At 70.2% G+C, this 44484-nt stretch carries 45 protein-coding genes; 26 read left to right on the top strand and 19 right to left on the bottom strand.

All coding sequences use genetic code 11. From position 1 onward, the window contains the following. Nucleotides 1-11: 11 nt before the first annotated feature. The 4 genes from Q2100_RS08935 (at nucleotide 12) to rraA (ending at nucleotide 2866) form a co-directional block, all read left to right on the top strand. Complete coding sequence (locus Q2100_RS08935; protein ID WP_328518117.1) at nucleotides 12-938, top strand: CopD family protein; 927 nt, start codon at nucleotides 12-14, stop codon at nucleotides 936-938. 93 nt (nucleotides 939-1031) lie between these two features. Then, the gene (locus Q2100_RS08930) at nucleotides 1032-1553 is read left to right on the top strand and encodes a hypothetical protein (RefSeq protein ID WP_302913733.1); all 522 of its coding nucleotides are present in this window, start codon (nucleotides 1032-1034) and stop codon (nucleotides 1551-1553) included. Between the two features lie 48 nt (nucleotides 1554-1601). Further along, nucleotides 1602-2366: a MerR family transcriptional regulator gene (locus tag Q2100_RS08925; protein ID WP_302913732.1), complete on the top strand. Its 765-nt coding sequence runs from the start codon at nucleotides 1602-1604 to the stop codon at nucleotides 2364-2366. Between the two features lie 20 nt (nucleotides 2367-2386). Next, a complete protein-coding gene (gene rraA, locus Q2100_RS08920) occupies nucleotides 2387-2866 on the top strand; it encodes a ribonuclease E activity regulator RraA (protein WP_302913731.1) in 480 nt (159 codons plus the stop codon). Between the two features lie 50 nt (nucleotides 2867-2916). On the opposite strand, the gene Q2100_RS08915 is transcribed toward rraA, so the two are convergent. Next, complete coding sequence (locus tag Q2100_RS08915; protein ID WP_302913730.1) at nucleotides 2917-4386, bottom strand: flavin-containing monooxygenase; 1470 nt, start codon at nucleotides 4384-4386, stop codon at nucleotides 2917-2919. 71 nt (nucleotides 4387-4457) lie between these two features. Here Q2100_RS08915 and Q2100_RS08910 point away from each other — a divergent pair, with 71 nt between their 5' ends. From Q2100_RS08910 to Q2100_RS08900, 3 genes are read left to right on the top strand one after another with little or no spacing between them, the layout of a single operon-like run. Further along, a complete protein-coding gene (locus Q2100_RS08910; protein WP_264014316.1) occupies nucleotides 4458-5096 on the top strand; it encodes a TetR/AcrR family transcriptional regulator in 639 nt (212 codons plus the stop codon). A 24-nt stretch (nucleotides 5097-5120) separates the two neighbouring features. After that, nucleotides 5121-6341: a DNA polymerase IV gene (gene dinB / locus Q2100_RS08905; RefSeq protein WP_302913729.1), complete on the top strand. Its 1221-nt coding sequence runs from the start codon at nucleotides 5121-5123 to the stop codon at nucleotides 6339-6341. 48 nt (nucleotides 6342-6389) lie between these two features. After that, nucleotides 6390-7238 (top strand): TIGR03620 family F420-dependent LLM class oxidoreductase, encoded by an 849-nt coding sequence (locus tag Q2100_RS08900; protein ID WP_302913728.1) that lies wholly within the window; start codon nucleotides 6390-6392, stop codon nucleotides 7236-7238. Here the strand turns inward: Q2100_RS08900 and Q2100_RS08895 are convergent. Continuing rightward, entirely contained in the window at nucleotides 7192-8196 is a 1005-nt protein-coding gene (locus Q2100_RS08895; protein ID WP_302913727.1) for a PHP domain-containing protein, read from the bottom strand. The genes Q2100_RS08900 and Q2100_RS08895 overlap by 47 nt on opposite strands. Before the next feature lie 93 nt (nucleotides 8197-8289). On the opposite strand from Q2100_RS08895, the gene Q2100_RS08890 reads away from it, so the two are divergent. Beyond that, nucleotides 8290-8643, top strand: coding sequence for a hypothetical protein (locus Q2100_RS08890; protein WP_302913726.1), 354 nt, complete (start codon nucleotides 8290-8292; stop codon nucleotides 8641-8643). A 38-nt stretch (nucleotides 8644-8681) separates the two neighbouring features. Then, entirely contained in the window at nucleotides 8682-9533 is an 852-nt protein-coding gene (locus Q2100_RS08885; protein ID WP_264014320.1) for an LLM class F420-dependent oxidoreductase, read from the top strand. Nucleotides 9534-10000: 467 nt separating this feature from the next. Here Q2100_RS08885 and Q2100_RS08880 read toward each other — a convergent pair whose 3' ends face one another. Next, complete coding sequence (locus Q2100_RS08880; RefSeq protein ID WP_302913725.1) at nucleotides 10001-11467, bottom strand: glutamate synthase subunit beta; 1467 nt, start codon at nucleotides 11465-11467, stop codon at nucleotides 10001-10003. Continuing rightward, the gene (gene gltB / locus Q2100_RS08875; RefSeq protein ID WP_302913724.1) at nucleotides 11460-16043 is read right to left on the bottom strand and encodes a glutamate synthase large subunit; all 4584 of its coding nucleotides are present in this window, start codon (nucleotides 16041-16043) and stop codon (nucleotides 11460-11462) included. Before gltB ends, Q2100_RS08880 begins: the two co-directional genes overlap by 8 nt. A 467-nt stretch (nucleotides 16044-16510) precedes the next feature. Between gltB and Q2100_RS08870 the strand changes: the two genes are divergently transcribed. The 3 genes from Q2100_RS08870 to aqpZ all read left to right on the top strand — a co-directional run bounded on the left by Q2100_RS08870 (nucleotide 16511) and on the right by aqpZ (nucleotide 19673). Then, nucleotides 16511-17305, top strand: coding sequence for a PaaI family thioesterase (locus tag Q2100_RS08870; RefSeq protein ID WP_302913723.1), 795 nt, complete (start codon nucleotides 16511-16513; stop codon nucleotides 17303-17305). Between the two features lie 28 nt (nucleotides 17306-17333). After that, complete coding sequence (locus Q2100_RS08865; protein WP_302913722.1) at nucleotides 17334-18752, top strand: chloride channel protein; 1419 nt, start codon at nucleotides 17334-17336, stop codon at nucleotides 18750-18752. A 96-nt stretch (nucleotides 18753-18848) separates the two neighbouring features. Next, nucleotides 18849-19673 (top strand): aquaporin Z, encoded by an 825-nt coding sequence (gene aqpZ, locus Q2100_RS08860; RefSeq protein ID WP_302913721.1) that lies wholly within the window; start codon nucleotides 18849-18851, stop codon nucleotides 19671-19673. 13 nt (nucleotides 19674-19686) lie between these two features. On the opposite strand, the gene Q2100_RS08855 is transcribed toward aqpZ, so the two are convergent. Together Q2100_RS08855 and Q2100_RS08850 are read right to left on the bottom strand one after the other, a co-directional pair. Then, nucleotides 19687-20241, bottom strand: coding sequence for a Dps family protein (locus Q2100_RS08855; RefSeq protein WP_264014326.1), 555 nt, complete (start codon nucleotides 20239-20241; stop codon nucleotides 19687-19689). An 82-nt stretch (nucleotides 20242-20323) separates the two neighbouring features. Further along, nucleotides 20324-21247, bottom strand: a complete 924-nt coding sequence (locus tag Q2100_RS08850) for a DNA-3-methyladenine glycosylase family protein (RefSeq protein ID WP_302913720.1) — start codon at nucleotides 21245-21247, stop codon at nucleotides 20324-20326. Nucleotides 21248-21391: 144 nt separating this feature from the next. Between Q2100_RS08850 and Q2100_RS08845 the strand changes: the two genes are divergently transcribed. Genes Q2100_RS08845 through Q2100_RS08810 form a run of 8 tightly spaced genes read left to right on the top strand, consistent with a single transcriptional unit; the run spans nucleotide 21392 to nucleotide 28997 of the window. Next, nucleotides 21392-22528: a polyprenyl synthetase family protein gene (locus Q2100_RS08845; protein ID WP_407667599.1), complete on the top strand. Its 1137-nt coding sequence runs from the start codon at nucleotides 21392-21394 to the stop codon at nucleotides 22526-22528. A 25-nt stretch (nucleotides 22529-22553) separates the two neighbouring features. Beyond that, entirely contained in the window at nucleotides 22554-24068 is a 1515-nt protein-coding gene (gene crtI, locus Q2100_RS08840; protein ID WP_269895913.1) for a phytoene desaturase family protein, read from the top strand. After that, nucleotides 24065-25048 carry a phytoene/squalene synthase family protein gene (locus Q2100_RS08835; protein WP_302913719.1) on the top strand — a complete coding sequence of 328 codons (984 nt, stop codon included), beginning with the start codon at nucleotides 24065-24067 and terminating at the stop codon, nucleotides 25046-25048. The genes crtI and Q2100_RS08835 overlap by 4 nt, the downstream gene beginning before the upstream one ends. A gap of 2 nt (nucleotides 25049-25050) precedes the next feature. Continuing rightward, a complete protein-coding gene (locus tag Q2100_RS08830; protein WP_264014330.1) occupies nucleotides 25051-25392 on the top strand; it encodes a lycopene cyclase domain-containing protein in 342 nt (113 codons plus the stop codon). Continuing rightward, complete coding sequence (locus Q2100_RS08825; RefSeq protein ID WP_302913718.1) at nucleotides 25389-25724, top strand: lycopene cyclase domain-containing protein; 336 nt, start codon at nucleotides 25389-25391, stop codon at nucleotides 25722-25724. Before Q2100_RS08830 ends, Q2100_RS08825 begins: the two co-directional genes overlap by 4 nt. Then, a complete protein-coding gene (locus tag Q2100_RS08820) occupies nucleotides 25721-26431 on the top strand; it encodes a class I SAM-dependent methyltransferase (RefSeq protein WP_302913717.1) in 711 nt (236 codons plus the stop codon). The genes Q2100_RS08825 and Q2100_RS08820 overlap by 4 nt, the downstream gene beginning before the upstream one ends. Beyond that, a complete protein-coding gene (locus Q2100_RS08815) occupies nucleotides 26428-27993 on the top strand; it encodes an FAD-dependent oxidoreductase (protein ID WP_302913716.1) in 1566 nt (521 codons plus the stop codon). Before Q2100_RS08820 ends, Q2100_RS08815 begins: the two co-directional genes overlap by 4 nt. After that, nucleotides 27990-28997 carry a Rieske (2Fe-2S) protein gene (locus Q2100_RS08810; RefSeq protein ID WP_302913715.1) on the top strand — a complete coding sequence of 336 codons (1008 nt, stop codon included), beginning with the start codon at nucleotides 27990-27992 and terminating at the stop codon, nucleotides 28995-28997. The genes Q2100_RS08815 and Q2100_RS08810 overlap by 4 nt, the downstream gene beginning before the upstream one ends. Here the strand turns inward: Q2100_RS08810 and Q2100_RS08805 are convergent. After that, complete coding sequence (locus Q2100_RS08805; protein ID WP_302913714.1) at nucleotides 28994-29365, bottom strand: DUF427 domain-containing protein; 372 nt, start codon at nucleotides 29363-29365, stop codon at nucleotides 28994-28996. The two genes, Q2100_RS08810 and Q2100_RS08805, sit on opposite strands and share 4 nt — an antisense overlap. A gap of 110 nt (nucleotides 29366-29475) precedes the next feature. Between Q2100_RS08805 and Q2100_RS08800 the strand changes: the two genes are divergently transcribed. Next, nucleotides 29476-29952, top strand: coding sequence for an SRPBCC family protein (locus tag Q2100_RS08800; protein ID WP_302913713.1), 477 nt, complete (start codon nucleotides 29476-29478; stop codon nucleotides 29950-29952). 19 nt (nucleotides 29953-29971) lie between these two features. Here Q2100_RS08800 and Q2100_RS08795 read toward each other — a convergent pair whose 3' ends face one another. The 3 genes from Q2100_RS08795 to Q2100_RS08785 all read right to left on the bottom strand — a co-directional run bounded on the left by Q2100_RS08795 (nucleotide 29972) and on the right by Q2100_RS08785 (nucleotide 33465). Further along, nucleotides 29972-31336, bottom strand: coding sequence for an HNH endonuclease signature motif containing protein (locus Q2100_RS08795; protein WP_302913712.1), 1365 nt, complete (start codon nucleotides 31334-31336; stop codon nucleotides 29972-29974). A gap of 212 nt (nucleotides 31337-31548) precedes the next feature. After that, nucleotides 31549-31851 (bottom strand): hypothetical protein, encoded by a 303-nt coding sequence (locus Q2100_RS08790; protein WP_302913711.1) that lies wholly within the window; start codon nucleotides 31849-31851, stop codon nucleotides 31549-31551. Between the two features lie 225 nt (nucleotides 31852-32076). Beyond that, nucleotides 32077-33465 carry an NAD(P)/FAD-dependent oxidoreductase gene (locus Q2100_RS08785; protein ID WP_302913710.1) on the bottom strand — a complete coding sequence of 463 codons (1389 nt, stop codon included), beginning with the start codon at nucleotides 33463-33465 and terminating at the stop codon, nucleotides 32077-32079. Nucleotides 33466-33531: 66 nt separating this feature from the next. On the opposite strand from Q2100_RS08785, the gene Q2100_RS08780 reads away from it, so the two are divergent. Further along, nucleotides 33532-33999 carry a DUF4262 domain-containing protein gene (locus Q2100_RS08780; RefSeq protein ID WP_302913709.1) on the top strand — a complete coding sequence of 156 codons (468 nt, stop codon included), beginning with the start codon at nucleotides 33532-33534 and terminating at the stop codon, nucleotides 33997-33999. Here Q2100_RS08780 and Q2100_RS08775 read toward each other — a convergent pair. The 3 genes from Q2100_RS08775 to Q2100_RS08765 form a co-directional block, all read right to left on the bottom strand. Further along, nucleotides 33987-34805, bottom strand: coding sequence for a class I SAM-dependent methyltransferase (locus Q2100_RS08775; RefSeq protein ID WP_302913708.1), 819 nt, complete (start codon nucleotides 34803-34805; stop codon nucleotides 33987-33989). The two genes, Q2100_RS08780 and Q2100_RS08775, sit on opposite strands and share 13 nt — an antisense overlap. A gap of 64 nt (nucleotides 34806-34869) precedes the next feature. Continuing rightward, nucleotides 34870-35901, bottom strand: coding sequence for an NAD-dependent epimerase/dehydratase family protein (locus tag Q2100_RS08770; protein WP_302913734.1), 1032 nt, complete (start codon nucleotides 35899-35901; stop codon nucleotides 34870-34872). After that, the gene (locus Q2100_RS08765; protein WP_302913707.1) at nucleotides 35898-36404 is read right to left on the bottom strand and encodes a nuclear transport factor 2 family protein; all 507 of its coding nucleotides are present in this window, start codon (nucleotides 36402-36404) and stop codon (nucleotides 35898-35900) included. The genes Q2100_RS08770 and Q2100_RS08765 overlap by 4 nt, the downstream gene beginning before the upstream one ends. 121 nt (nucleotides 36405-36525) lie before the next feature. Here Q2100_RS08765 and msrB point away from each other — a divergent pair, with 121 nt between their 5' ends. Continuing rightward, nucleotides 36526-36987, top strand: coding sequence for a peptide-methionine (R)-S-oxide reductase MsrB (msrB, locus tag Q2100_RS08760; RefSeq protein WP_302913706.1), 462 nt, complete (start codon nucleotides 36526-36528; stop codon nucleotides 36985-36987). Continuing rightward, nucleotides 36984-37499 carry a peptide-methionine (S)-S-oxide reductase MsrA gene (gene msrA, locus Q2100_RS08755; protein WP_302913705.1) on the top strand — a complete coding sequence of 172 codons (516 nt, stop codon included), beginning with the start codon at nucleotides 36984-36986 and terminating at the stop codon, nucleotides 37497-37499. The genes msrB and msrA overlap by 4 nt, the downstream gene beginning before the upstream one ends. Here the strand turns inward: msrA and Q2100_RS08750 are convergent, their stop codons facing one another. After that, entirely contained in the window at nucleotides 37500-38852 is a 1353-nt protein-coding gene (locus Q2100_RS08750; RefSeq protein ID WP_302913704.1) for a cytochrome P450, read from the bottom strand. A gap of 97 nt (nucleotides 38853-38949) precedes the next feature. On the opposite strand from Q2100_RS08750, the gene Q2100_RS08745 reads away from it, so the two are divergent. Then, on the top strand, nucleotides 38950-39561 hold the full coding sequence (locus tag Q2100_RS08745) for a TetR/AcrR family transcriptional regulator (RefSeq protein ID WP_302913703.1): 612 nt from the start codon (nucleotides 38950-38952) through the stop codon (nucleotides 39559-39561). Here Q2100_RS08745 and Q2100_RS08740 read toward each other — a convergent pair. After that, nucleotides 39558-40127 carry a TetR/AcrR family transcriptional regulator gene (locus Q2100_RS08740; RefSeq protein ID WP_264014346.1) on the bottom strand — a complete coding sequence of 190 codons (570 nt, stop codon included), beginning with the start codon at nucleotides 40125-40127 and terminating at the stop codon, nucleotides 39558-39560. The two genes, Q2100_RS08745 and Q2100_RS08740, sit on opposite strands and share 4 nt — an antisense overlap. A gap of 94 nt (nucleotides 40128-40221) precedes the next feature. On the opposite strand from Q2100_RS08740, the gene Q2100_RS08735 reads away from it, so the two are divergent. Next, complete coding sequence (locus Q2100_RS08735; RefSeq protein WP_302913702.1) at nucleotides 40222-40902, top strand: class I SAM-dependent methyltransferase; 681 nt, start codon at nucleotides 40222-40224, stop codon at nucleotides 40900-40902. Between the two features lie 12 nt (nucleotides 40903-40914). On the opposite strand, the gene Q2100_RS08730 is transcribed toward Q2100_RS08735, so the two are convergent. The 4 genes from Q2100_RS08730 to Q2100_RS08715 form a co-directional block, all read right to left on the bottom strand. Further along, nucleotides 40915-41985 (bottom strand): MMP endo-(1,4)-3-O-methyl-alpha-D-mannosidase, encoded by a 1071-nt coding sequence (locus Q2100_RS08730; RefSeq protein WP_302913701.1) that lies wholly within the window; start codon nucleotides 41983-41985, stop codon nucleotides 40915-40917. Next, nucleotides 41972-42757 carry a class I SAM-dependent methyltransferase gene (locus Q2100_RS08725; protein WP_302913700.1) on the bottom strand — a complete coding sequence of 262 codons (786 nt, stop codon included), beginning with the start codon at nucleotides 42755-42757 and terminating at the stop codon, nucleotides 41972-41974. The genes Q2100_RS08730 and Q2100_RS08725 overlap by 14 nt, the downstream gene beginning before the upstream one ends. Next, nucleotides 42751-43971: an MMP alpha-(1->4)-mannosyltransferase gene (locus tag Q2100_RS08720; protein ID WP_302913699.1), complete on the bottom strand. Its 1221-nt coding sequence runs from the start codon at nucleotides 43969-43971 to the stop codon at nucleotides 42751-42753. The genes Q2100_RS08725 and Q2100_RS08720 overlap by 7 nt, the downstream gene beginning before the upstream one ends. A gap of 180 nt (nucleotides 43972-44151) precedes the next feature. Continuing rightward, nucleotides 44152-44484 (bottom strand): response regulator transcription factor (locus Q2100_RS08715; RefSeq protein ID WP_302913698.1); only part of this gene is annotated, 333 nt, incomplete at its 5' end.

The raw sequence follows: 44484 nt of genomic DNA, 5'->3' as shown, positions 1-44484 counted from the left end.
TGACCGCTCCCGTGATCGCCGGCGGTCGCGCGGCGCTCACCGGCGCGCTCGTCGTGGTGGCGGCCTCGACGCTGGGCTGGGCGCTGGCCGAGCCGATGAACTCGCTGGCCGGGTCGGCGGTGCGTGCGCTGGCCGACTCCGCGGCGGTGGTCACTCTCGGGCTGACGGTGGTGCCGATGCTCGACGTCGGCAGGCACCGCGCCGAACTCGTCCGCTCGTCGGCCACCGCGCTCGGAGTGGCCGCAGCCGTCTGGCTGCTGGCCGAGGTGGTGCGCCTGGTCGTCGTGACCGCGCAGGCCGCCGCCCTGCCGCTGAGCAGGGTGGGGGCGCGTGACGTCCTGCAGTTCTCGCTTCAGACGACCGTCGGGCGTGCGGGCCTGTTCAGCATCGCGGCGGCACTGGCCGTCGGACTGATCGCGTTGGCCGCACCGCGGACGGCGGTGGCGGCCGTTGCGGCGGGCGGGTTGGCGGCGGCGGGGCTGGCCGCCAGGACGCTCGCGGGTCACCTCGCGGAAAGCCCCTGGGGCGGAGTGGCGGTGGCGGTCCACGCGCTGGCCGCCGCGGTGTGGTGCGGTGCCCTGGCGGCGATGGTGCTGACAGTGGGGCATCGCGGACGATGGGCCCGGGTGCTGCCGAGGTTCTCCCAGCTGTCGCTCCTCTGTGTGGGGGTGCTGCTGGCCGCCGGGGTCGCCGGTGCGGTCGCGGCGGTCGACTCGTGGGACGCGTTGTTCTCGACCGGGTACGGCCGCGTGCTGTCGGCGAAGATCTTGGTCACGGCGGTGTTGATGGTGCTGGCGTGGCGGAATCGGGCCGGGTGGCTTCCGGCGGCGCAGGCGCACCGTGCGACGGCCGGATTGTCACGCACCCGCTCGCTGATCGAGTTGGCGATCATGGCCGTCGCGCTGGCGCTGGCCGCCGCACTGGCAGTGACGGGTTGACCGGTGACCCCGCCTGGCATGATGGGCACCACTGCCGGCTTCGACACTCACGCGATCGCGCACGAGCCAGAGACACCGCAAAGGAGCAGCCGAATGGCAGACCAGCAGGGTCGCCCCGACCAGACCCCGGACGCCGCCGCACCGGCCGCTCCCCCGCCGTCGTCGGGCGCTGCCGATCCCGCACCGCCACCGGCGCAGCCCGCCAAGAAGGCGCCTGCGAAGAAGGCACCTGCCAAGAAGGCCGCGGTCAAGAAGGCACCCGCCAAGAAGACGCCCGCGAAGGCCGCGAAGAAGGCGCCTGCGAAGAAGGCGCCCGCCAAGAAGATTCCGCCCGCGACGGCTGCCGCTCCCGAGTCCCCGGCCGCCCCGATCCCGGCGCAACCGGAGCCCTCCCTTCCCACGCCGTCCGCCTCCGACATCACCGCCGCCGCCAAAGAGGCTGCTGCTCAGGCGAAGTCGACGGTAGCCACGGCTGCGAACCCCGTCGCGGGTGCGGTGCCGATGCCGCTGAGGTCAGCGGAGCAGTCCCGGGTGCCGGTCGCGGCGGCCGTCGCCGCGGGCGTCCTGGCGATCCTGCTCGTGCTCATCGCACGCCGGTACGCCGACGACGACTGACCTCCGGCACTTGACCCTGACGCGACGTCAGGGCCGATAGTCATTCCCATGGACGACACGGCAGCCAGGACGGTCGGCGCGGTCGCCGATCTGACCGGCGTCTCGGTGCGCACCCTGCACCATTACGACCACATCGGTCTGGTGGTGCCGGGCGTACGTACCTCGGCGGGCTACCGCGGCTACACCGACGCCGACATCGAACGTCTGCACGTCGTGCTGGTGTACCGGTCGGTCGGACTGCCGCTGGAGGAGATCCGGACCCTGCTCGACGAGTCCGGCTCCGACGTCCTTGCGCATCTCGAGCGCCAGCACAAGCTGCTGCTCGAGCGCGCCGATCATCTGCAGCACACGATCAGGGCAGTGGAGGAACTGATGGACGCACACCGCGAAGGAATGCAACTGACCGCCGAGGAACAGGTGGAGGTGTTCGGCTCCACGGTGTTCGGCGGCGAGTACGCCGACGAGGCACGGGAGCGCTGGGGCGGCACCGAGGTGTGGCGGCAGTCCCAGCAGCGGTCCGCGCAGCTCTCCAAACAGGACTGGATCGCCGTGAAGAACGAGGGCGACGCCCTGCTCGAAGCGCTGGCACAGGCCAAGCGCGGCGGCGTGGCGCCCGGGTCGCCGGCGGCGAACGAGTTGGCCGACCGGCACCGCGCCTCGATCGAGCGGTTCTACGACTGCAGTGCCGACATGCACGTCTGCCTCGCCGAGATGTACCTCGCCGACGACCGGTTCACCCGCTACTACGACGACGCCGAGCCGGGGCTGGCGCAGTTCGTGCACGACGTCATCGTGGCGCGGGCGCAGACATGACGGGCTGAGATAATCGTCGGGTGACCATCGCACCCCGCGCCACCGCCGACCTCGTCGACGACATCGGCCCCGACGTCCGCAGCTGCGACCTGCAGTTGCGGCAGTTCGGCGGCCGGTCCGAATTCGCAGGCCCGATCACCACGGTGCGTTGTTTCCAGGACAACGCGCTACTCAAGTCGGTGCTGTCCGAGCCGGGCGACGGCGGAGTCCTGGTGATCGACGGCGACGGCTCGGTGCACACCGCGCTGGTCGGTGACGTCATCGCCGCGCTGGGCCGCGACAACGGCTGGGCCGGGCTGGTCATCAACGGCGCGGTGCGCGACGCGGCGGTGCTGCGCACCCTCGACATCGGCATCAAGGCGCTGGGCACCAACCCGCGCAAGAGCTCGAAAACCGGTGCGGGAGAACGCGATGTGGCCGTGGAGTTCGGCGGCGTGAGGTTCGCGCCCGGCGACATCGCCTACAGCGACGACGACGGCATCGTGGTGGTCAGCCCGTAGCGCGAAAATGCCCCCGACCCGTGTCGGGGGCATTTCCGTGTCCGGGGACCTCAGGCCGAGACGGACGCCCGCAGCTTGCTGAAGTCCAGCGTGCCGTCGTCGATCTTTCCGTTGCGGATGACCCGCAGGTCGACCAGGTAGTTCTGCTTGAGCCGCCACGGCGCCTCGGAGCCCGACTTCGGCAGCGTGTCCAGGGCCCGCTTGATGTAACCCGAGCTCAGGTCGACGAACGGCAGCCGCTCGATATCGCTGCCGGGATCGCGCGGTTCGACGGTGACGTAGTCCTTCTCGCCCATGAAGCTGAGCAGGCGGCTGACGTACTCCGACGTCAGGTCGGCCTTGAGCGTCCACGAGGCGTTGGTGTAGCCGAAGGTGAACGCCATGTTCGGCACACCGGAGAGCATCATGCCCTTGTAGGCCACGGTGTCCGCGAGGTCCAGCGGTGCGCCGTTGCGCGACACCTTCGCCCCTCCGAAGAACTGAACGTTCAATCCGGTTGCGGTGACGATGATGTCGGCCTCGATGCGCTCGCCCGACTTCAGCAGGATGCCGTCTTCGGTGAACGTCTCGATGGCATCGGTGACGACGTCGGCCTTGCCCTTACGGATGGCCTTGAAGATGTCGCCGTTGGGGGCCAGGCACACGCGCTGGTCCCACGGCTTGTAGTCCGGGCTGAAGTGCCGGTCGTAGTCGTAGCCCTCCGGCAGACGCCGTTCGGCCATGGTGCGCAACAACTTCCGGAAGACGTTCGGCAGCGCACGGGCAAGCTGGTACTGCGCCGTGGCCTGCAGGATCGCCTTCCAGCGCACCGCCGTGTAGGCCGGCTTCTCCGGCAGCAGCCGGTATGCCCGCTTGGCGAACGGGTCCTTGTCGGGCAGCGATCCGATGTAGGTGGGTGTGCGCTGCAGCATCGTGACGTGACCGGCGCCGTTGTCGATGAGCGCGGGGATCAGGGTGATGGCGGTGGCGCCGCTGCCGATCACGACGACCTTCTTGCCCTGGTAGTCCAGGTCCTCCGGCCAGTGCTGGGGGTGCACGATCGTGCCGCCGAAGTCGTCGGCGCCGGGGAACTCCGGGGAGAAGCCCTTGTCGTAGTTGTAGTAGCCGCTGCAGGCCCACAGGAAGCCGGCGTGGAGTTCGATCTGCTCGCCGCCGCGCTCGATGGTGAGCTCCCACCGGCTGTCCTCGTCCGACCAGTTGGCGGCGAGCACCTTGTGGCTGTACCGGATGTGTGTGTCGATGCCGTTCTCGGTGGCGGCCTCGTTCAGGTAGTTCCAGATCGAGGGGCCGTCGGCGATCATCTGGTCGGTGGCCCATGGCTTGAAGTGGAATCCGAGGGTGTACATGTCGGAGTCCGAACGGATGCCCGGGTACTTGAACAGATCCCAGGTGCCGCCGAGTTTCTCCCGGCGCTCGAGGATCGCGTAGCTCTTACCGGGGTTCTGGTTCTGCAGGTGCCAGGCCGCGCTGATGCCGGAGATGCCGGCTCCCACGATGACAACGTCGACAAATTCGGTCATGGTGTCAAGGTATCAACACAGTGTTGAGTTGGTCAACAGTGTGTTGAGAATTGTCGACACCGTGTAAAGTCGTGGCCGTGACCACCGCCAGCCAGGCCCGCGCGCCCCGCGGCCGCCGCTCCGCCCGCCCGTCGGGCGACGACCGCGAGCAGGCGATCCTGGCGACCGCCGAACGGCTGCTCGACCAGCGCGGGTTCGCCGAGATCTCGGTCGACGACCTCGCCAGGGGCGCAGGCATCTCCCGTCCGACGTTCTACTTCTACTTCCCCTCGAAAGAAGCGGTGCTGCTCACGCTCTGGGAGCGGGTGATCCGGGAAGCCGACACCGCGCTCGAGGCGTCCGCGGCCCAGACACCCGACGGCCGCGACGTCTGGCGACCCGGCATCAAGGTCTTCTTCGACACCTTCGGCGCGCACCGCGGCGTGACCGTCGCGGCGTCCGGCTCCGACAACGCCGAGATCCGCGGGGTCTTCTCGACGTTCATGCAGAAGTGGATCGACTTCACCGCGGCGACCATCGAGGCCGAGCGCAACCGAGGCGCCGCACCGAGCACCATCCCGGCACGCGACATCGCCACCGCACTGAACCTGATGAACGAACGCACGCTGCTGGCGGCGTTCGCCCACGAGACGCCGGCCATCCCGACCGACCGGGTGCTCGACTCGCTGGTGCACGTGTGGACCTGCGCGGTCTACGGAGAATGCGGCTGACGCGTCGGACCCTCATGCGAACATGTGTTCGTGTCCGGCCGGGAGCGTAGCAACGCGGCGACCATCCTGCACGCCGATCTCGACTCGTTCTACGCATCGGTCGAGCAGCGTGACGATCCTGCGCTGCGCGGCCGGCCGGTGCTCGTCGGCGGCGGGGTCGTGCTCGCGGCGAGCTACGAGGCCAAGGCCTACGGGGTGCGCACCGCGATGGGCGGCCACCAGGCGCGCCGGCTGTGCCCCCACGCGGTGGTGGTGCCGCCCCGGATGTCGGCGTACTCCCAGGCCAGCGACGCCGTGTTCGAGGTGTTCAGGGACACCACCCCGCTGGTCGAGCCGCTCTCGGTGGACGAGGCGTTCCTCGACGTGGGCGGGCTGGGCCGGGTGTCGGGCACGCCGGTGCAGATCGGCGCGCGGCTGCGGGAGCGGGTGCGCGACGAGGTCGGCCTGCCGATCACCGTCGGCATCGCGCGCACCAAGTTCCTCGCCAAGGTGGCCAGCCAGGAGGGCAAGCCGGACGGCCTGCTGCTCGTGCCGCCCGACCGGGAGCTGGCGTTCCTGCATCCGCTGCCGGTGCGCCGGCTGTGGGGAGTCGGCGCGAAGACCGCCGAGAAGCTGCACGCGCACGGCATCGAGACGGTGGCCGACGTCGCCGAGCTGAGCGAGGCCACCCTCGGCTCGATGGTCGGCGGGGCGATGGGCCGCCAGCTCTACGCGCTGTCGCGCAACATCGACCGGCGCCGCGTGGTGACCGGCGTGCGGCGCCGGTCCGTGGGTGCGCAGCGGGCGCTGGGCCGGGCCGGCAACTCCATGTCGGCCGCCGAGGTCGACGCCGTCGTGGTCAATCTCGTCGACCGCATCACCCGGCGGATGCGCAGGGCCGGCCGCACCGGCCGCACGGTGGTGCTGCGGCTGCGTTTCGACGACTTCGGCCGCGCGACCCGTTCGCTGACGATGCCGCAGGCGACCGCGTCGACCGAGGCCGTCCTCGCGGCGGCGCGCGAGCTCGTCGCCGCCGCGGCGCCGCTCACCGCCGAACGGGGACTGACGCTGGTGGGCTTCGCGGTGACGAACATCGATTCCGCCGGTGCGCAACAGCTGGAGCTGCCGTTCGGTGCGGCCCCCGATGCGGTCGCCCTGGACAGCGCGATGGATCGGGTCCGCAGCCGGTACGGCAACACCGCGCTCACCAGGGGCGTGCTGATCGGGCGCGACCCCGGACTGGAGGTGCCGCACCTGCCGGACTGAGTTCACGATCTTGACCTCAAGGGTCGTTGAGGTCCTACCGTCGGCGACATGGATGCACTGGGACCGTACGGCTTCTCCGTCGACGTCGGCGCCGCGGGCGCGCCCGCCGAGATCGAACGGTCGGGATACCGGACGCTCTGGGTCAACGGCGGTCGACTCGACCGGCTCGACCGCCTCCTCGACGTCATCGAGTCGACCGAACATGCGGTCGTGGCGCCGGCGATCATCCCGCCGGACGTCTACGACCCCGCTGCCGTGACCGATCTGTTCCGCCGCGCGGAACTCGCCGCGCCGGGACGGCTGCTCGTCGGACTCGGCTCACCGCAGCGCCCCCGGCCACTGGCGGCGGTCCGTGGGTACGTCGACGAACTGGACGCCGCCACCGCCCCGATCCCGCAGCGCCGACGCCTGCTCGCCGCGTTCGGCCCGAAGGCTCTCGACCTCGCGCGGGACCGCTTCGCCGGCGCGATCGGCGGCCTGTTCACTCCGGCCTACACCGCCGCGGCGCGGCAACGACTCGGCGCAGACCGGACGCTGGTGGTGGGGCTCTACGTCGTGCTGGACGACGACCCTGCTGCGGCGCGGGCGGCCGCCCGGGAACCGCTGAGCTTCCTCGCCACGCTGCCGCCCTACATCAATTCGTTTCGGCGCCAAGGCTTCACCGACGAGGACGTCGCCACGCTGAGCGACGCGCTGATCGACGAGCTCGTCGCGTGGGGTGAACCCGACCGCGTCGCCGCCCACGCCCGCGAGCTGCGGGCCGCCGGTGCCGACCACGTCCAGCTGACGGTGCTCGGTGGACCGGGCCGGCCAAGCGGCCCCGAAGCGGCCCGACTCCTCGCGACCGCGCTCAGCTCGCCGTCCACGCCAGCAGCGCCTCGGCCGACCACGAGTTGACGATCCGTTCCACCGGCACCCCCGCGTCGAGTGCCCGCTGCGCGCCGTAGCCGAGGAAGTCGAGCTGGCCGGGGGCGTGCGAGTCGGTGTCGATCGAGAACAGGCAACCGATCTCGAGGGCGAGCTCCAGCAGCCGGGTGGGCGGGTCACGGCGCTCGGGGCGGGAATTGATCTCGACGGCGGTGCCGCTCTCCAGGCAGGCGGTGAAGACCTTCTCGGCGTCGAACTTCGACTCGGGACGCATCCCGCGACCACCGGTGACCAGCCTGCCGGTGCAGTGCCCGAGGACGTCGGCGTGCGGGTTGGACACCGCCTTGATCATCCGGCGCGTCATCGACGGCGCATCCATCGCGAGCTTCGAGTGCACGCTGGCGACCACCACGTCGAGGCGCTCCAGCAGCTCCGGCTCCTGGTCGAGCGAGCCGTCCTCGAGGATGTCGACCTCGATACCGGTGAGGATCCGCAGCGGCGCAACACGTTCGCGGAGTTCGTCGATGACGTCGAGCTGCTTGCGCAGCCGTTCCGGCGACAGCCCGTTGGCGATGGTCAGCCTCGGCGAGTGATCGGTGAGCGCGCAGTACTCGTGGCCGAGGTCGCGGGCGGCCAGCATCATCTCCTCGATCGGGGCCGACCCGTCCGACCAGTTCGAGTGCACGTGCAGGTCACCCCGCAGCGCCGCCCTGATCTCGCCGCCACCGAGATCGGCTGCGTTGTCCCGCAATTCGACCAGGGCGTCGGGTTCGCGGCCCGCCCACGCCTGGGCGATGACCTTGGCGGTCTTGGGACCGATGCCGGGCAGCGACTGCCAGCTGTTGGCGGCGCCGTGCCGCTCGCGCTCCGCGTCGGTCAGCCGCTCGACGGTGTCGGCGGCGTTCCGGTAGGCCATCACCCGCCGGGAGTCCTCCCGGGCCCGGTCTTTGTAGTACGCAATCTGGCGCAGGGCGGTCACCGGATCCATGCGTCCAGTGTGCCCGCCACGCCCGGCGCACGAAACTGCCGCTGAGCCGGCAGCCTGGGCTGCCATACGCTCGATCGGGAACGAGGGGGTGATGTGGAGGAGACCGACGGTCGGCCGCTGCTGTTCACGGCGAGCAATCCGTTGGACAGCGTCTCCGCCACCGTCACCTTCGGCGGCCACCTCCTCGGCGTCGCACTGGCGCCGCGGGTCGCCGAGATGACCGAGGCCGAACTGGCCGAGGAGATCCTGGTGATCGCGGCGCTGGCCCGCCGGCAGTCGATGGCCGCGCAGCACGTGGTGGTCGCGGGCTACATGGCCGAGCTGGGACACGACTGCGTCGCCGTCCGGAGTCTCCTCGAAGACCAGGTCGGGCTGCCGAGCCCCGCATCGGTGCTGACCGCCAGGGCCGCGCTGTTCGCCGAACGCTACGCCGAGGAAGCCGACTGAACGGCGGTTCACAGCCGACGCGACTACGCTCGGAACACGTGCGATTCGCCTTCAAGACCTCACCGCAGAACACCACCTGGGCCGAGATGCTGCCGATCTGGCAGGCCGCCGACGAGATCGACGTCTACGAGTCCGGCTGGACGTTCGACCACTTCTATCCGATCTTCTCCGACTCCACCGGGCCGTGCCTCGAGGGCTGGGTCACGCTGACCGCGCTCGCGCAGGCCACCAAGCGGCTGCGGGTCGGCGTGCTGGTCACCGGCATCCACTACCGGCACCCCGCCGTGCTGGCCAACATGGCCGCGGCCCTCGACATCATCTCGGGCGGCCGGCTCGAACTGGGCATCGGCGCCGGCTGGAACGAGGAGGAGTCCGGAGCCTACGGCATCGAACTGGGCAGCCTCAAGGAGCGGTTCGACCGCTTCGAGGAGGCCTGTGAGGTGTTGACCAGCCTGCTGTCCAACGAGACGACGACGTTCGACGGCAAGTACTACCAGCTCAAGGACGCCCGAAACGAGCCGAAGGGCCCTCAGCAGCCGCATCCGCCGATCTGCATCGGTGGCAGCGGCGAGAAGCGCACGCTTCCGATCACCGCGAAGTACGCCGACCACTGGAATTTCGTCGGCGGTACGCCGGCGGAGTTCGCCCAGAAGCGCGACGTGCTGGCCGCCCGCTGCAAGGACATCGGCCGCGACCCCAAGGAGATCACCCTGTCGGCACACGTCCGGCTCGGCGAGGACCGGAACTACCGCGCGGTGATCGAGGACTGCATCGCGCTCGGCGCGGAGGGTCTCGATCTCGCCATCATCTACCTGCCGCCGCCGTACGACACCGCGGTGCTGGAGCCGCTGGCCGAGGCGATCCGGGATTCCGGACTGCTCACCGGCTGACGCGCTCGATCGGCTCAGCTATACCGATGGATTGGCTTCACCGCCGGTTTCTCCGGCCTGAGCAATGACGATCACGAAGCGATAACGATCAGGCAAAACCTGCGTTCACCGCGCAGGAGGCGAGCCGCGAGCCCGTAGTTGCGGGTCAGACGCCGAAGCGAAGTAGCTCGTCGGGAGTGATCAGTCGCTCCTGTTTCTCCGGGAACTCACGGCTCTTGACCGGATGACGGAGCAGTGACCAGGCGATTCGGCTCACCCGGGATCGCGAAATCGGGTTGATGTGCACGGTGATCACTCCTGCGATGTCGTGATTGCTGACCCGTGGTCGTACTTTACCTCATTACCCACAGACTTTTATTAGAAACACTTCGCCGGCAAATGGTGGGAGGCGCGCCGACTAATCATCTGCTGTTTCTGGTGGGGCTGGCGTGACGGCTGTGACCATTCACAGCCGCCGCGCTCATCCCCTACCGCTGAGGGGCGGCCGTCGGCTCGATCGGGACAGGCAGCGCCGTCTGGCCCATCAGGTAGCGGTCCACGCCCGCGGCGGCGGCGCGGCCTTCGGCGATCGCCCACACGATCAGCGATTGCCCGCGGCCCATGTCACCGGCGACGAACACGCCCGGCACCGACGTCGCGAAGTCCTTGTCGCGCGCGACGTTGCCCCGGTCGGTGAGCTCCACCTTCAGTTCGGTGAGCAGGCCGTCCTTCTCCGGGCCGACGAAGCCCATCGCCAGCAGCACCAGGTCGGCCTCCAGCTCGAAGTCGGATCCCTCGACCCGCTCGAACTTGCCGGCCTTCATCTCGACCTCGTGCACCTTCAGCGACTTCACCTTGCCGTCCTCACCGCAGAACTCCTCGGTGTTGACGGAGAACACCCGTTCGCCGCCCTCCTCGTGCGCGGACGACACCCGGTACATCAGCGGGTACGTCGGCCACGGGGTGGTGTCGGCCCGGGTCTCCGGCGGCCGGGGCATGATCTCGAACTGGTACACCGTCTCCGCGCCCTGCCGGTGCGACGTGCCGAGGCAGTCGGCACCGGTGTCGCCGCCGCCGATGATGACCACCTTCTTGCCCTTGGCGGTGATCGGCGGTTCGCCGTCGTCGCCGACCACCGGATCACCCAGTTGCACCCGGTTGGCCCAGGGCAGGAACTCCATGGCCTGGTAGATGCCCTCGAGGTCGCGACCGGGGATCGGCAGATCGCGCCACGCCGTCGCGCCGCCGGCGAGCACCACCGCGTCGAAGTCCGCGCGAAGCTGCTCGACGGTGATGTCGACGCCGACGTTGACCCCGGTGCGGAACTGCGTCCCCTCGGCCCGCATCTGCTCCAGCCGGCGGTCGATGTGGCGCTTCTCCATCTTGAATTCGGGGATGCCGTAACGCAGCAGGCCGCCGATCCGGTCGGCGCGCTCCAACACCGTCACCTCGTGTCCGGCGCGGGTCAGCTGCTGGGCCGCGGCCAGGCCGGCGGGCCCCGATCCGACGACGGCCACCTTCTTGCCGGTCAGCCGGTCGGGCGGCAGCGGCACCACCCAGCCGTTCTCGAAGGCGTTGTCGATGATCTCGACCTCGACCTGCTTGATGGTCACCGGATCCTGGTTGATGCCTAGCACGCACGACGCCTCGCACGGCGCCGGGCACAGCCGCCCGGTGAACTCCGGGAAGTTGTTGGTGGCGTGCAGCCGCTCGATGGATTCCCGCCAGCGGTCGCGGAACACCAGGTCGTTCCACTCGGGGATCAGGTTCCCCAGCGGACAGCCGTTGTGGCAGAACGGGATACCGCAGTCCATACAGCGCGCGGCCTGCGATTGCAGCGTCTCGTGGGAGAAGTCCTCGTAGACCTCTTTCCAGTCGCGCAGTCGCAAGTCGACGGGTCGACGCTGCGGGGTCTCGCGGTGGGTGTACTTGAGAAAGCCCTTCGGGTCAGCCACTTGCCGCCGCCATGATCGCCTCGTCCACGTCGACACCGTTGCGCTCGGCCTCGGCGATCGCCTCCAGAACCCGCTTGTAGTCCTTGGGCATCACCTTGACGAACTTCTCCAATTCCGTGTTCCAATCCGCCAGGACCCGTTGTCCGACCGCCGAATCGGTGGCGTCGACATGGGCCTGGACCGCAGCGTGCAGCCATTCGCGGTCCTCGTCGTCGAGGCCGTCCAGCTCCACCATCTCGGCATTGAGGTGCTCAGGCAGCCTGCCGTGCGGGTCGTGCACGTAGGCGATGCCGCCGGACATGCCGGCCGCGAAGTTGCGCCCGGTCGGGCCGAGGATCACCACCTTGCCGCCCGTCATGTACTCGCAGCCGTGGTCGCCGACTCCCTCGACCACGGCCTCCGCGCCGGAGTTGCGCACCGCGAACCGCTCCCCCACCTGACCGCGGAGGAACATCTTGCCGCTGGTCGCACCGAACAGGATCACGTTGCCCGCGATGATGTTGTCCTCGGCGACATAGTCGGCAGGCGCGTCGTCGGGCGGGCGCACCACGACCTGCCCACCGGACAGTCCCTTGCCGACGTAGTCGTTGGCATCGCCGTAGACCCGAAGCGTGATGCCGCGCGGGACGAACGCCCCGAAGCTGTTGCCCGCCGAGCCGTCGAAGGTGATGTCGATCGTGCCGTCGGGAAGACCCTGCCCGCCATAAGCTTTGGTCAGCTCATGGCCGAGCATCGTGCCCACCGTGCGATTCACGTTGGCGATGGTGGTGTTGAACCGCACCGGCTTCCCGGAATCGAGCGCCTCCCGGCTCATCACGATCAGCTGCTGGTCGAGCGCCTTGTCCAGCCCGTGGTCCTGACGTGAGCTGCAGTACAGGTCCTGGTTCATGAACGCCGACTCCGGCTCGTGCAGCACCGGCGACAGGTCGAGCTTGTAGGCCTTCCAGTGCTCGGCGGCCTGCGTGGTGTCCAGCGCGCCGACCTGCCCGACCATCTCGTTGACGGTCCGGAAGCCCAGCTCCGCCATCAGCTCGCGGACCTCTTCGGCGATGAACATGAAGAAGTTCTCCACGAACTCCGGCTTGGCGTTGAACCGCTTGCGCAGCAACGGGTTCTGAGTGGCCACGCCGACCGGGCAGGTGTCGAGGTGACACACGCGCATCATGATGCAGCCGGCCACCACCAGGGGTGCGGTCGCGAAGCCGAACTCCTCGGCGCCCAGCAGTGCGGCGACGACGACGTCGCGGCCGGTCTTGAGCTGACCGTCGACCTGCACGACGATACGGTCGCGAAGTCCGTTGAGCAGCAACGTCTGCTGGGTCTCGGCCAGGCCGAGCTCCCACGGGGCGCCCGCGTGCTTCTGCGACGTCAGCGGGGTCGCCCCGGTGCCGCCGTCGTGACCCGAGATCAGCACCACGTCGGCGTGCGCCTTCGACACACCCGCGGCGACGGTGCCGACACCGTTCTCCGACACCAGCTTCACGTGCACGCGGGCCTGCGGGTTGGCGTTCTTCAGGTCGTGGATCAGCTGCGCCAGATCCTCGATCGAGTAGATGTCGTGGTGCGGCGGCGGCGAGATCAGCCCGACGCCCGGCGTCGAATGCCGCACCTCGGCCACCCACGGGTACACCTTGTGACCCGGAAGCTGCCCGCCCTCACCGGGTTTCGCGCCTTGGGCCATCTTGATCTGGATGTCGGTGCAGTTGGACAGGTAGTGGCTGGTGACGCCGAACCGGCCCGAGGCCACCTGCTTGATGGCGCTGCGACGCCAGTCGCCGTTCGGGTCGCGGTCGAAGCGACTGACGGCCTCGCCGCCCTCGCCCGAGTTCGACCGCCCGCCGAGCCGGTTCATCGCGATCGCCAGGGTCTCGTGCGCCTCGGCCGAGATCGAGCCGTAGCTCATCGCGCCGGTGGAGAACCGCTTGACGATCTCCGTCGCCGGCTCCACCTCGTCGATCGGCACCGGCGGCCGCAGCCCGCTGCGGAACTTCAGCAGGCCCCGCAGCGACGCCATCCGCTTGCTCTGATCGTCGATCAGCCCGGTGTACTCCTTGAAGATGGAGAACTGGCCGGTGCGGGTGGAGTGCTGCAGCTTGAACACCGTGTCCGGGTTGAACAGGTGGTATTCGCCCTCTCGGCGCCACTGGTACTCGCCGCCCACCTCGAGTTCGCGGTGCGCGCGCTCGTCGGGCCGGTCCAGGTAGGCCAGCGCATGCCGGCTGGCGACGTCGGTGGCGATGTCCTCGAGGTCGATGCCGCCGGTCGGGCAGCTCAGCCCGGTGAAGTACTCGTCGAGCACCTGCTGGGAGATGCCGATGGCCTGGAAGAGCTGCGCGCCGGTGTAGGAGGCCAGCGTGGAGATGCCCATCTTGGACATCACCTTCAGCACACCCTTGCCCGCGGCCTTGACGTAGTTGGCCTTGGCCTGGTCGCTGCTGATGCCGGTGATCACACCGCGGTCGACCATGTCCTCGATCGACTCGAACGCCATGTACGGGTTGATGGCCGCGGCGCCGAAACCGCACAGGGCGGCCATGTGGTGCACCTCGCGGGCGTCACCCGCCTCGACGACCAGCCCGACCTTGGTGCGGGTGCGGTCGCGCACCAGGTGGTGGTGCACCGCCGACACGCTCAGCAGCGACGGGATGGGCGCCAGCTGTTCGTCGGACTCGCGGTCGGACAGCACGATGATGCGGGCGCCGTCGCGGATCGCCGCCGACACCTTGGCCCGCACGTTGTCCAGGGCCTCCTTGAGCCCCTGGCCGCCGCGGTTCACCGGGTACAGGCAGCGGATCACCGCGGCGCGCATCCCGTGCTTGTTGCCGCGGATCTCGTGGTCGGGGTCGACGCACATCAGCTTCGACAGCTCGGCGTTGCGCAGGATCGGCTGGGGCAGCACGATCTGCCTGCACGACTCGCTGTCCGGGTTGAGCAGGTCGCCCTCGGGGCCGACGGTGCCCTGCAGGCTGGTCACCACCTCTTCGCGGATGGCGTCCAGCGGCGGGTTCGTCACCTGGGCGAACAGCTGCTGGAAGTAGTCGTAGAGCATCCGCGACCGCTGGGAGAGCACCGCGATCGGGGTGTCGGTGCCCATCGAGCCGAGCGCCTCGGCGCCGTTGCGCGCCATCGGCGCCACGAGCAGGTTGAGCTCCTCATAGGTGAAGCCGAAGACCTGCTGCCGCAGCACCACCCGGTGGTGGGGCATCCGGACGTAGTCGCCGGGCGGCAGTTCCTCGAGCCGGAACAGGCCGTTGTCCAGCCACTCCTGATAGGGATGCTCGGCGGCCAGCTCGGCCTTGATCTCCTCGTCGTCGACGATGCGGCCCTGGGCGGTGTCCACCAGGAACATCCGGCCGGGCTGCAGGCGCATCTTCTTGACCACGGTGGACGGGTCGAGGTTGAGCACACCCGCCTCGGACGCCATCACCACCAGGCCGTCCTCGGTGACCCAGATGCGCGACGGGCGCAGGCCGTTGCGGTCGAGCACGGCGCCGATCACGGTGCCGTCGGTGAAGCACACCGACGCCGGGCCGTCCCACGGCTCCATCAGCGACGAGTGGTACTCGTAGAACGCCCGCTGAGCGGGGTCCATCGACTCGTGGCGTTCCCACGCCTCGGGGATCATCATCAGCACGGCGTGCGGCAGGCTGCGGCCGCCGAGGTGCAGCAGTTCGAGCACCTCGTCGAAGCGCGCGGTGTCCGAGGCGCCGGGCGTGCAGACCGGGGTGATCTTGTCCAGGTCCTGCTCGGATCCGAAGACGTCGGTCTTGATCAGCGCCTCGCGCGCCCGCATCCAGTTCTCGTTGCCGGTGACGGTGTTGATCTCGCCGTTGTGGGCGACCCGGCGGAACGGGTGCGCCAGCGGCCACGACGGGAACGTGTTGGTGGAGAACCGCGAGTGCACGATGCCCAGCGCGCTGGTCAGCCGGTCGTCCTGCAGATCGAGGTAGAACGCCTTGAGCTGCGGGGTGGTCAGCATGCCCTTGTAGACGAAGGTCTGCCCGGAAAGGCTTGGGAAGTAGACCGTTTCGCGGCCGGGGCCGTCCTGGCCCGGGCCCTTGGTGCCGAGTTCGTGCTCGGCGCGCTTGCGCACCACGTAGGCGCGGCGCTCGAGGTCCATGCCGTCGGCGCCGGCGATGAACACCTGCCGGAAGGTCGGCATCGCGTCACGGGCCAGCGCGCCGAGCGAGGAGTCGTCGGTCGGCACGTCGCGCCAACCGATCACGTGCAGGCCCTCGGCCTCGGCGATCTTCTCCACCGCCTCGCACGCCACGGCGGCGTCCTTGGACGACTGCGGCAGGAAGGCGATACCCGTCGCGTAGCTGCCCGCAGGCGGCAGGTCGAATTCCACCACCGCGCGCAGGAAGTCGTCGGGCACCTGGAGCAGGATGCCCGCGCCGTCACCGGTGTTCGGTTCGGCGCCCTGGGCACCGCGGTGCTCCAGGTTCAACAGTGCCGTGATGGCGTTGTCGACGATGTCGCGGCTGCGACGGCCGTGGATGTCGGCGACCATCGCCACGCCGCACGAATCGTGCTCGAACGCGGGGTTGTACAGCCCTTGCTTCCTGGGCGCCATTCCCACCTGACCCTTACTCTCACGCCTTACACGAAGTGCACCGTTGACGGCCGTCTGCGACGGCCTGGCCGGTTGGCGGAGGAGGTCGTCCGTGCAGCACTGAACAGCGGCCTTTTTCCCCATCGCCTCAATGGGAGAAAACGATAGGACAAACACCGCCTGACATGCCAACTTAGTCTGACCTAACTATACTCGCCGGCCGCGTTGCCGGCCCGCGTCACCCGTGGCAGTCGCGACCGCGAATACCGTTGCGACATCGATCCTTTGAGGACAGCCCCCGGCGCCACCCCGCCGGGCGGTCAGGGCCATCCCGGTTGCTGCTCCGCCATATAAGTTTGCTGCAATAAGTGATGATGGCCGCTTTGCTGCACCTTCGGTGGTTCGATGATTTGCGCGAAAGCCTAGTCAGATTCTTAGACTCGACTCCGTCACGCGGGCCAGGAGGTGACCCGGCACACTTGGCTGCGATGTCGCATCCGCTCAACACCCCCATCGGCCGGTTCGGTATCGAGACGCACGAGGGCACCGGCACCCGCGTCGTCGCCACGATCCCGGTCGCGGGCCTGGTCAATCCCCTCACCGGCGCGCCCACCGTGGCTCCGCTGGCGATGCTGCTCGACCACGTCGGCGGGCTGGCCAACCACATCCGCAAGGGCGACGACGAGTGGACCCTGACCACCGAACTGTCGCTGGAACTCGTCCCCGAGGCGGTCGACCTCATCGCCGGCCACGGCGATCCGGTGGTGGCCCACGCCCGCCCGTTCGCCCACAAGACCCGCACGGCGCTGGCCCTGGCCGAGTTCACCCACCGCGGCACCGTCATCGGCACCGGCACGGTGCGGTCGTTCTACATCGTCGCGGCCGAATTCACCGACTTCCCGTCCGACCCCGCCCACCACGAACGCAAGACCGGGCTGGCCGACATGATGGCGGTCCGTCCCGGACCCGGCCCGGCCGAACTGCGCCAGGCCGCCGACCCGGTGCTCAACAACAGCCTCGGCGTCGTGCACGGCGGTGTCGCCGCGACCGGGCTGGAACTGGTGGCCGACGCCGCGGTCAACGCCGCGGGCGCGGCGGGCGACCCGCCGCTGCGCACCGGATCACTGCGGGTGAACTATCTGCGACGGCTGCTCGCCGGTGACCAATCCCGGTACGAGGCAACGGCCTTGCGGGTCGGCCGGAGCACCGGCACCGCCTCGGCGCAGGCCGTCGGAGCGGACGGCCGCCAGGCGCTGACCGCCCACTACACCGCCTATCGCTGACGGTGCGGCTGGGCTAGCATCGGCCACCATGTCCGACGCCCGCGGCACCACAGGCGGGCTCGGCGGTCTCGGCAGGTTCATCCGCGACTCGGGGTACCTGCGCAAGTGGCTGATCCTCGGGCTGTCCATCGGCGTCATCGCCGGCCTCGGCGCCGTCGTGTTCTACCTCGCCCTGGACTACGCCGGCCGGTTCCTGCTCGGTGAACTCGGCGGCTACGACATCCCGAGACCCGACGGCGAGGACGGCGGGAGCCCGGGATCGCCGGGATTCGAGCGGCCCTGGGCGATTCCGCTGATCGCCTGCGGCGGCGCCCTGGTGTCGGCATGGCTCGTCGCGAAGTTCGCCCCGGAGGCCGAGGGCCACGGCACCGACAGCGCGATCGAGGCGGTGCACTCCGACCCGCGCAGCATCCGCACCCGCGCCATCGTGGTGAAGACCATCACCAGCGCGCTGACCATCGGCTCCGGCGGATCCGGCGGGCGTGAGGGCCCGGCCGCTCAGATCTCGGCGGGCTTCGGATCCATCCTGGCCCGCAGGCTCGACCTGTCCGACGACGACGGCCGCATCGCGGTGTCGCTGGGCATCGGCGCGGGTATCGGCGCCATCTTCGGTGCGCCACTGGGCGGGGCGGTGCTGGCCGCGTCGATCGTCTATCGCGAGGACTTCGACTACAAGGCGCTGGTGCCCGGCTTCATCACCTCGGCCACCGCGTACGCGGTACTGGGGTCGATCCTCGGCTTCGAACCGCTGTTCGGTTCTCTGGCAGCCGATTTCCGGTTCGACCAGCCGCTGACACTGGCGTGGTTCGTGCTGCTGGGCCTGGCCGCCGCGGCGGTGGGCCTGCTGTACGCCCGGACCTTCTACGGCACCGTGGCGCTGACGGCGAGACTTCCCGGCGGCAAGGTGATCAAGCCGGCCCTCGGCGGACTCGCGGTCGGCCTGCTGGCACTGCTCCTGCCGCAGGTACTGGCCAGCGGCTACGGCTGGGCGCAGAAGGCCGCGGCCACCGACACGCTGATGGCGATCCCGCTGTGGGTGGTGCTGGTGTTGCCGTTCGCCAAGATCGTGGCCACCTCGCTGTCCATCGGAACGGGCGGCTCGGGCGGCATCTTCGGGCCGGGCATCGTGATCGGCGCGTTCGTCGGAGCGGCGATCTGGCGGCTCGGGGAGCTCGCAGGCGCACCGGGGCTGCCCGACAGCCCCGCGGTGTTCGTGGTGGTGGGCATGATGGCGTGCTTCGGCAGCGTGGCCCACGCGCCGCTGGCGGTGATGATCATGGTGGCCGAGATGACCGATTCGTTCTCGGTGATCCCCTGCGCCATGGTCGCCGTCGGCATCGCCTACCTCGTCGTCACCCGCACGAATGTGTCCATCTACCAGGCCCAGCGGCTGAACCGGGAGACCGCGGAGGCGCAGCGGGCCGCGTCGTCGCCACCGCCGGACTGACGTCTCTATCCGGACACGATCCGGGTACGACGGTGCCGCCGCGCCGGCACCGCATGCCACGCTGTGACGGGGGTCACTCCGACGAGGGGGCAGGTCATGCGCGAGCCGACGATGTCGCACCGACTGGCGGCTGAGTTCATCGGGACGTTCTGGCTGGTGCTCGGCGGCTGCGGCAGCGCCGTGTTCGCCGCCAAGTTCACCGCCGCCGACGGCTACTCGCTGGGCATTGGATTCTCCGGCGTCGCACTGGCTTTCGGCCTCACGGTGCTCACCGGCGTCTACGCGTTCGGCACCATCTCCGGTGGCCACTTCAATCCCGCGGTGACCCTCGGCGCCGCACTCGCGCGGCGCGTGGAATGGCGTGTGCTGCCCGCCTACTGGATCACCCAGGTGATCGGCGGCCTGATGGCCGGCCTGGTGATCTACGTCGTGGCGCAGGGTCGCGCGGACTGGACCGCGACGGGGAACATGGCGGCCAACGGATTCGGCGACCACTCACCCGGCGGCTACTCGCTGTGGGCGGTGCTCGTGGCCGAGGTGGTGCTGACCGGCATCTTCCTGCTGGTGATCCTCGGCTCGACCGACGACCGGGCCCCGCACGGCTTCGCCGGATTGTCGATCGGGCTCACCCTGACCCTGATCCACCTGATCTCGATCCCGATCTCGAACACCTCGGTGAACCCCGCGCGCAGCACCGGGGTCGCGTTCTTCAACGGCGACGGGGCGCCTGCGCAGCTGTGGGCGTTCTGGCTGGCGCCGCTGGTCGGCGCGGCGATCGCCGGCCTGGCGTATCCGTATCTGTTCGGCCGCAACGAAGAACTGGCCGATCGCCCGGTCCGCGACGACGCGCTGGACGCGGAGACGGATCTCGCCGACCTGCGGGCAGACGAATCAGGCCCGCACCCCTCGGGGCGGGCCTGAGTCGTCGGAGCCGCTACTTGGTGCCGTTGGAGCGGGCGCTGTCCGCGGCGCCCTTCTCGGTCGACTTGCCCTCGTGGGTCAGCTTGCCGCCGGCGCTCTCCAGGTGCGCCCGGACGAACCACTGGAACTTCTCCAGCTCGGCCGAGTGGCCGATGAGCATGTCGTTGGTGATGGGATCGGGCTCCTCGGTCTCCTCGATGTTCTTACGGGTGTCGGCGATGACGCCGTCGTAGACCAGGTCCAGCGCGGCGAGGTGGGCGGCGACGGTGTCCCGCTCGAGTGAGTAGTCGTCCCACGACCGGTCGCTGATGATGGCGCCGGGGGTGCCTTTCGGCGAGGCGCCCAGCGTTGCGATGCGCTCGGCCACCTCGTCGGCGTAGCCGCGCACCAGCTCCACCTGCGGGTCGATCATCTCGTGCACGCCGATGAAATTCGGCCCCACCACGTTCCAGTGGACGTGCTTGAGCGTCAGGTGCAGATCGTTGTAGCGGCTGAGCTGCTTCTGCAGGATCTCGGCGACCTTGGCGCCCTCTTTGTCGGTCATGCCGGGAACGGTGAACTGAGTCATCGATAGCTCCTTTTGCGCGTGATCAAGTCGTCGCGAGCCGCATACCCGCGGGTCGCGGTGCGTAATCAGTGCCGTGCCGACGTCACATTTCGGCCAGATTCGGCACCGCCATCCGCGCACCGAACCGCGGGTTGCGGGCGAGTCCGCTGACCTCGAGCAGCCGGACGGCGCGGTGGCGGTGTGGGCGCAGCGGCTCGAGCAGGGCGACCATCTCGGGATCGTCGATCGGGTGCCCGAGCAGGCTCCAGCCGACCATCTTCGCGACGTGGTAGTCGCCCACCGACAGGGCGTCGGCGTCGCCGAAGGCCCGCTGGGCGGTCTCGGCGGCAGTCCACTCACCGACGCCCGGCAGCGACATCATCGCGGCCCGGGCCTGCTCGGCGGGCCGGGCCACCAGCCGCTCGAGCGCATCGGCGCGCTGCGCGCACAGCACCACGGTGCGGGCGCGGCGTGGATCGACATTGGCCCGGTGGAACACCCAGGACGGGATCAGCCGCCACACCTCGGCCGGCGGCGGCACCCGCATCCGCTCGGGCGCAGGCCCCGGCGCGGGCGAACCGTACCGGGTGACCAGTTGCCGCCAGGCCCGGAACGCGTCGATCCCCTGCACCCGCTGCTCGAGCACCGCGGGGACGAGCGCCTCGAGCACCCGGCCGGTGCGGGCCAGCCGCAGGTGGGGCACCCGCCGGTGCGCCGCGGCGATGGTGGGTTCCTCGGGAGCGAAGCCTGCGGTGTCGTCCTCGGCGCCCAGCAGGGCGGGCAGTGCCTCGATGAACTCCGCGGCGCCTGCGCCCCACGCCTCGCAGTCGACGGTGTCGGGTGCCGCGCGGGTGATGCGCGCCGTGACGGGCCCGGACGCCATCAGGCTGGTGCGCCAGATCGCGCCGTCGGCAGCCGTCATGAAACACGGGTCGTACCGGCCGCGGCGCAGCGGCGTCAACGTCAGCGCCGGGCTGGCGGGACCGCCGAAGGACACGCTGCGGCGGACCGCCCGGTGTGTGTCCACGTGGCGACTCCGTCCCGTTCCCGAAGGGGTTCTGCGTGTGACGTGTTGATGACATCCAGCCCGGATTGGGCCGCTGGGCTGGGGGGTATGCCGACTCCACCCTAGTTTGAAGTGGGTATCGGTTCGCGCGTCGAAAGGGTCGGGGTGAGTGGTGTCGGCGATCGCACGTTGGCGTCCACCTTGCAGACCATTGCGGTAGCGCCACCCAACGGGAATTCCGGCGCGTCGTTCGAGGTCTGGCGCAGCGACGTGCGCGCGGCGGTACTCGACGCGGTCACCGGGTTCGTCACCGAACGGTGCACCGCCGACCTGCGGGCCACCGGCGTGGACATCGCCCCCGCCGTGCTCGCCGACTTCGTCAGCGACGGCAAGTGCCTGCGCTCCACCTTCATGTACCTGGGCTGGCTGAGCGGCGCCGCACCCGACGACGCCGCGCTGCGCGCCGCCGCCAGCTTCGAGCTGCTGCACACCTTCGCCCTGCTGCAGGACGATGTGATGGACGATTCGCCGTTGCGCCGCGGGCTGCCGTCGGCACACGTGCGGTTCGCCGACTGGCACCGCGAGCGGGGCCTGGCCGGCTCGGCCGAGCGGTTCGGGGCGTCCGCGGCGGTGCTGCTCGGCGATCTGTGCCTGGTGTGGGCGGCGCAGATGCTGCGCGAGAGCGGGCTGAGCGCGACGGCCCTTGCCCGGGCATGGCCGCGGTACGACGCGATGCGCACCGAACTCGCCGTCGGACAGTTTGCGGATCTGGTCAACGACGCAGGCGGACGGCCGACACTGGAGGCCGTGTTGGACGTCGCGCGGCGCAAGTCCGGTAATTACACGGTGCGCCGCCCGCTCGAGATCGGGGGCGCCCTCGCCGGCTGCCCGGAGGACACGGTGACGCTGCTCGGCCGCTACGGCGCGGCCGTCGGCGAGGCATTCCAGCTGCGCGACGACCTGCTCGGCATCTTCGGCTCACCCTCGGTGACCGGCAAACCGGCGGGCGGCGACCTGTCCGAGCACAAGGCCACCAGCGTGGTGATGGCCGCGCACCACCTGGCCGACGCGGGCGCGCGGCGCCAGCTCGACGAGCTGATGGCCCAGCGCGAGCTCAGCGACGCCGACATCATGCGGTGGCGGGCGCTCATCGCCGCCACCGGCGCCGTGCAGTGGATCGAGCAGCTGATCGACCGCAAGCTCGGCCACGCGCTGGAGCGCGTACACACCAGCCGGCTCGACGCCACCGTGCGCGCCGCGCTGGTGGAGATGGCTGCGGTCTGCACGCGGCGGGCGGCATGACGGACTTTCAGGCAGGAGCTGGTTGATGCGCACACTCGAGGGCAAGACCGACCGCGTGGTCGTGGTCGGCGCCGGCCTGTCGGGGCTGTCGGCCGCCCTGCAGCTCGCCGGCCGGGGCCGCACGGTCACCGTCGTGGAACGCGAGACCTTCCCCGGCGGCCGGATGGGCCGCCTGGACATCGACGGGTACCGCATCGACACCGGCCCGACGGTGTTGACGATGCCCGACATCCTCGACGAGGCCTTCGCCGCGGTGGGTGACTCGATGGCCGACCGCGTCGAGTTGCTGCCGGTGGACCCGGCCTACCACGCCTCGTTCGCCGACGGCAGCGGGCTGGACGTGCACACCGATCCGGCGGCGATGACCGCCGAGATCGAACGGTTCGCCGGCGGCGAGGCCGCGCGCGGCTACACCGAACTGCGCGAGTGGCTGACCCGGCTGTACCAAGTGGAGTTCGACGGCTTCATCGGGTCGAACTTCGACTCGCCGCTGTCGCTGCTGACGCCGCAGCTGGCCCGGCTGGCCGCGATCGGCGGGTTCCGGCGCTGGGACAAGGTGATCCGCCGCTTCATCACCGACGAGCGGCTGCGCCGGATCTTCACCTTCCAGGCGCTCTACGCCGGGGTGCCGCCGGACCGCGCGCTGGCGGCCTACGCCGTCATCGCCTACATGGACACCGTCGCCGGGGTCTACTTCCCACGCGGCGGCATGCGGGCCGTGCCGTCGGCGATGGCCGCCGCGGCCGCCGACGCGGGTGTCGAATTCCATTACGGCGCAACGGTGTCGGAGCTGGAGCAGCGCGACGGCCGGGTGATCGCGGTGCACACCGACGACGGCAGGCGCTTCGCCGCCGACGCGGTGGTGCTGACCACCGAGCTGCCCGCCACCTACCGGATGCTGGGCCGCACCCCGCGCCGCCTGCTGCCGATCCGGCCGGCACCCTCGGCCGTGGTCGCGCACGTCGGCTGCAGCACCGTGGACGAGAGCGTCGGCCACCACAACATCCTGTTCGGCGGCGCCTGGGAGCAGACCTTCCGCGACATCATCGACGACGGCCGCGTGATGGGCGACCCGTCGCTGCTGGTCACCCGGCCCAGCGCCGGCGACGCCAGCCTCGCGCCCGCCGGGCGCGACCTGCTCTACGTGCTCGCGCCCGCGCCCAACACCGCTGTCGGCACGGTGGACTGGGCACGCACCGGCGCCGCATACACCGAGCAGATGCTGGCCACGGTGCAGGCGCGGCTGCCCGGCGTCGGCACCGACCTGCGACTGCTGCACGTGGTGAACCCCGACGACTGGGCGCGCGACGGCATGGTGGCGGGCACACCGTTCTCGCTGGCGCACACCTTCGCCCAGACCGGCCCGTTCCGGCCGGCGAACACCGTGCGTGGAATCGACAACGTGGTGCTGGCCGGGTCCTCGACGGTGCCCGGCGTCGGCATCCCCACCGCTGTGCTGTCCGGCCGGCTGGCCGCCGACCGGGTCACCGGAGCCGTCACCCGTCCGGCGCCGACGAGAACGAGGAGCGGGCTGCCATGATCGGTTCGGAACTCGACGCCGCCGGCGTCCACGACCCCGCACTGCGCGACGCCTACCGCCGCTGCCGGTTGATCAACGCCCGGCACGGTCGGACGTTCTTCCTGGCCACCCGGCTGCTGGCGCCCGAGCAGCGGCCGGCCGTGCACGCGCTGTACGGCTTCGCCCGCCAGGCCGACGACATCCTCGACGACTTCGACCCCGTCATCCCGATCAGCGAACGCGCCGACAACCTGCAGCGGCTGGCCACCCGGCTGTTCAACCGGATGACCAAGGGCACCGGCGGATCCGCCGAATCCAACGGGCACGGCCCCGCCGACCCGGACGACAAGGCGCTCGACGCCGTGGTGCACACCGCCCGCCGCTACGGCATCGCGTGGGAGCTGTTCGACGACTTCCTGGCGTCGATGCGGATGGACCTCACGGTCACCGACTATCCGGACCGTGCGGCGCTCGACCGCTACATGTACGGCTCCGCGGAGGTGATCGGCCTGCAGATGGTGCCGATCCTCGGCACGGTCGGCCCCCGCGAGGACGCCGCGCCCTACGCCGCCGCGCTCGGCAAGGCCTTCCAGCTCACCAACTTCCTGCGCGACGTCAACGAGGATCTGGAACGCGGCCGGGTGTACCTGCCCGCCGACGAGCTCGCCGCCCACGGAGTGGACCGCGAGCTGCTGCAGTGGTGCCGGGCCAACGGGCGCACCGATGCCCGGGTGCGTAGCGCCCTGGCCGAGCAGCACGCCGCGGCCCGCCGGATCTACGACTACGCCGAGGGCGGGATCGCGCTGCTCGCGCCGCGCTCGCGGCCCTGCGTCAGCGCCGCGCAGGTGCTGTACTCGGAGATCCTGGACCGCATCGAGGAGATCGACTTCGACATCTTCACCCAGCGCGCGACGGTCGGCACCGGCCGACGGCTGCAGGTCGCCGGCGCCGGGTTGGTGCGGGCCTGGCGTGCACGGATGGCCAACCCTGTAAAGGTGTAGCCATGGATCACTGGCAATACCTGATGGTGCTGGGCGCCTGCCTGGCGATCACATTGCCGCTGGAGTTCTTCGGTTCCGGGGTGTACCGCCAGATCGGCCGCACCGCATCGGCGCTGCTGCCCGTCGCGGCGGTGTTCGTCACCTGGGACGTGCTGGCCATCAGCGGGCAGGTCTGGACCTACAACCCCGATTACGTCACCGGGATCCGCATCGGCAGCCTGCCGCTGGAGGAACTGCTGTTCTTCCTGGTGATCCCGCTGTGCGGACTGCTCACCTACAACGCCGTCACCTCCTGCCTGGAACTGATGCGGCGGCTGCGCGACCGGTCATCGGAGTCCGCGTGATCGGCATCGGTTACACCCTGCCCGCCGTGGTCTCGGTGCTCCTGGTGGTCGCGTGGGAGTTGCTCTTCCTGCGCACCGGGCTGTTCCGGCGGCCCGCCTACTGGATGTCGATGGCGATCGTGCTCGGCTTCCAGATCCCCGTCGACGGCTGGCTGACCAAACTGTCGGCGCCGATCGTCGTCTACCACGACGACCACTTCAGCGGCATCCGGTTCCCGTGGGACATCCCGGTGGAGGACTTCCTCTTCGGATTCTCGATGGTGACCGCGGTGCTGCTGCTGTGGGAACGTCAGCGTCTGCGCCGCGAGACGGCGGAAAGTGAGGCCATGTGACCGGACTGAGTCGCGACCACGTTCCCGAATCCTTCGACACCGGGGCGGCCGCGTACGACCGGCTGGTCGGCGCGAATCCCGGCTACGAGGACCACCTGCGGATCTCCGCGCAGCGAATGGGGTTGCCGCGCAACGGTGCCGGGCTGCGCCTGCTGGACGCCGGCTGCGGCACCGGGCTGTCGACGGCGGCGCTGCTCTCGGTGGCGCCGGAGGCCGAGATCGTGGCGGTGGACGGTTCGGCGGGCATGCTCGCCGAAGCCACCGCCAAGACCTGGCCCGCGTCGGTGCGCTTCGTGCACAGCCGCATCGAGGACCTCGCCGCGGCCGGGGTGGACGGCCCGTTCGACGGGATCTTCGCCGCGTACCTGATCCGCAACCTGCCCGACCCCGACGCGCAACTGCAGACTTTCCGCACGCTGCTGCGGCCGGGGGCGCCTCTCGCGGTGCACGACTACTCGGTGCGCGACTCCCGGGTGGCCACCGTCGTGTGGAACGCGGTGTGCTGGACCGTGATCATCCCCGCGGGCCGGCTGCGCACCGGCGACGCCTCGCTGTACCGCTACCTGCGGCGCAGCGTGATGGAGTTCGACGGTGCCGCAGCGTTCCGGGACCGGTTGCGCCGCAACGGCTTCAGTGACGTCGACAGCGACACCATGCCCGGCTGGCAGCGCGACATCGTGCACACCTTCACCGCGGTGGCGCCGTGACCGACCCCCGCCGCGTCCTGCACCCGGCCCCGCCGGGCGCCCTGAACGCCGACGCCCTGCCGCGGCGACCGCGAGCCGTGGTGGTGGGCGCGGGCATCGCGGGCCTCGCGGCGGCCACCGGCCTGGCCGAACGCGGCATCGAGGTGGAGGTCGTCGAGCGCGAGTCCTATCTGGGCGGCCGGGTCGGCGGCTGGGAGGACGACCTGCCCGACGGCACGCCGGTGACCATGAACCGCGGCTTCCACGCCTTCTTCCGCCAGTACTACAACCTGCGGCACCTGTTGAGCCGCATCGATCCCGGGCTGCGGATGCTGGTGCCGGTCGAGGACTACCCGCTGATCGACGCCCACGGCCGGGTGGACACGTTCCGCGGACTGCCGCAGAGCCCGCCATGGAACGCGCTGGTGTTCGCGCTGCGCAGCCCGACGTTCCGGCTGCGCGACCTGGTCCGCGTCGACGGCCGGGCGGCCGGCCCGCTGGCGACGGTGTCGGTGCCCGACATCTACGACCGCCTGGATCACGTCGACGCCGACAAGTTCTTGCGGGACATCAACTTCCCGGAGGCCGCCCGGCACCTGGCGTTCGAGGTGTTCTCCCGCAGTTTCTTCGCGCTGCCCGAGGAGCTGTCGGCGGCCGAGCTGGCCACCATGTTCCACATCTACTTCCTCGGCTCCAGCGAGGGCCTGGTGTTCGACGTGGCGAACGCGAACTTCGACGAGGCGCTGTGGCAGCCGATGCGCGAGCGGCTGGAGGGCCTCGGCGTGCGCTTCCACACCGGGGTCTCCGTGCGCGAAGTCGCCGAAACCGATGGACAGCAAGGGTTTCGGGTGCACTGCGATTCGGGCACGACGCTGGACGCGGACGGCGTGGTGCTGGCCACCGACGTGACAGCTCTGCGCGACATCGTCGGACGGTCGCCCTCGCTCGGCGACGCCGACTGGCGGGCCCGCGTCGACGCGCTGGGCACCGCACCGCCGTTCGTGGTGCAGCGGCTGTGGCTCGACCGGCCGGTGCACCCCGACCGGCCCGCCTTTCTCGGCACGGGCGGGCGTCCGCCGTTGGACAATGTCAGTGTGCTGGAACGCTACGAACGACAGGCCGCCGAATGGGCCGTCCGCACCGGTGGGTCGGTGGTCGAACTGCACTCCTACGCCGCCGTCGGACCCGCTGGGGCGAGCGAAGCGACGGGGAGTGTCACCGACGAGCTGCCGGGCCGGCTGCTGGCCCGGCTGCACGAGCTGTACCCGGAGACCAGGGACGCCCGTGTCGTCGGCGAACTGGTGCTGCGCCGTCAGGACTGCCCGCGGTTCGCCCCCGGCGACTTCGACCGCAGGCCCGGCGTGGCGACCCCGACCGACGGGCTCGCACTGGCCGGCGACGGCATCCGCATCGACCTTCCGGTCGCGCTGATGGAGCGGGCCGCCACCACCGGGTGGTCCGCCGCCAACCAACTGCTGGGAGGCTTCGGCATCGCCGGGCATGCGCTGGTGACGGTCCCGACCGAAGGCCGGTCCCCCACGTTGAGCCGGCTGATCGCCCGGGCAGAGCGGGACGCGTCGTGAGCTGGCTCGCCGAGCTGAAAGCCAAGTGGGACAAGGTGGTCCCGTTCGAGGTGCTGCCGAAGATCCCGTGGGCCCGCCAGGAGCCCACATACCGGGAGGCGCAGCCCGCCGTCATCGACCGCGCGCTGGCCCGGGCGCAGGCCCGGCCGACCGGCAACTGGTTCACGTTCGCCGCCAGCGACGACATCCGCGACAAGCCGCTGGGCACGACGGTGGGTGGCGTGGAGATCGTGGCATGGCGCGGCGCCGCCGGTGAACTGCGCGTGGGACCGGGCAGCTGCCCGCACCTGGGCGCCGAGCTCGCCACCGGCACCGTGGACTGCGGTGCGCTGGTGTGCCCCTGGCACGGGCTGCGGCTGGGCGGTGACCGCCGCGAATTCGGCTGGAAGCCCTACCCGGCCCACGACGACGGGGTGCTGGCCTGGGTCCGCCTGGACGCCGTCGGCGGCGAGACGCCCACCGACGCGCCGCTGATCCCGGCGCGGCCACCGACGCCCTACCTGCACGCCGTCACCCGGCTCGAGGGGGTGTGCGAACCGGCCGACATCATCGCCAACCGGCTCGACCCCTGGCACGGTGCGTGGTTCCACCCGTACTCGTTCACCCGGCTCGACGTGCTCAGCGCGCCTCCCGTCGACGGTGAGGTCACCGAACAGGCGGACCGCTTCCTGGTGGCGGTCACCTTCCGGATCGGCCGCCTCGGCGTCCCGGTGATCGCCGAGTTCACCGCGCCGGGCCCACGGACCATCGTGATGCGGATCGTCGACGGCGAGGGCGCGAGCAGCGTGGTCGAGACCCATGCGACGCCCGTCGGGCCCGGTCCCGACGGCCGGCCACGCACCGCGGTGATCGAGGCCGTCGTCGCGCACTCGGACCGGCCCAACTTCGGCTACGGCGTGTACGCGGCACCGCTGATCGCCCCCGTCATGCGGTACGCCGCGACCCGGCTGTGGCGCGACGACCTGGCCTACGCCGAGCGCCGCTACCTGGTGCGCAGCCGCTAACCGACCGTGATCTCGGCCTTGTCCGGGTAGAACGCGACCCGGCCTGCGATCGCGGCCACCGCGGGGTACGGCTTCGGGTAGGTCCAGATCGCGTCCTCGACCACGTCGTCGCCCGCGGCGACGGAGTAGTAGGCGGCCTCACCCTTGTACGGGCAGTACGTGCCGGTGTTGCTGTGCTGCAGCCGCTCGGCGACCACGTCGGACAGCGGGATGTACTGCACCGCGGGATAGGTCGACTCCTGCAGGGTCACTGCGTCGGTGGTGTCGGCGATCAGTTCGCCGTTGACCCGCACGGTCACCCGCGCTCCGGTCGGCGTGACGGTGATCGGGTGCCCTGCGGTGGGGTGCAGGACGGGACGTTCTGTCATCGGAGGTCTCCTCACGCGTGCGTCATCCACTCTCCTCCTGCCAACCGTGTGCGGCCGGGGATTCTTCCGCAGCGGTCCGCCGAGTTCGGCCCGGCGGCTACCATCGCCGGATGACCGACTTGGGTGCGGCCTCCGCCGAGGCCACCGTGGACATCGCCGCCGATCCCGCGACCGTGTACCGCCTGATCACCGACCTGCCGACGCTGGCTGACCTGGCCGAGGAGGCCACCGCGATGCAGTGGCAGAAGGGCGACGGGGCGCGGCCCGGAGCGGTGTTCAAGGGGCGCAACGAGAACGGCTCGAAGCGCTGGACCACCACCTGCACGGTGACCGACGCCGACACCGACCGGGTGTTCGCCTTCGACGTGCGCAGCGCGATGCTGCCGGTGGCGCACTGGCGCTACGACATCGAGGCCGCGGGCGCCGGCTGCCGGGTGACCGAGCGGACGTGGGACCGCCGCGCCGGCTGGTTCAAGAAGGTGGCCGTTCTCGCGACGGGCGTGAGCGACCGCGACACCGCGAATTCCGAGCACATCAAGGTCACCCTGCAGCGACTCAAGGCCAAGGCCGAAGCGGGCGCCCGGTAGAACTCCTCAAGCCGAGGCCCTATGCCGGTTCTGCGTCGTCGTCTCGGTCGGTGAGGTAGCGCCGGGGGTGGTGGTATCGGTTGGTGCGGTGTTGGCCGGTGTCGAGGATGGGTGGCGGGATCCATTCGGTGCGGCCATCGCGTCGGCGGGTGGTCCATTCGGTTTGTTCGATGAGGTTGTTGTCGGGTTGGCAGGCCAGGGCGAGTTCGTCGATGTCGGTCTGTCCGCCGTCGACCCAGTCGCGCTGGGCGTGGTGGACCTGTGTCTGATAGGCCGGGGCGGTGCAGCCCGGTCGGGTGCAGCCCCTGTCGCGGGCGAACAACGCCAGCCGCTGCGCGGTGGTGGCGCAGCGCCGGGCGCGGCCCAAGTACAGGATTTCCTCGGTGTGGTCGTCGAAGACGGCCAGGTAGTGCCGGGACTGGCCGGCCATGCGGATCAGATCGCGGATCGGTAGCCGGGTGCCGCCGGCGGTGTGGGCGTACCCAGTACCGGCTTGCAGGTCGCCGATGGTGGTGGTGGCCACGATGGTGGCCGGTAGCCCGTTGATCTGACCTCCGGCGGCTGCGGCGTGCCGTAGCGCGGTCTTCAGCGCGTCGTGGTGGCGTTGTTCGCGGGTGCGCGGATCGGAGTTGCCGGTGAAGTCGCGTTCGGCGACCTCGCCCGCACCCGGGTCCTTGGGCGAGTTGTGTCCGGGCGCGCCTTCTCGGGCGAGCACGACGTCGAGCAGGGCAGCGGTCTCGGGGTCGAGTTCACCACGGACCGGGGTCATCCCGTCGCTGCGTTGCTTGCCCATCTTGAAAGTGCGTTTGGCCTGTTGCTTGTCGTGGTCGGGTTCGGCGCCGTCGGGATCGATGACCTCGACCAGATGATCGGCGAGCTTTTGCAGATCCTCCGGGCACATGCCCTGCGCCCACCGTGCGAGGTCGCCCTCGGCGTCGGCGCGGGCCGCCTGGTCGACCCACGGCGGGAGCTTGGTGAAGAACTTGCGGATCACCTCGACGTGCGCAGGATCGATCAGCCCTTTCGTCAAGGCGGCCGACGTGTTGTCCCACTCCGCAGGTAGTTCTTCACCGGTGAACGCCCACCGGGGTCCGAGCATGCCGGCAGCGTCGAGGCGTCTCTTCGCATCGGCGGTGTCGAGGTGTAACCGCTGCGCCAACACGTCTTTCAGCCCGGTGCCACCGAAGTCCGCGGCGGTGAACCGCTGCGTCAGGGTGGCCAGCACGGTGTGATCGAGCGCGGCTTCCTGGCGCAGCCCGTGCTGGCGGTGCTCGTAGATCGCCACCAACTCCGCGCCGGTCAACGTGTCCAGGGGCAGGGCGGCCAGCCCGGCGCGGGCATCGTCCCACGCCTGCAGCGCCGCGACCACATCCGCCCTGTCCATACATCGAACACTAGTTCGACCCCCCGACAGATCAGCCGACTTTGTGACAGCAGAAACAGATGTGACACAAGGGATTCGACCGCGCGTTAGTGCGGCGGCCCGCGATCCGGTCGGCGAGCCGATAGGCGGCGTACAGGGCCCTCACGCCGAGCCAGCGCAACGGCTCGGGTTCCCAGTCACGCGCGCGGTGGCCCACCCAGGGGGAAACGCGGCTACGTCACCGTGGCGGCCTGCCCGTTCTTGTTGAGGTAGTTGCGCCCGTCGGCGGTCGAGATGCCGCTGGCGGTGACCCAGCGGGCGCCGTCGAAGCGGAATTGTTCGCGCGACGACGCGTCGCCCATCGAGAAGCAGTCCGGACCGCAGTCGTAGGCGACGGTCACCGCGCTCGTCGCGCCGTCGGAGAAGACGAACGTGTGCGGTCCCTCCGTGAGAGGTGCCTGCTCCGCGGCAGCCGACGGAGCCGAGGCCAGGCCGCCGATGCAGACGGCCGCCAGAACGATGGCAATCCTCTTCATCATTTCTCTTTTCTCTACGGTCATTCGCCGACGCTGATTCCCACAAGCTATTGGTAGATCACCGGGAGTTCTCGGCAAATCACGCACGTGATTGAACGCCACTTGTCATCGGAAGGATGTTCAGCCCGCTGACGTGCACCGACGTGTAGCCGCGGCCTTCACAATCGACTGACGCAATCAGGCGGCACACCACGTTGGCTAAGCATTTCCCGGAACCGGCGCGCGTCAGTGCGGGCGGCCGGCGATCCGGTCGGCGAGCACCGCGAGCGGAGACGTGGCGGCCCGGCCGTGCGCCTCGTGGCGGTCGGCGAGCTGGTAGGCGGTGTAGAGGCCCCGCACGCCGAGCCACCGCAGCGGCTCGGGCTCCCAGTCACCCGCGCGGTGGCCCACCCAGGGCAGCGCGGTGCGGTCGGTGTCGTGGCGGAGCACCAGGTCGGCGAGCGTGCGCCCGGCGAGGTTGGCGGCGGTGACACCGTGCCCGACGTATCCGCCGGCCCAGCCCAGTCCGGTCGACCGGTCGAGGCCCACACCGGCCGACCAGTCCCGCGGCACGGCGAGCACCCCGCACCAGCCGTGCGCGACCGGGACGTCGCGCACCTGCGGCAGGATCGCGTGCAGCACCTCGGTCAGGCGCGCGATGGTGCGCGACGGCACCCGGCCGTCGACGTCGGTGCGTGAGGCGTAGCGGTAGGGCACGCTGCGCCCGCCGATGGCGATGCGGTCGTCGACCGTGCGCTGGGCGTAGAAGAAGCCGTGCGCGGTGTCCCCCGCCGTCTCACGGCCCTCCCAACCGATCTCGTCCCAGATCCGCTCGGGAATCGGCTCGGTGGCGATCATCGAACTGTTCATCGGCAGCCACCGCCGCCGCAGCCCCCGCATCCTCGCGGTGAACCCCTCGGTGGCGCGCAGCACCGTGCCCGCCCGTACGGTGCCGTGCGCCGTGTCCGCCCGGCCTGCCGCGATGCCGGTGACCGCGCTCTGCTCGTAGACGTCCACGCCGAGGCGTTCGACGACGTCGGCGAGTCCGCGGGCCAGGCGCGCGGGCTGGATCCGTGCGCAGTGCGGCGTGTGGTAGGCCGAGAGCATACCGTCGAACCGGATGCGTTGCGCCGCTTGGTCTCCGGTCAGCCGCGTCACGCCGTCGTTGCCCCAGCGCAGCTCATCGTCGAACGCCGCCGCCAGCCGTGCGGCCTGCGCCGGGTTGCGGGCGATCTCCAGGGTGCCGCCCTTGACGATGCCGGCGTCGATGCCCTCCCGGGCGGCGACCGCGATCACCTCGTCGACCGCGTCGTTGAGCGCCCGCTGCCACGCCACCACCCGCTGCGCGCCGTACTGCCGGGCCAGCCCGGCGCGGTCACCGGGAACGAGGCCGGACAGCCAGCCGCCGTTGCGGCCGGATGCGCCGTAGCCGGCGAAGCGCGACTCGAGCACCGCGATCCGCAGCGACGGGTCGGCGCGTTTGAGGTAGTAGGCGGTCCACAGCCCGGTGTATCCCGCGCCGACGATGCAGACGTCGGCGTCGCGGTCACCGGGCAGCCGCGGGCGGGGTGCGGGCGGTTCGGCGAACCAGTGCGAGACCTCGCCGTTGCGCACCTGCCCGCGATCCGTCGCCACCGCCCGATCCTGTCAGACCCCGGGTGCACGCTGAGGTCAGGTACCGCTGACGAAAGGACGCCGCCGATGTGCTGGCAGTGCGATCACCCCGAGGCCTCGCTCGACGACTACCTCGACGTGCTGTACGACAAGGTCGTCGAGCACGGCTGGGCGGTTCAGTTCGTGGAGAGCGAACGTAATCCGTTCTCCTACACCGTGGGTCTGCACGAGTGCGGGCTGCCGGAACTGCTCGTCACCGGTGTGGACCCGCCCCGGGCACTGCAGGTGCTCAACGCCGTCGCCGACTACTGCGTCTGCGAGGAACCCCCGGCGCCCGGCGACGAGATCGAACTGCCCGACGGGGTCCTGCTCGAGGTGGTCGAAGTGGCCCAACCCGACGCCCACCTCGGCATGGCGATCAACCTGTACGGCCGCGACGTGCGGGCACTGCAGCTGGTGTGGTCCGACCGGCGAGGGCGCTGGCCGTGGTCGGCCGACTTCAACCCCGGCGGCCGCAGGCAACCGGTACTCGGGCCGCGCACTCAGAACGCGTAGCGGTGGAACTGCGCCATGGTGCGGACCCCCGGCACCCGGTTCATCACCGCCGCCATCACCCGGTAGCCGCCACCCAGATTCGAGAACGCGTCGGACTCGAACACCGGCACCCAGGCCAGCAGGCGGGTACCGGGGACGGCATCGAGGATGTCGGCGGGCGCGTTGATCGCCCAGTGCAGTGTCGACCCCGAGCGGCGCACGACGGTGTTGGTCCACTGCGACCGGATGCCGAGCCGGTTGAACGCGTCGAATTGCAGCTCGCCGGAAGGGAATCGGGCCACCAGCCGGCGCAGCAGCGCCACCCCGTCCGCTTCGGTCAGGTACATGGTCAGCCCCTCGCCGAGGATCAGCGTCGGCCGGTCCGATGTGATCGAGGCGAGCCACGCCGGATCGGTGACCGACGCCGCCACCAGGTGATGGTGCTCAGGCTGTGGATAGAACCGCTCGCGCAGCGCGATCACATCGGGATAGTCGACGTCGTACCACTCGACGCCGGGTCCGGGCGACAGGCGGAAGAAGCGGCTGTCCAGCCCGCAGCCGAGATGGACCACCACCGCATCGGGATGCACCGCGAGGAACTGCCCCGCCCAGGTGTCGAAGTGCTTGGAGCGCAGCGCGACACTCGGCGCGTTGGCCGGCTTGATCCCGGTGTTCGCCCAGTCGTAGTCGATCTGCGCGACGATCTCCGCAGCGTGGTGGTCGTGCAGCACGGAGTCCGACGCCCCGGCGTCGAGCGCCTTGGCGTACAGCGTCGCCAGCATGGTCTCCGGCGCACCGGTCAGGTCGACGCTCGTCTTGTCGGTCATGACACCGACGGTAGCGCGCGGGCCGCCGCGCAGACAGCCCGCTGAACGCCGGCGGGCGCGTCATTCAGCCCGCGGATCCGGCCTTGCGCTTGGCTTTTCGCAGCTCGACCCAGAACCGCGCGGCCTCGCGGATCGACTCCTCGACCGGCCGGGGCTGCCAGCCGAGTTCGCGCACCGCCTTGCCGTGGTCGACGTGCGCCTCGGCCCGCATCAGCCGCAGCGACCCCATCGACAGCCGCTCGTCGGTGCCGCGCAGCCGGGCCTTCGCGCTGCCCATCGCGGCCATCGCATACGACAGCGCCAGCGGTACGGACTTCGTCGGCGGCGGTGCGCCTGCCGCCTCCGCCGCGATGCGCACCACCTCGGCGTTGCTGATCATCTTCTCGGAGATCAGGTACCGCTCGCCGGGACGGCCCTTCTCCGCGGCCAGGATCATCGCGCGGGCGGCGTCGTCGACGCCGACGGCCTCCAGTTCGATTCCGCCCATCACGAACGGCAGCTTCCCGAACGCGGCGCCCGCGATGATCGCGCCGTGCGGGGTGCGGCCCCAGTCGCCGGCGCCGTAGGTCGTCGACACGCACATCGCCACGGCGGGCAGGCCCCGGCGGCGCGCGTAGTCCAGCACGAGTTCCTCGGCCTGCACGCGGGATCGGACGTAGGGCGTCAGGCGCTTGCGCTGCGCCTCGCCGATGACGTCGTCCTCGGTGGCGACGCGTCCCCGCTTGCGGCCGACGGTCACGTAGCTGCTGGTGAACACGAAGCGCCGCAGCGGATGGGCCTCGTGCACCTGCGCGGCGACCTCCAGCACGTTGCGGGTGCCCTCGACGTTGGTGCGGAACAGCGGCGCCGGGTCGCGCAGCCAGCCCCTGGTGTCGACCACGCAGTAGTAGACGTCCTGGCAGCCCGTCATCGCCTCGCGCAGGACGTCGTCGCTCCAGATGTCGCCGACGAACCGCTCGACCTGCAGATCGTCGATGCCGACGGTCTTGGCGCCGTCGCGCACCATCACGCGGACGTCCCGGCCCGCCGCGACCAGTTGGCGCGTCACGTGCGAGCCGAGATAGCCGTTGGCGCCGATGACGAGCGCGCGGGTCACCGGGCGCCGCCGTAGGTCTTCAGCCACGCGGCGGCCTCGTCGGGCAGGGTGCCCAGCGCCTGTGCCTTCCTGCACCATTTCGTGGCCGCCGACACGAATCGCAGCGGGTTGTAGATGTCCTCCTGGCGGCGCCACTTCCCGTCGCCTGCATAGGTGACGATCGAGATGTTGGTGGCGCTGATGACGCTGCCGTCGCCGGGGTCGCGCATCGGGTTGTCGAGCTCGCAGATCACCCGGGCGGTGGCCTCGTCGTAGACCGTCCACAGCGACGGAAACGACGTCATGTAGCTGCCGGGGAACGCCTCCATCGTCTTCCAGATCCAGTCGCGCACCTGCTCGCGGCCGCGCATGGTGCCCGCGGCGTGTTCGACGTAGACGATGTCCTCGCTGTACTGGTCGACCCACGGATCCCAGTTGCGGGTCTGCGCGGCGGTGTCGACGGTCTTCTCGAAGTCGGCGAAGGCGGCGACGAGTTCGTCGCGGCTGAAGGTGCTGCCCGTCACCACCAAACTAGAACACGTTCTACCCGTGTTGTCGAGAACCGTCGCCGAGCCGGTGCGCGCTGGGACTAACTGAACCATTCTCGAGGTTGTAGCTCGTGCCCCGAAGAGTAGAAAGGGACAGATGAGCAGGACTTATCACAAGAACCCGGCGGCGGTCGACGCGTTGTCGCCGGAGCAGTACCAGGTGACTCAGCGCAACGGCACGGAGCGGCCGTTCACCGGTGAGTACTGGGACAACCACGAACCGGGCATCTACGTCGACGTGGTCTCCGGTGAGCCGTTGTTCGCCTCGACGGACAAGTTCGAGAGCGGCAGCGGGTGGCCCAGCTTCACCAGGCCGCTGGACGCCGCGAACGTGACCGAGAAGCGGGACTTCAGCCACCTGATGCTTCGCACCGAGGTCCGGTCGGCGCACGGCGACAGCCACCTCGGGCACGTGTTCAACGACGGGCCGCGGGAGGACGGCGGGTTGCGCTACTGCATCAACTCGGCTTCGCTGAGGTTCGTCCATCTTGACGACCTCGAGGCCGAGGGATATGGCGAGTACCGACAGCTCTTCTCTTCCAAGGAGGCACAGGCATGAGCACCACCGAGAAGGCGATCCTGGCCGGCGGCTGCTTCTGGGGCATGCAGGATCTGATCCGCAAGCAGCCCGGGGTGGTGTCGACCCGCGTCGGCTACACCGGCGGGCAGAACGCCAACGCGACCTACCGCAACCATCCCGGCCACGCCGAGGCGATCGAGATCGTCTACGACCCGGCGAAGACCGACTACCGGGCGATACTGGAGTTCTTCTTCCAGATCCACGACCCGTCGACGAAGAACCGGCAGGGCAACGACGTCGGCACCAGCTATCGGTCGGCGATCTTCTACGTCGACGACGAGCAGAAGCGCGTCGCACTCGACACCATCGCCGACGTGGACGCCTCGGGGCTGTGGCCCGGCAAGGTGGTCACCGAGGTGACGCCCGCCAGTGATTTCTGGGAGGCCGAACCCGAGCACCAGGACTACCTGGAGCGGCTGCCGTGGGGTTACACCTGCCACTTCCCGCGGCCGGACTGGAAGCTGCCCAAGCGGGCCGACGCGACGACGTAGTCAGGACCCCAGGGGTGTCGGCCGGCGGCGCATGACCACCCGGCCGCCATCCTTGGGGGTGAACGCCACCCCGCGGGAGTGCACCTTCTCGTCGCGCGCCGTCGTGGTCTCGACGTCGAAGTGCCGCAGCACCGTTCGCAGCACGACGTCCATCTCCATGTTGGCGAAGGCGGCGCCGACGCACCGGCGGGTGCCGCCACCGAACGGCGCCCACGCGAACATGTTGGGCCGCTTGCCGACGAACCGCGTCGGGTCGAAGCGCTGTGGGTCCGGGAACTCCCCGGTGTTGGCGTGCAGCTGGTTGATGCTCACCAGCACCGAGTAGCCGCGCGGGATCCGCCACTGCCCGATCTGCACCATCGGCGCCCAGACGTGCCGCCCGCAGAAGTCGATGACGGTGCGTGCCCGCTGCACTTCGAGGATCGTGGCCTGGCGGTACTCGTTGCCGTCGGTCTGCGCCTCGGCCACGAGTTCGGCGAGCACCGCGGGATGGCGGCTGACCCGCTCGAACGCCCAGGCCAGCGTCGACGCGGTGGTCTCGTGCCCGGCGGCGAGCAGCGTCAGCAGCTCGTCGCCGATCTCACTCGGTGTCATCGTCGAACCGTCTTCGTACGCGCTGCGCAGGAACAGCGAGAGCACGTCGGTGCGCTCGTCGAAGTGCTCGTCGGCCCGCGCCTGGGCGATGAGGGTGTCGATCACCGACTCGTAGGTGCGCCGGTAATCGTGCAGGCGTCGCCACGGGCTCAGCGGGCCGAGGTCGCGGGCCGGTTCGGGGAACACGACCAGGCGCGAGCCCAGCGTCACCCACGGCGGGATGACCTCGCGGAGGCGGTCGAGTTCTGCGCCGTCGGCGCCGAAGATGGCGCGCAGGATGATGTTGAGCGTGATCCGCATCATCGGTTCCAGCGTCTCGAACGGTTGGTCGTCGGGCCACGACGCCATCTCGCGGCGCGTCTCCTCCTCGACGATCTTCTCGTAGTTCTTCATCGCCTTGCCGTGGAACGGCGGGGTGAGCAGCTTGCGTCGCCTGCGGTGGTCGTCGCCGTCGAGCGCGAACACCGACCCGGGTCCGAAGATCCGGCTGAGGTTCGGCTGCACGTTGCCGAGCTCTTCGGGACTGGTGGTGAAGACCTGTTTGGCCAGCGCCGGATCGGTGAGGATCACCGTCTTGCCGAACATCGGGATGTTGGCGACGAAAGCGGCGCCGTGCCGCCGCGTCAGGCGGTCGATCATCTGGCGTCTGGCGAGGACGTACACCAGGCCCTGCAGCAGCTTGGGCACGCGCGCCGCGGGCGGCAGATGTGGCCCGGCTGACGCGGAGACGGGGTGTTCGGTGGTGGCCGCTTCGCTCATACAAGACTCCAGACCCCGGTTGGTACTGCGATGTACCGTGGATGTGTGGAGTACGGTACCGCTTGGTACCAACACGCGCAAGAGCGGTGGGAGGGACATGACCACCTCAATCGACGACGGGGCCAGCGCCGCGGCCACCGTCTCGTTCCGTGGCCGGCTGCTCGACGGCCTGGCCGCGTCGATCGCCGAACGCGGCTACCGCGACACCACGGTGTCGGACATCGTGCGGCACGCGCGCACCTCCAAGCGCACGTTCTACGGCTTGTTCGGCACCAAAGAGGACTGCTTCATCGAGCTCCTGCGCGCCAACAACGAGGCGCTGGTCAGCCACATCCGGGCCGCCGTCGATCCCGAGGCGCCCTGGCAGGAGCAGATCCGGCAGGCCGTGGACGCATACGTCGCCCACATCGAGTCGCGGCCCGCGGTCACGCTGAGCTGGATCCGCGAACTGCCCGGGCTCGGCGTGGCGGCGGCGCCGCTGCACCGGCTGGCCATGGAGCACCTGACCGACATGCTCGTCGACCTCAGCAGCAGCCCGGGCTTCCAGCGCGCAGGCCTGCCGGTGGTGCCCCGGCCGCTGGCGGTCATCCTGCTGGGCGGCCTGCGCGAGTTGACGGCGGTGCTCGTGGAGGACGGCCGCGACGTCCGGGGCATCGTCGAACCTGCGATCGCGGCGTCGACGGCGCTCCTCGGCCCGCCGGCCCGTTAGCCCAGGATCAGCCGCGCCGACTTCGTGAGCCGCTCGGTCATGTCGGTGTAGGACGAATAACCCATCCCCGCCCACACCAGGGCGCCGACGTAGAGCAGCTCGAGTGACTCGATGACGTCGTAGTCGGTATCCGGTCCCAGCGCGGTGACCAGGCGGTCGCGGACGTCGCGCCCGATGCGCTGGCGCAGCACCTCGACGTCGGGGTCGCGGCCGAGCAGCGCGTTGGTCACCGCCCCCGCGAACTCCGGCTCGTCGGCCACCAGGAGGGCGATGTGCTGCAGCACCTCGATGACGCGCGCGGCGGGTTCCGGCGAACCGTGGTCGGCGGGCGGGGACGCGGCCAGGCGCCGCCAGAACACCTCGGCGACAAGATGTTCCTTGGAGGAGAAGTAGGTGTACGCGGTGGCCGCTCCGACCCCGGCCTCTGCGGCCACCCGTCGTACGGTCAGGCCCGCGAATCCGTCACGGCCGAGGATGTCCACCGCGGCGCGGCCGAGCCGGTCGACGGTGTCGGCCTGTTTGGCGGTCAATCGGCGCCGAGTCGACTCCAAAGCCGGATCGGACACATGTCCGGACGCTACTACAACGCCGGGGGGCCAGCAACGGCCGAGCCGCCCACTCCGCGGCGGGCCGGGCCCGGCCGACGGCTAAGTTGAGATCATGAGTGCCACCGAATCCGCCACCGGGACCGCCCTGCCGCCGCGGGCCGCGCAGCTGTTCGCCCTCGCCGAGAACGTCACCGGCTTCATGCCGGCCGACGAGGGCCGCGCGCTCTACGACGCGGCGGTGCGGTACCTGCCCGGCGGAGTGGGCGTCGAGATCGGCACGTACTGCGGCAAGTCGACGGTGATGCTCGGCGCCGCCGCCCAGGAAGCCGGCGCGGTCGTCTACACCATCGACCACCACCACGGCTCCGAGGAGCACCAGGCAGGCTGGGAGTACCACGACAGCGGCATGGTCGACCCGGTGACCGGGCTGTTCGACACGCTGCCCACACTGCGCCACACGCTCGACGCCGCCGGGTTGGACGACCACGTGGTCGCCATCGTCGGCAAGTCCACCGTGGTGGCCACCGGATGGCGAACACCGTTGCGGCTGTTGTTCATCGACGGTGGTCACACCGAGGAGGCCGCGCAGCGCGACTTCGACGGCTGGGCCCGCTGGGTCGACGTCGGCGGCGGGCTGATCATCCACGACGTGTTCCCCGATCCCCGCGACGGCGGCCAGGCGCCGTTCCACATCTACCGCCGCGCCCTCGACACCGGCGACTTCCACGAGGTGTCGGCGATGGGGTCGATGCGGGTGCTGGAGAGGACCGGCGGCCGGCCGGGCTCGCTGTAACCGAAGGCGCGGTCAGCGCCGGGTGTCGGCGCAGGCGCAGTCGAACTCGTCCTCGAGGCCGCGCGGCAGATCGGCGGCCCGGAAGATCCCGGAGCCGGATGTGGTGCGCGACAGCGCATCCGCGGCCAGGATCACCGCGCCACCGGTCCAGGTGGTGCGCTCCTCCGGCCAGCGCTTGCCGTCGGCGAAAACCAGGCCCGTCCAGTACGAGCCGTCGCGTTCCCGTAGATGGTGCATGGCCGCGAACTGCTGGTGTGCGCGCCGGGCGTCGCCGACGGCGTCCAGCGCCATCACCAGTTCGCAGGTCTCGGCTCCGGTGACCCACGGCCGGTCGTCGACGCAGCGGATGCCGAGACCGGGCACCACGAAGTCGTCCCAGCGGTCGTTGATGCGTTCCACGGCCGCAGGCCCGCGCAGCGCGCCGCACATCACCGGGTAGTACCACTCCATCGAGTGGCGGTCCTTGGGGACGAACGACCCCGGGTGCGCGACGATCGCGTGACCCAGCCGGCCGACCGCGACCTCCCACTCCGGCTGCGGGTCGTCGAAGTAGTCGGCCAGCGCCAGTGCGCACCGCAGACTGTGGTGGATACTGGCGCACCCGGTCAGCAGGGCCTCATCGACCGGTCCCGCTTCGCTTCGCGCCCAGGCGATCTCGCCGTTCGGCCGCTGCAGGTCGAGCACGAAGTCGACGGCCCTGGAGACCACCGGCCACATCCGCTCGGCGAATCGCCGGTCGCGGGTGATCAACAGGTGGTGCCACACCCCGGTGGCGACGTAGGCGCAGAAGTTGCTGTCGCTGTTGGCGTCCTCGATCACGCCGTTGCGGAACTGGATCGGCCATGAGCCGTCGGGCCGCTGCCGGTCGCGGCACCACTCGAAGGCGGCACGGGCGGGTTCGATCAGCCCCGCGACGGTCAGCGCCATCGCCGACTCGACGTGATCCCAGGGGTCGGTGTGCCCGCCGTCGAACCACGGGATCGCGCCGGAACTCTCCTGCGTCGCGGCGATCGAACGCGCGGTCTGCAGGCACTGGTCCGGCGTGAAGACGCCGGCCACCCCGGGGAGTTCAGTCGCGCGCACGGGTCACCTCGACGTCGTCGGGGGTCGCGGACTCCTGGACGGCGGCCGGTTCTTGGAAGGCCGCCGGTTTTTCGAAGTAAAGAGCGACGCTCTTGCCGACCAATGGGTTGAGCAGTTCCTCGGCGCGCCGGGTGATCCACGGCTGGTCGACCATGTCCCACACCAGCAGCTTGTGGTAGGCCGCCACCGCGGGATGGTCGTTCTTCGACGTTCCCACAGCGCATTTCAGCCACCAGAACGGCGAGTGCAGCGCATGCGCGTGATGGCTGAAGGTGTACCGCAGGTCGTGCGCCAGCACCTTGTTGCGCAGCGCGTCGGCCCGGTAGATCCGGACGTGGCCGCCCTCGTTGGCGTGGTACTCGTCCGACAGCATCCAGCAGATCCGCTCCGGCAGCCACCGCGGCACCGTGATCGCCAGCGAGCCACCGGGTTTGAGCACCCGCACCAGTTCGGCGATGGCCCGGTCGTCGGCGGGCACGTGCTCCAGGATCTCCGAGGCGATGACGACGTCGAACGTGCCGTCGGCGTAGGGCAGATCGAGGGCGTCACCTTTGACGGCCTCGGCGCGGGCACCCTCGGGCGCCTCACCCTGCTCCTTCATCGCCTGCAGGATCTCGTCGACGGCGTTGAGGTCTTCGGTGTTCTGGTCGAAGGCGACGACGTCGGCGCCGCGCCGGTAGGCCTCGAAGGAATGCCTGCCCGCTCCGCAGCCCACGTCGATCACCGACGTGCCGGGCCCGACCCCGAGCCGGCCGAAGTCGACGGTCAGCATATCGCCCGCTTGTACACCGAAACGGTCTGCGCGGCAACGGATTCCCAGCTGAACACTTCGAGTGCGCGACGCCGGCCCGCCGCACCCAGGCGGTGCCGCTCCAGCGGAGAGTCGAGCAGCTGACCCAGCACCGCGGTCAGCTCGTCGACGTCGGCGGGCTTCACGAGCCGGGCACACTCACCGTCGGGTCCGACCACCTCGGGCAGCGCACCGGCCCGGCTGGCCACGATCGGTGTCCCGCTGGCCATCGCCTCGACGGCGGGCAGCGAGAAACCCTCGTACAGCGACGGGATGCAGGCCACCTCCGCCGACGCCAGCAGTTCGGCCAGCTCGGAGTCGGACAGCCCGCTCGAGGTGGTGACGATGTCGGAGATGCCGAGCTCGGCGATCAGCTTCTCGGTGGGCCCGTTGGGCTCGAGCTTGCTGACCAGCTGCACGTCGAGGTTGCGCTCGACCCGCAGCCGCGCCACCGCGTGCAGCAGGTGGCTGATGCCCTTGAGCGGCACGTCGGCACTGGCGATCGCGATGATCCGGCCGCTGACCCGGTCCGGGGCGGGGGTGAAGAGTTCGGTGTCCACCCCCAGCGGCACCACGTGCAGCTGGCCGGGAGCGACGCCGAAGTCGTCGGCGATGTCGGTGGCCGACGACGAGGAGACGGTGAGCAGTTCGGGGATCTGGCGGGCCACCTGCTTCTGCATCTCGGCGAAGCCGTACCACCTACGCACCAGCGGCTTGCGCCACCAGCGGGCAGCCGCGACGTCGACCACCTTGTCGCGGGTGATCGGGTGGTGCACGGTGGCGACCACCGGCAGCCCCGACGCGGCGATGTCGAGCAGGCCGGTGCCCAGGCTCTGGTTGTCGTGCACGACGTCGAACTCGTCGCGCCGTGCGGCGAGCAACCGGGCCACCCGCATGGTGAACGTGCGTGGCTCGGGGAAGGCCGCGGTCCACGTCGCCAGCAACTCGAGCAGGTCGATGCGGTCACGGATCTCGCTGGGCCTCGGCACCCGGAACGGGTCGGGTTCGCGATACAGGTCGAGGCTGGGCACCTTCGTCAGGCGCACCCGCGGATCGAGCCCCTCGGGGTATGGCTGACCGGAGAACACCTCGACGTCGTGACCGAGCTCGACCAGGCCACGGCTGAGGTGGCGGACATAGACACCCTGCCCGCCGCAGTGGGTCTTGCTGCGGTAGGACAGCAACGCGATCCGCATACTCAGATGATTCCGAAGACGACTGGCGACGCCGCGCTGAGCTCGTCGAATCGTGTCACGCGCAGACTCCGCACCCTCTGGACATGTGTCCAGACTATAGTTTGACGTGCTAGTGGACGCAACGCGGCCGCACAGGGCCTGACTATCACAGCCCGCTGGCCGGTGTCCTGCCCAGCCCGTCTACCAGCCGCTGAGCGGGCCCCGGCGGAGGATGCGGGCCAGCTCCTCGCGTGAGCTGGCGCCCACCCGCTGGCAGGCCCGGTAGATGTGACCCTCGACGCTGCGCACCGACATCACCAGCCGGTCGGCGATCTCCTTGTTGGACAGGTCCGCGCACACCAGCTCGACGATCTCGCGCTGGCGCGGGGTCAGCGGCTGGCCCGCCGGGTTCCGCAGCGCCGGTGTGCACAGGCCGCCGCAGTCGTCGGCGATCTGCGCCGCGAGCGTCGCGGCGTACTTGCCGCGCCTGCTCTGCCCGCTGCGGGTGTACGCGACCGCCGCCTGGGCGGCGCA

The organism is Mycolicibacterium arseniciresistens, from assembly GCF_030519285.1.
Lineage (GTDB): Bacteria > Actinomycetota > Actinomycetes > Mycobacteriales > Mycobacteriaceae > Mycobacterium > Mycobacterium arseniciresistens.
The sequence above is the reverse complement of the archived record's forward strand: the minus strand, read 5'-3'. Positions and strand labels throughout refer to the sequence as shown.

Coding starts and splice junctions, on each gene's coding strand:
- Q2100_RS08930 (WP_302913733.1), top strand. CDS start 1,032: ATGGCAGACCAGCAGGGTCGCCCCGACCAGACCCCGGACGCCGCCGCA.
- Q2100_RS08925 (WP_302913732.1), top strand. CDS start 1,602: ATGGACGACACGGCAGCCAGGACGGTCGGCGCGGTCGCCGATCTGACC.
- Q2100_RS08915 (WP_302913730.1), bottom strand. CDS start 4,386: ATGACCGAATTTGTCGACGTTGTCATCGTGGGAGCCGGCATCTCCGGC.
- Q2100_RS08900 (WP_302913728.1), top strand. CDS start 6,390: ATGGATGCACTGGGACCGTACGGCTTCTCCGTCGACGTCGGCGCCGCG.
- Q2100_RS08895 (WP_302913727.1), bottom strand. CDS start 8,196: ATGGATCCGGTGACCGCCCTGCGCCAGATTGCGTACTACAAAGACCGG.
- gltB (WP_302913724.1), bottom strand. CDS start 16,043: ATGGCGCCCAGGAAGCAAGGGCTGTACAACCCCGCGTTCGAGCACGAT.
- Q2100_RS08870 (WP_302913723.1), top strand. CDS start 16,511: ATGTCGCATCCGCTCAACACCCCCATCGGCCGGTTCGGTATCGAGACG.
- Q2100_RS08865 (WP_302913722.1), top strand. CDS start 17,334: ATGTCCGACGCCCGCGGCACCACAGGCGGGCTCGGCGGTCTCGGCAGG.
- aqpZ (WP_302913721.1), top strand. CDS start 18,849: ATGCGCGAGCCGACGATGTCGCACCGACTGGCGGCTGAGTTCATCGGG.
- Q2100_RS08855 (WP_264014326.1), bottom strand. CDS start 20,241: ATGACTCAGTTCACCGTTCCCGGCATGACCGACAAAGAGGGCGCCAAG.
- crtI (WP_269895913.1), top strand. CDS start 22,554: ATGCGCACACTCGAGGGCAAGACCGACCGCGTGGTCGTGGTCGGCGCC.
- Q2100_RS08835 (WP_302913719.1), top strand. CDS start 24,065: ATGATCGGTTCGGAACTCGACGCCGCCGGCGTCCACGACCCCGCACTG.
- Q2100_RS08830 (WP_264014330.1), top strand. CDS start 25,051: ATGGATCACTGGCAATACCTGATGGTGCTGGGCGCCTGCCTGGCGATC.
- Q2100_RS08805 (WP_302913714.1), bottom strand. CDS start 29,365: ATGACAGAACGTCCCGTCCTGCACCCCACCGCAGGGCACCCGATCACC.
- Q2100_RS08800 (WP_302913713.1), top strand. CDS start 29,476: ATGACCGACTTGGGTGCGGCCTCCGCCGAGGCCACCGTGGACATCGCC.
- Q2100_RS08795 (WP_302913712.1), bottom strand. CDS start 31,336: ATGGACAGGGCGGATGTGGTCGCGGCGCTGCAGGCGTGGGACGATGCC.
- Q2100_RS08790 (WP_302913711.1), bottom strand. CDS start 31,851: ATGAAGAGGATTGCCATCGTTCTGGCGGCCGTCTGCATCGGCGGCCTG.
- Q2100_RS08780 (WP_302913709.1), top strand. CDS start 33,532: ATGTGCTGGCAGTGCGATCACCCCGAGGCCTCGCTCGACGACTACCTC.
- Q2100_RS08775 (WP_302913708.1), bottom strand. CDS start 34,805: ATGACCGACAAGACGAGCGTCGACCTGACCGGTGCGCCGGAGACCATG.
- msrB (WP_302913706.1), top strand. CDS start 36,526: ATGAGCAGGACTTATCACAAGAACCCGGCGGCGGTCGACGCGTTGTCG.
- msrA (WP_302913705.1), top strand. CDS start 36,984: ATGAGCACCACCGAGAAGGCGATCCTGGCCGGCGGCTGCTTCTGGGGC.
- Q2100_RS08750 (WP_302913704.1), bottom strand. CDS start 38,852: ATGAGCGAAGCGGCCACCACCGAACACCCCGTCTCCGCGTCAGCCGGG.
- Q2100_RS08745 (WP_302913703.1), top strand. CDS start 38,950: ATGACCACCTCAATCGACGACGGGGCCAGCGCCGCGGCCACCGTCTCG.
- Q2100_RS08735 (WP_302913702.1), top strand. CDS start 40,222: ATGAGTGCCACCGAATCCGCCACCGGGACCGCCCTGCCGCCGCGGGCC.
- Q2100_RS08725 (WP_302913700.1), bottom strand. CDS start 42,757: ATGCTGACCGTCGACTTCGGCCGGCTCGGGGTCGGGCCCGGCACGTCG.
- Q2100_RS08720 (WP_302913699.1), bottom strand. CDS start 43,971: ATGCGGATCGCGTTGCTGTCCTACCGCAGCAAGACCCACTGCGGCGGG.